General features: G+C 60.1%; 53 protein-coding genes (2 of these 53 cut by a window edge). 32 read left to right on the forward strand and 21 right to left on the reverse strand.

Translation table 11 applies throughout. The annotated features are described in order from the left end of the window. Positions 1-121, forward strand: the 3' portion of a protein-coding gene (locus J3P77_RS21600; protein WP_434678623.1) for an Lrp/AsnC ligand binding domain-containing protein. Its footprint begins 368 nt before the window's first position; only the last 121 of its 489 coding nucleotides appear in the window; its start codon lies beyond the left edge, outside the window; its stop codon occupies positions 119-121. 13 nt (positions 122-134) lie between these two features. On the opposite strand, the gene J3P77_RS21605 is transcribed toward J3P77_RS21600, so the two are convergent. Continuing rightward, entirely contained in the window at positions 135-488 is a 354-nt protein-coding gene (locus J3P77_RS21605; RefSeq protein WP_434678625.1) for a YkgJ family cysteine cluster protein, read from the reverse strand. Positions 489-594: 106 nt separating this feature from the next. On the opposite strand from J3P77_RS21605, the gene J3P77_RS21610 reads away from it, so the two are divergent. Continuing rightward, a complete protein-coding gene (locus J3P77_RS21610; protein WP_434678627.1) occupies positions 595-1,893 on the forward strand; it encodes an NAD(P)/FAD-dependent oxidoreductase in 1,299 nt (432 codons plus the stop codon). Positions 1,894-1,900: 7 nt separating this feature from the next. Here J3P77_RS21610 and J3P77_RS21615 read toward each other — a convergent pair whose 3' ends face one another. Then, positions 1,901-2,158 (reverse strand): DUF1127 domain-containing protein, encoded by a 258-nt coding sequence (locus J3P77_RS21615; protein WP_434678628.1) that lies wholly within the window; start codon positions 2,156-2,158, stop codon positions 1,901-1,903. 175 nt (positions 2,159-2,333) lie between these two features. On the opposite strand from J3P77_RS21615, the gene J3P77_RS21620 reads away from it, so the two are divergent. Together J3P77_RS21620 and J3P77_RS21625 are read left to right on the forward strand one after the other, a co-directional pair. Continuing rightward, positions 2,334-3,755, forward strand: coding sequence for a PLP-dependent aminotransferase family protein (locus J3P77_RS21620; RefSeq protein ID WP_434678630.1), 1,422 nt, complete (start codon positions 2,334-2,336; stop codon positions 3,753-3,755). Between the two features lie 72 nt (positions 3,756-3,827). Next, the gene (locus tag J3P77_RS21625) at positions 3,828-5,408 is read left to right on the forward strand and encodes a phospholipase D family protein (RefSeq protein WP_434678632.1); all 1,581 of its coding nucleotides are present in this window, start codon (positions 3,828-3,830) and stop codon (positions 5,406-5,408) included. Positions 5,409-5,542: 134 nt separating this feature from the next. On the opposite strand, the gene J3P77_RS21630 is transcribed toward J3P77_RS21625, so the two are convergent. Together J3P77_RS21630 and J3P77_RS21635 are read right to left on the reverse strand one after the other, a co-directional pair. Beyond that, complete coding sequence (locus tag J3P77_RS21630) at positions 5,543-6,688, reverse strand: MFS transporter (RefSeq protein WP_434678634.1); 1,146 nt, start codon at positions 6,686-6,688, stop codon at positions 5,543-5,545. 154 nt (positions 6,689-6,842) lie between these two features. After that, positions 6,843-8,336 carry an aldehyde dehydrogenase gene (locus tag J3P77_RS21635; protein ID WP_434678635.1) on the reverse strand — a complete coding sequence of 498 codons (1,494 nt, stop codon included), beginning with the start codon at positions 8,334-8,336 and terminating at the stop codon, positions 6,843-6,845. A 237-nt stretch (positions 8,337-8,573) separates the two neighbouring features. Here J3P77_RS21635 and J3P77_RS21640 point away from each other — a divergent pair, with 237 nt between their 5' ends. Together J3P77_RS21640 and J3P77_RS21645 are read left to right on the forward strand one after the other, a co-directional pair. Continuing rightward, on the forward strand, positions 8,574-8,945 hold the full coding sequence (locus J3P77_RS21640; protein WP_434678637.1) for a cupin domain-containing protein: 372 nt from the start codon (positions 8,574-8,576) through the stop codon (positions 8,943-8,945). Positions 8,946-9,017: 72 nt separating this feature from the next. Next, positions 9,018-9,221: a hypothetical protein gene (locus tag J3P77_RS21645; protein ID WP_434678639.1), complete on the forward strand. Its 204-nt coding sequence runs from the start codon at positions 9,018-9,020 to the stop codon at positions 9,219-9,221. A gap of 165 nt (positions 9,222-9,386) precedes the next feature. On the opposite strand, the gene rpmG is transcribed toward J3P77_RS21645, so the two are convergent. Together rpmG and rpmB are read right to left on the reverse strand one after the other, a co-directional pair. Further along, the gene (gene rpmG / locus J3P77_RS21650) at positions 9,387-9,542 is read right to left on the reverse strand and encodes a 50S ribosomal protein L33 (protein ID WP_002551515.1); all 156 of its coding nucleotides are present in this window, start codon (positions 9,540-9,542) and stop codon (positions 9,387-9,389) included. Between the two features lie 11 nt (positions 9,543-9,553). After that, the gene (rpmB, locus tag J3P77_RS21655; RefSeq protein WP_002551514.1) at positions 9,554-9,787 is read right to left on the reverse strand and encodes a 50S ribosomal protein L28; all 234 of its coding nucleotides are present in this window, start codon (positions 9,785-9,787) and stop codon (positions 9,554-9,556) included. Between the two features lie 363 nt (positions 9,788-10,150). Here rpmB and J3P77_RS21660 point away from each other — a divergent pair, with 363 nt between their 5' ends. Next, positions 10,151-11,737 carry an ABC transporter substrate-binding protein gene (locus J3P77_RS21660; protein WP_434678644.1) on the forward strand — a complete coding sequence of 529 codons (1,587 nt, stop codon included), beginning with the start codon at positions 10,151-10,153 and terminating at the stop codon, positions 11,735-11,737. An 85-nt stretch (positions 11,738-11,822) separates the two neighbouring features. On the opposite strand, the gene radC is transcribed toward J3P77_RS21660, so the two are convergent. Further along, positions 11,823-12,497, reverse strand: coding sequence for a RadC family protein (gene radC / locus J3P77_RS21665; RefSeq protein ID WP_434678646.1), 675 nt, complete (start codon positions 12,495-12,497; stop codon positions 11,823-11,825). A gap of 133 nt (positions 12,498-12,630) precedes the next feature. Here radC and coaBC point away from each other — a divergent pair, with 133 nt between their 5' ends. The 5 genes from coaBC to J3P77_RS21690 all read left to right on the forward strand — a co-directional run bounded on the left by coaBC (position 12,631) and on the right by J3P77_RS21690 (position 21,094). Beyond that, on the forward strand, positions 12,631-13,839 hold the full coding sequence (gene coaBC, locus J3P77_RS21670; RefSeq protein ID WP_434678647.1) for a bifunctional phosphopantothenoylcysteine decarboxylase/phosphopantothenate--cysteine ligase CoaBC: 1,209 nt from the start codon (positions 12,631-12,633) through the stop codon (positions 13,837-13,839). Positions 13,840-13,845: 6 nt separating this feature from the next. Then, the gene (dut, locus tag J3P77_RS21675) at positions 13,846-14,301 is read left to right on the forward strand and encodes a dUTP diphosphatase (RefSeq protein WP_434678648.1); all 456 of its coding nucleotides are present in this window, start codon (positions 13,846-13,848) and stop codon (positions 14,299-14,301) included. A 53-nt stretch (positions 14,302-14,354) separates the two neighbouring features. Continuing rightward, positions 14,355-16,931: a phosphomannomutase/phosphoglucomutase gene (locus J3P77_RS21680; protein ID WP_434678649.1), complete on the forward strand. Its 2,577-nt coding sequence runs from the start codon at positions 14,355-14,357 to the stop codon at positions 16,929-16,931. 25 nt (positions 16,932-16,956) lie between these two features. Beyond that, positions 16,957-17,862: an acetylglutamate kinase gene (gene argB, locus J3P77_RS21685; RefSeq protein WP_434678650.1), complete on the forward strand. Its 906-nt coding sequence runs from the start codon at positions 16,957-16,959 to the stop codon at positions 17,860-17,862. A 160-nt stretch (positions 17,863-18,022) separates the two neighbouring features. Continuing rightward, a complete protein-coding gene (locus tag J3P77_RS21690) occupies positions 18,023-21,094 on the forward strand; it encodes a ParB/RepB/Spo0J family partition protein (protein WP_434678651.1) in 3,072 nt (1,023 codons plus the stop codon). Here J3P77_RS21690 and J3P77_RS21695 read toward each other — a convergent pair. After that, positions 21,087-21,686, reverse strand: a complete 600-nt coding sequence (locus J3P77_RS21695; RefSeq protein WP_434678653.1) for a DUF4124 domain-containing protein — start codon at positions 21,684-21,686, stop codon at positions 21,087-21,089. The two genes, J3P77_RS21690 and J3P77_RS21695, sit on opposite strands and share 8 nt — an antisense overlap. A gap of 51 nt (positions 21,687-21,737) precedes the next feature. Next, positions 21,738-22,382, reverse strand: coding sequence for an orotate phosphoribosyltransferase (gene pyrE / locus J3P77_RS21700; protein WP_434678655.1), 645 nt, complete (start codon positions 22,380-22,382; stop codon positions 21,738-21,740). 81 nt (positions 22,383-22,463) lie between these two features. Between pyrE and J3P77_RS21705 the strand changes: the two genes are divergently transcribed. Then, positions 22,464-23,243, forward strand: a complete 780-nt coding sequence (locus J3P77_RS21705) for an exodeoxyribonuclease III (RefSeq protein WP_125829653.1) — start codon at positions 22,464-22,466, stop codon at positions 23,241-23,243. 195 nt (positions 23,244-23,438) lie between these two features. Here J3P77_RS21705 and J3P77_RS21710 read toward each other — a convergent pair whose 3' ends face one another. Together J3P77_RS21710 and rph are read right to left on the reverse strand one after the other, a co-directional pair. After that, the gene (locus J3P77_RS21710) at positions 23,439-23,807 is read right to left on the reverse strand and encodes a DUF4870 domain-containing protein (RefSeq protein ID WP_434678657.1); all 369 of its coding nucleotides are present in this window, start codon (positions 23,805-23,807) and stop codon (positions 23,439-23,441) included. Positions 23,808-23,827: 20 nt separating this feature from the next. After that, on the reverse strand, positions 23,828-24,550 hold the full coding sequence (gene rph / locus J3P77_RS21715; protein ID WP_434678658.1) for a ribonuclease PH: 723 nt from the start codon (positions 24,548-24,550) through the stop codon (positions 23,828-23,830). A gap of 284 nt (positions 24,551-24,834) precedes the next feature. On the opposite strand from rph, the gene J3P77_RS21720 reads away from it, so the two are divergent. From J3P77_RS21720 to J3P77_RS21745, 6 genes are all read left to right on the forward strand, one after another. Further along, positions 24,835-25,698, forward strand: coding sequence for a YicC/YloC family endoribonuclease (locus tag J3P77_RS21720; RefSeq protein ID WP_434678660.1), 864 nt, complete (start codon positions 24,835-24,837; stop codon positions 25,696-25,698). Between the two features lie 13 nt (positions 25,699-25,711). Then, positions 25,712-26,332: a guanylate kinase gene (gmk, locus tag J3P77_RS21725; protein WP_434678662.1), complete on the forward strand. Its 621-nt coding sequence runs from the start codon at positions 25,712-25,714 to the stop codon at positions 26,330-26,332. A 147-nt stretch (positions 26,333-26,479) separates the two neighbouring features. Next, positions 26,480-26,743 (forward strand): DNA-directed RNA polymerase subunit omega, encoded by a 264-nt coding sequence (gene rpoZ / locus J3P77_RS21730; RefSeq protein ID WP_004887180.1) that lies wholly within the window; start codon positions 26,480-26,482, stop codon positions 26,741-26,743. 60 nt (positions 26,744-26,803) lie between these two features. Next, positions 26,804-28,909, forward strand: coding sequence for a bifunctional GTP diphosphokinase/guanosine-3',5'-bis pyrophosphate 3'-pyrophosphohydrolase (gene spoT / locus J3P77_RS21735; protein WP_434678665.1), 2,106 nt, complete (start codon positions 26,804-26,806; stop codon positions 28,907-28,909). 30 nt (positions 28,910-28,939) lie between these two features. Beyond that, on the forward strand, positions 28,940-29,320 hold the full coding sequence (locus J3P77_RS21740) for a RidA family protein (RefSeq protein ID WP_434678666.1): 381 nt from the start codon (positions 28,940-28,942) through the stop codon (positions 29,318-29,320). Positions 29,321-29,375: 55 nt separating this feature from the next. Then, positions 29,376-30,113, forward strand: coding sequence for a hypothetical protein (locus J3P77_RS21745; protein ID WP_434678667.1), 738 nt, complete (start codon positions 29,376-29,378; stop codon positions 30,111-30,113). Between the two features lie 34 nt (positions 30,114-30,147). Here the strand turns inward: J3P77_RS21745 and J3P77_RS21750 are convergent, their stop codons facing one another. After that, positions 30,148-31,011, reverse strand: coding sequence for an SDR family oxidoreductase (locus J3P77_RS21750; protein ID WP_434678668.1), 864 nt, complete (start codon positions 31,009-31,011; stop codon positions 30,148-30,150). A 207-nt stretch (positions 31,012-31,218) separates the two neighbouring features. Between J3P77_RS21750 and exbB the strand changes: the two genes are divergently transcribed. From exbB to J3P77_RS21780, 6 genes are all read left to right on the forward strand, one after another. Beyond that, a complete protein-coding gene (gene exbB, locus J3P77_RS21755; protein ID WP_434678670.1) occupies positions 31,219-32,199 on the forward strand; it encodes a tonB-system energizer ExbB in 981 nt (326 codons plus the stop codon). A 3-nt stretch (positions 32,200-32,202) separates the two neighbouring features. Continuing rightward, complete coding sequence (gene exbD / locus J3P77_RS21760) at positions 32,203-32,628, forward strand: TonB system transport protein ExbD (RefSeq protein WP_434678671.1); 426 nt, start codon at positions 32,203-32,205, stop codon at positions 32,626-32,628. Then, positions 32,625-33,371, forward strand: coding sequence for an energy transducer TonB (locus J3P77_RS21765; protein ID WP_434678672.1), 747 nt, complete (start codon positions 32,625-32,627; stop codon positions 33,369-33,371). Before exbD ends, J3P77_RS21765 begins: the two co-directional genes overlap by 4 nt. 92 nt (positions 33,372-33,463) lie before the next feature. Continuing rightward, positions 33,464-34,387: a LysR substrate-binding domain-containing protein gene (locus tag J3P77_RS21770; protein WP_434678673.1), complete on the forward strand. Its 924-nt coding sequence runs from the start codon at positions 33,464-33,466 to the stop codon at positions 34,385-34,387. Between the two features lie 10 nt (positions 34,388-34,397). Then, complete coding sequence (gene recG, locus J3P77_RS21775; RefSeq protein ID WP_434678674.1) at positions 34,398-36,473, forward strand: ATP-dependent DNA helicase RecG; 2,076 nt, start codon at positions 34,398-34,400, stop codon at positions 36,471-36,473. Positions 36,474-36,558: 85 nt separating this feature from the next. Next, complete coding sequence (locus J3P77_RS21780; protein WP_434678675.1) at positions 36,559-37,956, forward strand: aminoacyl-tRNA deacylase and HDOD domain-containing protein; 1,398 nt, start codon at positions 36,559-36,561, stop codon at positions 37,954-37,956. A 154-nt stretch (positions 37,957-38,110) separates the two neighbouring features. Here the strand turns inward: J3P77_RS21780 and J3P77_RS21785 are convergent, their stop codons facing one another. After that, positions 38,111-38,512 (reverse strand): GFA family protein, encoded by a 402-nt coding sequence (locus tag J3P77_RS21785; protein ID WP_434678677.1) that lies wholly within the window; start codon positions 38,510-38,512, stop codon positions 38,111-38,113. Between the two features lie 294 nt (positions 38,513-38,806). Between J3P77_RS21785 and J3P77_RS21790 the strand changes: the two genes are divergently transcribed. The 5 genes from J3P77_RS21790 (at position 38,807) to J3P77_RS21810 (ending at position 45,519) form a co-directional block, all read left to right on the forward strand. Further along, a complete protein-coding gene (locus J3P77_RS21790) occupies positions 38,807-40,114 on the forward strand; it encodes a CitMHS family transporter (RefSeq protein ID WP_434678678.1) in 1,308 nt (435 codons plus the stop codon). 57 nt (positions 40,115-40,171) lie between these two features. Then, positions 40,172-40,906 (forward strand): TerC family protein, encoded by a 735-nt coding sequence (locus J3P77_RS21795; protein WP_434678679.1) that lies wholly within the window; start codon positions 40,172-40,174, stop codon positions 40,904-40,906. 281 nt (positions 40,907-41,187) lie between these two features. After that, positions 41,188-42,840, forward strand: a complete 1,653-nt coding sequence (locus J3P77_RS21800) for a Na/Pi cotransporter family protein (RefSeq protein ID WP_434678680.1) — start codon at positions 41,188-41,190, stop codon at positions 42,838-42,840. Positions 42,841-42,897: 57 nt separating this feature from the next. Beyond that, positions 42,898-44,280 (forward strand): M16 family metallopeptidase, encoded by a 1,383-nt coding sequence (locus J3P77_RS21805; RefSeq protein WP_434678682.1) that lies wholly within the window; start codon positions 42,898-42,900, stop codon positions 44,278-44,280. Between the two features lie 72 nt (positions 44,281-44,352). Next, entirely contained in the window at positions 44,353-45,519 is a 1,167-nt protein-coding gene (locus tag J3P77_RS21810) for a DUF5924 family protein (RefSeq protein ID WP_434678683.1), read from the forward strand. A 4-nt stretch (positions 45,520-45,523) separates the two neighbouring features. On the opposite strand, the gene J3P77_RS21815 is transcribed toward J3P77_RS21810, so the two are convergent. The 6 genes from J3P77_RS21815 to J3P77_RS21840 form a co-directional block, all read right to left on the reverse strand. Continuing rightward, on the reverse strand, positions 45,524-46,765 hold the full coding sequence (locus tag J3P77_RS21815; protein ID WP_434678684.1) for a nucleoside recognition domain-containing protein: 1,242 nt from the start codon (positions 46,763-46,765) through the stop codon (positions 45,524-45,526). Between the two features lie 222 nt (positions 46,766-46,987). Further along, entirely contained in the window at positions 46,988-48,319 is a 1,332-nt protein-coding gene (gene gltP / locus J3P77_RS21820) for a glutamate/aspartate:proton symporter GltP (RefSeq protein WP_434678685.1), read from the reverse strand. Between the two features lie 646 nt (positions 48,320-48,965). After that, on the reverse strand, positions 48,966-49,430 hold the full coding sequence (locus J3P77_RS21825) for an inhibitor of vertebrate lysozyme family protein (RefSeq protein ID WP_434678687.1): 465 nt from the start codon (positions 49,428-49,430) through the stop codon (positions 48,966-48,968). A 2-nt stretch (positions 49,431-49,432) separates the two neighbouring features. Beyond that, positions 49,433-49,597 (reverse strand): DUF1328 domain-containing protein, encoded by a 165-nt coding sequence (locus tag J3P77_RS21830; protein WP_002555679.1) that lies wholly within the window; start codon positions 49,595-49,597, stop codon positions 49,433-49,435. A gap of 51 nt (positions 49,598-49,648) precedes the next feature. Next, positions 49,649-49,933 carry a hypothetical protein gene (locus J3P77_RS21835; RefSeq protein WP_434678690.1) on the reverse strand — a complete coding sequence of 95 codons (285 nt, stop codon included), beginning with the start codon at positions 49,931-49,933 and terminating at the stop codon, positions 49,649-49,651. A gap of 223 nt (positions 49,934-50,156) precedes the next feature. After that, a complete protein-coding gene (locus tag J3P77_RS21840) occupies positions 50,157-51,002 on the reverse strand; it encodes a BON domain-containing protein (RefSeq protein ID WP_434678691.1) in 846 nt (281 codons plus the stop codon). A gap of 190 nt (positions 51,003-51,192) precedes the next feature. Between J3P77_RS21840 and algB the strand changes: the two genes are divergently transcribed. After that, positions 51,193-52,539, forward strand: coding sequence for a sigma-54-dependent response regulator transcription factor AlgB (gene algB, locus J3P77_RS21845; RefSeq protein ID WP_434678692.1), 1,347 nt, complete (start codon positions 51,193-51,195; stop codon positions 52,537-52,539). Positions 52,540-52,549: 10 nt separating this feature from the next. Beyond that, positions 52,550-54,337 (forward strand): KinB sensor domain-containing domain, encoded by a 1,788-nt coding sequence (locus J3P77_RS21850; protein ID WP_434678693.1) that lies wholly within the window; start codon positions 52,550-52,552, stop codon positions 54,335-54,337. 7 nt (positions 54,338-54,344) lie between these two features. On the opposite strand, the gene J3P77_RS21855 is transcribed toward J3P77_RS21850, so the two are convergent. After that, on the reverse strand, positions 54,345-55,958 hold the full coding sequence (locus J3P77_RS21855) for an EAL domain-containing protein (RefSeq protein WP_434678694.1): 1,614 nt from the start codon (positions 55,956-55,958) through the stop codon (positions 54,345-54,347). An 81-nt stretch (positions 55,959-56,039) separates the two neighbouring features. Then, on the reverse strand, positions 56,040-56,714 hold the 3' portion of the coding sequence (locus tag J3P77_RS21860) for an N-acetylmuramoyl-L-alanine amidase (RefSeq protein ID WP_434678695.1). It continues 105 nt past the right edge of the window; only the last 675 of its 780 coding nucleotides appear in the window; its start codon lies off the right edge, out of view — the gene reads right to left on this strand; its stop codon occupies positions 56,040-56,042.

Below are 56,714 nucleotides of genomic sequence, written 5' to 3' on the forward strand. Positions count from 1 at the left end.
GGCGTCCTACCGCAAGCTGCTCGGCGACATCCTGCTCAAACTGCCGCACGTGCGCGAATCCAAGAGCTACATCGTGATGGAGGAAGTGAAAGAGAGTCTGAGCCTGCCGATTGCGGACTGAAGCAAACCCGGCGCTAGACCAGCACCTGCCGTGTCGAGGCAATGAAGTCATGCACCTGTTTTTCAACGCGTGGATGAATCAGCTCGACAGGACCGCGCCCATTGGGGCAAGGCAGGGTTTTAGTGGTACCGAACAATCGACAGATCAGCGGCCGTTCTTCATACACCGTGCAGCCCTGCGGGCCGAGGTGCACGCAGTTGAGTTCATTGAGGGCCGCTTCCTGTTCAGCGGCAGTCTTGCGTGGCAGGCGCGACATTTCTTCACTGGAAGTGGTGACCGGTCCGCAGCAATCGTGGCAACCCGGTACGCACTCGAAAGAGGGAATCTGCCGCCGCAGATCGCGGATTTTCTGACTGTTGCAGCTCATTGAGTCAACCACTCGAACGCTTTGGCGCGATTTTGCCTCAGTTGGCAGGCCGGTGACAGCGGCTTATCCTGCGTACCGACTTTACTCGCCACCCACAGGACACTTCATGAACGCCCGCGCGCACGATCAGCATGCCGCCTCCTACTACGCCGCCAGCAGCCATCCGCAGCCAGACCACCCTGCACTGCAAGGCGACCTGAAAGTAGACGTGTGCGTGGTAGGCGGCGGGTTCTCCGGGCTCAACACCGCCATCGAACTGGCTGAGCGCGGCTTGAGTGTGGCTCTGCTTGAGGCGCGCAAGATCGGCTGGGGCGCCAGCGGGCGCAATGGCGGTCAGCTCATCCGTGGCGTGGGGCATGGCGTCGAACGTTTCACGTCAGTCATCGGCGAGCAAGGGGTCCGCCATCTCAAGCTGATGGGGCTCGAAGCGGTGGAAATCGTCCGCGAGCGCGTCGAGCGGCACGGCATCGATTGCGCCCTCAAATGGGGCTATTGCGATCTGGCCAACAAACCACGGGAGCTGGACGGTCTGGCTGAAGATGCAGAAGAACTGCGCGAGCTAGGCTACCGTCACGAACTGCAGCTGGTCCAGCCGCAGGACATGCATACCGTAGTAGGGTCCGATCGCTACGCCGGCGGCCTGATCGATATGGGTTCCGGGCACCTGCACCCGCTTAACCTGGCACTGGGCGAAGCCGCGGTCGCGGCGTCGCTCGGGGTGCAACTGTTCGAGCACTCTTCCGTTACCCGCATCGAATACGGACCACAGGCCAAGGTGCATACCGCTCAAGGAACGGTGCATGCCCAGACGCTGGTGCTGTGCGGCAACGCTTACCTGAACGGCCTCAACCCTGAAATCGGCGGCAAAGTGTTGCCTGCCGGTAGCTACATCATCGCCACCGAACCGCTCAGCACCGAGCAAGCCCGCCAGCTGTTGCCTCGGGACATGGCGGTCTGCGACCAACGAGTGACGGTGGATTATTACCGACTGTCTGCGGACCGCCGTCTGCTGTTCGGCGGCGCCTGCCATTATTCCGGACGCGATCCGAAGGATATCGCCGCTTACATGCGCCCCAAGATGCTCGACGTTTTCCCGCAACTGGCGAATGTGCGCATCGACTATCAGTGGGGCGGCATGATTGGTATCGGTGCCAACCGTTTGCCCCAGATCGGACAGCTCAAGGACCAGCGCAATGTGTTCTACGCCCAGGCCTATGCAGGCCACGGCCTCAACGCTACGCATCTGGCCGGGCGCTTGCTCGGCGAAGCCATCGCCGGTCAGCACAGTGACGGTTTCGAGCTGTTCGCCAAGGTGCCGCACATGACCTTCCCGGGCGGCAAGCACTTGCGCTCGCCGTTACTGGCGCTGGGCATGCTCTGGCATCGCCTCAAAGAGCTGCGCTGACCAGCCGTCACTCTCGCCAGAAAGGTTTCATTCCCTCGCTTCTGGCCTGCTGAAAATCGAGGCCGATGTCGCGCAACTGGGCGTCGGTCAGTTCCAGCAGGGCGCGCCGGGAACGTGCGCGGTGCCGGTAGAGCGCCCAACGACTCATGCCTGCCGGTATCGCGCTCTTCTTTGGTACGCTGTCGCCGGTCATGCTCGAAGCGCTTTCAGCCAGCTCGCATTCCCTGCTCAGTAGCGCCAACCTTGCATCTGTAAGCCCGTTCATTTTGCCGTTCCTCCATCACGTCCAATGTGATTTATGATGACGCGGGCGATTAAACCATTACAGATTCAAAGACTGATTTAATAATCCATACAGATCGTTTGAAAAACATACTGAATGTTATATTTTTCGCCTATCTGTATTGCTTTCACTCCTCCTGCTCATCCGAGAGTATGCCATGACGCTCTATGTCAACCTCGCCGAACTGCTCGGTTCACGCATCGAGAACGGCTTCTATCGCCCTGGCGACCGGCTGCCATCGGTGCGGGCGCTGAGCGTTGAACATGGCGTCAGTCTCAGCACTGTTCAGCAGGCTTATCGGGTTCTGGAGGACAACGGGCTGGCGACGCCGAAACCCAAGTCCGGCTATTTCGTATCCGCCAGTCGGCAAGCTCCGGCGCTTCCGGTTGTAGGTCGGCCTATGCAACGACCTGTGGATATCTCTCAGTGGGATCAGGTGCTGGATCTGATTCGGGTATCCCCCGCCGAAGCGGTCACGCAGCTGGGCCGTGGCATGCCGGATGTCAGCAGCCCGACGCTCAGGCCGCTGATGCGTGCCTTGAGTCAGTTGAGTCGCCGTCAGAGCATGCCAGGTCTGTATTACGACAATATCTCCGGCGTCCATACACTTCGCGAGCAGATCGCCCGACTGATGCTGGACTCAGGCTGCAATCTGACGGCCAACGATCTGCTGATCACCAGCGGCTGCCACGAAGCGCTTTCAGCCTGCGTCCGCGCGCTGTGCTCGCCCGGTGACATTGTTGCCGTAGACTCGCCGAGCTTTTTCGGTGCCATGCAGACCCTCAAGGGGCTGGGCATGAAGGCGCTGGAAATCCCCACCGATCCGCTGGTCGGCATCAGCCTCGAAGCGCTGGAGCTGGCACTGGAACAATGGCCGATCAAAGCCATCCAGCTCACGCCCAGCTGCAACAATCCGCTGGGCTACGTGATGCCTGAGGCTCGCAAGCGGGCGTTGCTGACACTGGCGCAACGCTTCGATGTGCCGATCATCGAAGACGACGTGTATGGCGACCTCGCCTACACCTATCCTCGTCCACGCACTATCAAATCGTTCGATGAGGACGGCCGAGTGCTGCTGTGCAGTTCATTCTCCAAGACCCTCGCGCCCGGACTGCGCGTCGGCTGGGTAGCGCCGGGGCGCTATCTGGAACAGGTGCTGCACATGAAGTACATAGGCACCGGTTCGACCGCGCCGCAGCCGCAGTTGGCGATAGCCGATTTTCTTGAGGGCGGGCATTACGAGCCGCACTTGCGGCGCATGCGCACTCAGTATCAGCGTGGGCGCGAGCAAATGATCGACTGGGTAATGCGTTACTTCCCTGAAGGCACGCGAGTAAGCCGGCCGCAAGGCGGTTTCATGCTGTGGATCGAACTGGTCGAGGGTTTCGATACGCTGCGCCTGAACCGGGCGCTTGCGGGTCAGGGTGTTCAGGTCGCCGTAGGCAGTATCTTCTCGGCTTCCGGCAAGTATCGGAATTGCCTGCGCATGAACTACGCAGCCAAGCCGACGCCTGAAATCGAAGAGGCCGTGCGCAAGGTCGGCGCTTCCATTGCGAAGTTACTGGCGGAAACAGACTGAAGCCGGAAAATTTTTCCGGTTTTGCAGTGTCCTATCGGCGTACCTCGTTACACCCAGACACGGAAAATCCTTTTGAAAAAATCATGGGCCCTGCCCTTTTGCCTGCTGGTTGCACTGTGCGTGACCGGTTGTGCCCACGTTGGCACCGAGAACCAGCCCAGCCAGGCTACGCCGCCTCAGGCATCGGCATTCGGCCGCTCGATTCAGGCCATGGCGAAGCCCCATGAAGGTCGTTCCGGGTTTCGTCTGCTGCCCGACAGCAGCGATGCTTTCAAGGCCCGCGCCGAACTGATTCGCAATGCCAGGACCAGTCTGGACCTGCAGTACTACATCGTTCACGACGGTCTGAGCACACGCGCCCTGATCGATGAATTGCTCAAAGCGGCAGACCGTGGCGTGCGAGTACGCATTCTGCTGGACGACACCACCAGCGACGGCCTTGACCACGCCATTGCAACGCTCGCCGCGCACCCGAACATCGAAATCCGCCTGTTCAACCCGCAGAACCTGGGCCGTGAAACGGGCGTCACCCGCAGCGTCGGACGCCTGATGAACCTGTCGCAACAGCATCGGCGCATGCACAACAAGCTGTGGCTGGCCGACAGCAGCGTTGCCATCGTCGGCGGCCGCAATCTGGGCGACGAATATTTCGATGCGGAAACCAAGCTGAATTTCACCGACATCGACATGCTCAGCGTCGGCCCCGTCGCCGAGCAACTGGGCCACAGTTTCGATCAGTACTGGAACAGTACGCTGAGCAAGCCTATCGCCGATTTCATGTACTTTTTGCCGACCGTCAAGGATCTCGCCAAGGCACGCCGGAAACTGGAGGCGTCGCTCGAACAGGCTCATCAGCAGCACAAGGCGCTCTTCGAGCGGCTGATGGCTTACAAGAGCCAGCCACGGTTGAAGGTTTGGCTCAACGAACTGGACTGGGCCTACAACCAGGCGCTGTGGGATGCGCCTACCAAAGTGCTGGCCCAGGGCGAGCCTGATCCACACCTGCTGTTGACGACTCAGCTGGCACCGGAGCTGATCAATACACGCAAGGAGCTGATGCTGATTTCCGCCTACTTCGTGCCAGGCGAAGCCGGCCTGCTGTACTTGACGGGCCGGGCGGATGCGGGCGTGGATGTAAGCTTGCTGACCAACTCACTGGAAGCCACCGACGTACCGGCGGTGCACGGTGGCTACACGCCTTATCGCAAGGCGCTGCTTGAACACGGCGTCAGACTTTTCGAGCTGCGCCGCCAGCCGGGTGACCTGGAAACCTTCCGCGACAGCGGGCCACGACTGTTCAAGGAAAGTCATTCGATTGCCAGCTCCGACTCTAGTCTGCACAGCAAGGCCATGGTCTTTGACCGGCGCAAGATCTTCGTCGGCTCGTTCAACTTCGATCCACGTTCAGTACTGTGGAACACCGAGGTCGGTGTACTGGTCGACAGCCCGAAGCTGGCCGAGCAACTGCGCGAGCTGACGTTGCAAGGCATGGCTCCGGCGCTGAGCTACGAGGCAAGGCTGGAGGACGGCAAGGTGGTGTGGGTCACCGAGGACAATGGGCAGATTCACACCTTGCGCACCGAGCCCGGCGACTGGTGGCGTCGGGTCAATGCGTGGTTCAGCAAGGTCGTGGGTCTGGAGCGCATGCTTTAGAGAATGTCCGTTCCTTCGTGCTGCTTTCGGTTTGCAGGAGCGCGCTTGCCCGCGACACGTACGACGCGCTGTGCCAGGCAAACCGCGTAAGGCTGTTCGCGGGCAAGCGCGCTCCTACCATTCTGTAAAACCTTTCAGGCCTTTACGGCTTTCGCTCCAAACGCATCGCGCTTGAATGTCACGATCACCAGACCGAACGCACCGGCCGCCATCAGCAGCGGCAAGGCGTGCCCACTGATCCATTGGCTGCCGGCACCGGCCGCCAGTGGCCCGAGCAGACAGCCGATACCCCACAGCTGCGCCACGTGAGCATTGGCGCGGACCAGCGCATCGTCTCGGAAACGCTCGCCGATGATGATCAGCGACAAGGTGAACAAGCCGCCCGCGCTGGCGCCGAACAGCACCCAGAGCGGCCAGATCAAGCGGGTATGAATCAACACCGGCACCAGCAGGCTGGATATCAGCAAGGCAATGGCGCAGCCGGAAAACAGCCTGCGCCGGGAGAACCTGTCCGCGAGCATCCCGATCGGCAGTTGCAGACATGCATCGCCGACCACGACTGTGCTGACCATGACCAATGCGACCTCGGGACTGAAGCCCTGGCGCAGACTGTAGATAGGCAACAGCGTCAGAATCAGCGCCTCGAAGGCCGCAAATAGCGCGATTGCCCACGCGATGGCGGGCATGGTGCGGCAGAAGGCGAGCAGATTGCGGAACGTGACGGTGCAGGCGTCTGCTGTCGGCGCGCCTGTACGGCCCAACAGCAGCAAGGGCGAAATCGTGAGCAGTGCCACGCCGATCCAGAAACCATAATCGGCCTGAGTGCCGATCACGCCCAACAGCAACGGGCCGGACAACTGGCTCAAGGCGTAGGTGCTGCCATACAACGCCACCAGTCGCCCGCGTAGCCGTTCGATGACCAGCTGGTTGATCCAGCTTTCGCCAAGCACGAACACGATAGTCAGAATAACGCCGAGCATCAGGCGCAGCACCAGCCAGACCGGGTAATGCGGCAGCAACGCCAGCAGCCCGACTGAAACACCTCCGGCCCAGAGACAAAGGCGCATCAGGTTGGCAGTACCGAATCGCGCCGCCAGCCGGCTGGCGAGCCCCGCGCCTACCAGCACGCCGATAGCCGGCATGGCGGCCATGACCCCGATAGCGAACGAGCCGTAACCCCAGCTCTCCAGACGCAGGGAAACCAGCGGCATGCTCACACCCAGCGCCAAACCGACGCTCAGCACCGAAGCGAGCACGGCGAAATAAGTACCCCAACGCATGTGCGAATCCTGTAGCCAATTTGTGAAGCGAAGCGAACGGATCGGACCGTCAACAGCTGTCGGCTGACGACCCGCGATGCCTGACAGATAGACCGTCAGGCATCCGGTGCAGCGCACTCATGCATGGCATGAGCGCTTTTGGAGGGTGTGAAGCTTACAGCTTGATCCAGGTCGCTTTCAGCTCGGTGTATTTGTCGAATGCATGCAGCGATTTATCGCGGCCGTTACCCGATTGCTTGAAGCCACCGAACGGTGCGGTCATGTCGCCGCCGTCGTATTGGTTCACCCATACGCTACCAGCCCGCAACGCCTTGGCCGTGAGATGCGCCTTGGACAGGTCCGCCGTCCATACCGCTGCCGCCAGGCCGTACTGCGTGTCGTTGGCGATGCGAATAGCTTCCTCGGCGCTGTCAAAGGTCAGCACTGAAAGGACCGGCCCGAAGATCTCTTCCTGAGCGATTTTCATGGCGTTGCTCACACCATCGAAAATCGTCGGCTCGACATAAGTGCCGCCGGTTTCTTCAAGAATACGTTTGCCACCCGTGACCAGTTTGGCGCCGTCGGCATGCCCGGCCTCGATGTAAGACAGCACGGTGTTCATCTGCTGGGTGTCGACCAGCGCACCAACGTTTGTTGCGGGGTCCAGCGGGTTGCCTGGCTTCCAGACCTTGAGCGCCTCTACGACCAGCGGCAGGAAGCGATCCTTGATGGAGCGCTCGACCAGCAGACGCGAACCGGCGGTACATACTTCGCCCTGATTGAAAGCAATGGCGCTGGCGGCGGCTTCGGCGGCAGCCTGCAGATCCGGAGCATCGGCAAACACGATATTCGGGCTTTTGCCGCCTGCCTCCAGCCAGACGCGTTTCATGTTCGACTCACCCGAGTAGACCATCAACTGCTTGGCGATTTTGGTCGAGCCGGTAAACACCACGGTATCGACGTCCATGTGCAGAGCCAGCGCCTTGCCGACGGTGTGGCCGTAACCTGGCAGTACGTTGAGCACGCCAGCCGGAATCCCGGCCTCGATGGCCAGTTGCGCAATGCGAATGGCGGTCAGTGGGGATTTCTCGGAAGGTTTCAACACCACCGAGTTGCCCGTCGACAACGCCGGGCCCAGCTTCCAGCAGGCCATCATCAGCGGGAAGTTCCACGGGACGATGGCGGCCACGACGCCAACCGGCTCGCGGGTTACCAGGCCCAGTTGATCGTGTGGCGTGGCCGCAACTTCGTCGTACAGCTTGTCGATGGCTTCGCCGCTCCAGCTCAAGGCACCGGCAGCGCCCGGTACGTCGATATTGAAGGAGTCGCTGATAGGCTTGCCCATGTCCAGCGTTTCAAGGAGCGCCAGCTCCTCGGCGTTTTGTATGAGCAGCCCGGCGAAGCGGATCATGGTCGCCTTGCGCTTGGCCGGAGCGATCCGTGACCATGCACCGGAATCGAATGCACGGCGAGCGCTTTCGACTGCGCGCTGGGCGTCAGCGGCATCACAACTGGCGACTTTGGCGAGCATCCGGCCATCGACCGGGCTCAGACAGTCGAACGTTTCGCCCGAGGCCGCGGCGGTGTACTCACCATCGATGAAGGCGCGGCCTTCTATCTTCAAATCCTGGGCGCGTTGCTCCCAGTCAGCACGAGTCAGGGTAGTCATGGGAATTCCTCCTCTTGATGATGTCGGGACGGCTATAGGACATTAAAGGCGAATCTGTCAGTACAACCGAAGGTATTCGCCACCCTAAACCAGAGGCTTCAGGATGCCAATATATTTGACAGGTTCAGGCGATTTACGGCGGTCTTGTTGATTTTATTAAACGAGCAGGGCCGGAGCTTCAGGCGCTATGCTTCCCGCTGGAGCTCAAGAACCACCATTTCATTGCAAGGGGACAGCATGAATATCCAGAGCATCGTCGACTTCAGCGAAGCCGGTACGACCGCAGAACACTACCGTCCGGCACAGGAAAAGATTTTCAAGGGCGACCCGGTTCAGACCGTGTACAACCATTACAACAGCCCGTGCGGGCAGATGAACGCCGGCGTATGGGAAGGCGAGCCTGGGCAATGGCGCGTCAATTACACCGAGCATGAATACTGCGAGATCGTTCAAGGCGTTTCAGTGCTGCGTGATGAACAGAATCAGGCAAAGACTTTACGGGCGGGCGACAGATTCGTGATCCCGGCGGGCTTCAAGGGGACATGGGAGGTCCTGGAAGCATGCCGCAAGATTTATGTGGTCTTCGAGGCAAAAGATATAAATAAGTAACGCATGGCCAGACTCTTGTGGGGAGATTCTAGGGGCGTCCATTCCGGACATCATTCATAAGGGACTATGAAAATGACCAACGAACAGATTATCCAGGCGCTGCAGCATCTGATTGGCAGCCGCTATGTGCCGAGCGTCAAAGCCTACATCAGCGAACTGACCGGCCGCGCGCGCATACTGGGTGCCGATGATATCAGCACCAGGGAGTTCGACCTGAACCGCGTTCAGGTAAACACCGATGACGCAGGACTGATTTCGAGCTTCACCTTCGGCTGATCCAGGATCTGGAGCCGCAGCCCCGCCGGGACGCCGGTGCGTGCTGGTCAAAAACACCCGATGCCTGCATCGGGTGTTTTGCGTTTCGGGCACAAGGGTTTACCAAACAGGCAGGCACAAAAAAGCCCGCATCGCTGCAGGCTTTTTTGTAGCAGACAGAATCAATTACTTGATTTTGCCTTCTTTGTAGATCACGTGCTTGCGTACAACCGGATCGAATTTTTTGATTTCGATTTTATCCGGAGTAGTACGTTTGTTCTTGTCGGTGGTGTAGAAGTGGCCAGTACCGGCGCTCGACACCAAACGGATCAATTCACGCATGATTCTCTCCCTTAAATTTTGCCGTCGCGACGCAGTTCAGCGAGCACAACTTCGATGCCACGCTTGTCGATGATACGCATGCCTTTAGCAGATACGCGCAGACGAACAAAACGCTTCTCGCCTTCAACCCAGAAGCGGTGATGCTGCAGGTTTGGCAGGAAACGACGACGGGTTTTGTTGTTTGCGTGGGAAATGTTATTCCCGGTTACCGGACCCTTACCGGTAACTTGACAGACTCTCGACATGCCTCAGCCCTCTAAAACCACATGCCCAACCCGGCATGGGTTGGCCGCTTAATCTCTCAGTCATTTGGCGCCAGGCGCCGCGTTTCTTTAAGGGTCTTACCGGCTACACCTACAGTGAAGGAACCGGGCCCCTAGAAAAGAGCGCTGCTTTATACCAGAAAGCCTCGCAGGCAACAACAAGCAAAGCGTTTTACCTGTGTGAGATGTGCCGTCAATGCCGCGCTGCGCAGGCGGCACGGGGATGCGCACAAATCGACCGCTCGTCGCGCAGCGACGATTGTTCTGTATCGACACATGGTCTAGGGTAAGTCCTTCACCAGACTGCACCGGCAGATGGAGCCCTTCTTGAACAGGAATCACGCCATGCGTCTCGCTGCAATTCCCTTTTTGCTCGCGCCGTTGCTGCTTCCGGGCCTGGCCCAGGCAGCATCTCTGGCGGTCTGCACCGAAGCCAGCCCCGAAGGCTTCGATGTCGTGCAGTATAACTCGCTGACCACCACCAACGCCTCGGCCGATGTGCTGATGAACCGACTGGTGGACTTCGATACGGCCAGCGGCAAGCTGGTGCCAAGTCTGGCCGAAAGCTGGACGGTCTCGCCCGACGGGCTGACTTACGACTTCAAACTGCGCGGCGGAGTGAAGTTCCATACCACCGATTACTTCACGCCGAGCCGCGAACTGAATGCCGACGACGTGGTGTTCAGCTTCAAGCGCATGCTCGATCCGCAGAACCCGTGGCACAAGGTTGCGCAGAGCGGCTTCCCGCATGCCCAGTCCATGCAACTGCCGGCGTTGATCAAAAGCATCGAGTCGCCGGATCCGCAGACCGTACGTTTCACGCTCAATCGAGCCGACGCGACATTTCTTGCCACGCTGAGCATGGGCTTCGCGTCGATCTACTCGGCCGAGTACACCTCGCAACTGATGAAAGCAGGCACACCAGAGAAGCTCAACAGCCAGCCGATAGGCACTGGCCCGTTCGTGTTCAAGCGCTTCCAGAAAGATGCCGCTGTACGCTATCAGGCGTTCGAGGACTATTTCGCAGGTAAACCGCAGGTCGACACGTTGATCTACGCCATCACGCCGGACGCCAACGTGCGACTGCAGAAGATTCGCCAGAACGAATGCCAGATTGCCCTCTCGCCCAAGCCGCTGGATATCGAGGCAGCCAGCAAGGAGCCTTCGCTCAAGGTAGAAAAGACCGAAGCGTTCATGACTGCGTTTGTGGCGATAAACAGCCAGCATCCGCCGTTCGACAAGCCGGAGGTGCGCCAGGCCATCAACCTTGCTTTCGACAAGGCTAATTACCTCAAGGCCGTGTTTGAAGGCACCGCCGAGACCGCCAGCGGTCCGTACCCGCCCAATACCTGGAGTTACGCCAGGGATCTGAGTGGCTATCCGCACGACCCGGCCAAGGCCCGGGCGCTGCTGGCCAAGGCTGGGGTGAAGGATGGTTTCAAGACCACGATCTGGGCCCGTCCTTCAGGCAGTTTGCTCAATCCCAACCCGAGTCTGGGCGCGCAGTTGTTACAGGCCGACCTGAAACAGATCGGGATTGACGCGCAGATCAAGGTCATCGAATGGGGCGAGCTGATTCGCCGCGCCAAGGCGGGTGAACACGACCTGTTGTTCATGGGCTGGGCCGGCGATAACGGTGATCCGGATAACTTCCTGACGCCGCAGTTTTCCTGCGCGGCGGTCCAGTCGGGCACCAACTTCGCGCGTTACTGCGACAAGACGCTGGACAAGCTGATCACAGATGGCAAATCCACCAGCGCCCAGGCCGAACGCAGCAAGCTGTATCAACAGGCCCAGGCGCAGATCCAGGCGCAAGCCTTGTGGGTCCCGCTCGCCCACCCGACCGCCGCCGCACTGGTTCGCAAGGATGTCAGCGGCTATCAGGTCAGCCCGTTCGGGCGGCAGGATTTCTTCAAGGTGACCGGAAAGTAGAAGCGCTCTTTCATGCAGGAACACGCTTGCCCGCGACGACGAGGCGCGGGCAAACGCGCTCCTGCAAAAGCGATGCGAGTAATGACTACATCAACCCCCGCTCCACCATCGACAGCGGCTCGCCGTCGCCGATGATCACATGATCGAGCACTTGCACGTCGATCAGCGCCAGCGCCTGTTTCAGGCGCGCGGTCAATTCGACGTCGGCATTGCTCGGATCGGTGACGCCGGAGGGATGGTTATGGCAGAGGATGAGGCTGGCGGCGTTGTTGGCCATGGCGCGCTTGACCACCTGACGAGGGTGTACATGAGCCGAGTTGATCGTGCCATGGAACAGAATCTCGAAGGTCACGACCCGGTGCTTGGTGTCCAGAAACAAACAGCCGAAAACCTCGTGCGGCTCGTGACGCAGCATGGCCTTGAGGTAGCTACGGACTTGTCGTGGACTTTCCAGCGCCGAACCTCGCTGCAGGGACTCAGCCATGTGTCGGCGGGCCATCTCCGTCACCGCCTGCAATTGCGCAAATTTCGCGGGCCCCAGACCCAGCTGTGAGCTGAATCGAGCCAGATCAGCATCCAGTAACGGTCTGAGGCCACCGAATTGATTCAGCAGATGACGTGCAAGGTCGACAGCACTTTTGCCGGCCACCCCCGTGCGCAGAAAGATCGCCAGCAATTCGGCGTCGGAAAGACTCTCGGCACCCAGCTCCAGCAAACGCTCACGCGGGCGTTCGGACGCGGGCCAATTGCGAATACTCATAGCACCTCCATGTGTGTGGACGCCGCTGTTCCAGTGCGGTCGCTGTGCTATCTTAGCCCATCTTTTTTGCGCGGCGATCCGGCCTGGGGAGGCGTCTTCGCCGCCGCGCACCCACTCGACAAAAGGCAGGCCTATGCAGCGGCTGTATCGAAAACGCATCGTTCTGGGCGTCGGCGGCGGCATCGCGGCCTACAAGAGCGCCGAGCTGGTTCGCCGGTTGCGCGACCACGGCGCAGAGGTGCGCGTCGTCATGACCCGCGGTGGTGCCGAGTTCATCACCCCGCTGACCATGCAGGCCCTTTCCGGCCACCCTGTGCATCTGGATCTTCTGGACCCTGCGGCCGAAGCCGCGATGGGTCATATCGAGCTGGCCAAATGGGCTGACCTGATTCTCATCGCGCCGGCCACCGCCGACCTGATCGCACGCTTGACCCAAGGCATTGCCAACGACCTGCTGACCGCCATAGTGCTGGCGACCGACGCCACGGTGGCGATTGCGCCTGCGATGAATCAGGCGATGTGGCGCGACGCATCCGTGCAAGCCAATACCCGTGCGCTGGAAGAGCGTGGCTTTCGCGTATTCGGCCCGGCATCCGGCAGCCAGGCCTGTGGCGATGTCGGTTTCGGCCGCATGCTCGAACCCAACGATCTGGCGCAGTGCGCCGCCGATTGCTTCAAACGCCTGACGTTGACGGGCAAGCATGTGTTGATCACCGCCGGCCCGACCCAGGAAAACATCGACCCGGTGCGCTACATCACTAACCACAGCTCCGGCAAGATGGGCTTCGCCCTGGCGGAAGCCGCCGTTGAAGCGGGTGCCCGCGTGACGCTGATCACAGGGCCGGTCAATCTGCAGACGCCCGATCGCGTAACCCGGATTGATGTGGTCAGCGCTCGCGACATGCTGGCCGCCTGTGAGGCCGCAATCCCGTGTGATGTGTTCATCGCCTCTGCTGCGGTGGCTGACTACCGGCCAGAAGTGGTCGCCCCGCACAAACTCAAGAAAGACCCTACGAACGGTGACGGTCTGTTGCTACAGATGGTCCGCAACCCGGACATCCTGGCGACTATCGCCACCCGCCCGGACCGCCCGTTCAGCGTCGGTTTCGCCGCCGAAACCGAACATCTGCTCGATTACGCTGCACGCAAGCTCAAGGACAAGAACCTCGACCTGATCGTCGCCAACGATGTGGCCAACCCCAACATCGGCTTCAACAGTGAGGAAAACGCCTGCAGCGTGATCGATCGAGCGTTGCACGCAACGCTTTTCGCCCAGACCAGCAAGGCCAAGATTGCCCGCCAGCTGGTCGCTTTTATCGCCGACCGCATGAATCAGGTTTAACTACGAATGCACGCTCTACAAGCCAAGATCCTCGACCCTCGCATTGGCGAGCAATTCCCGCTGCCGGCCTACGCCACCACTGGCTCGGCCGGCCTGGATCTGCGTGCCATGCTCAAGGAGGATACGGTCCTCGAACCGGGTCAGACGCTACTGATCCCTACCGGCCTTTCGATCTACATCGGCGATCCAGGCCTTGCGGCAATGATCCTGCCGCGTTCCGGTCTGGGCCACAAACATGGCATCGTGCTGGGCAATCTTGTCGGGCTTATCGATTCGGACTACCAGGGTGAACTGATGGTGTCCTGCTGGAACCGCGGGCAGACGGCTTTCACTATCGCTGTCGGCGAACGCATCGCTCAACTGGTGCTGGTGCCGGTCGTTCAGGCCCGTTTCGAGCTGGTCGAGACATTTGACGAGAGTCAGCGCGGCACAGGCGGTTTCGGACACTCCGGAAGTCACTGATTCGCCGACAGGCAGAGAATCCGGTTTCATAACCAACTCCAGGGAGAGGACGGGTGAAAGGCAGTCAGCACTCCGCGTCAAAGCAAGCCACCGCAGCTGGTCCATTGACGGCGAGTGTGACCGCCCTGTCTCCCGGGCTGATTCCCGCAATCGCCGGGCTGGCGGTGGCAGCAATTCTGATCTGGCTCGCCCTGGCGACTCCCGGCCAGCAGTCCCGACTGGCTCAGGCCTGGGGCGGCGGCCAGGCTGCCGCGGTCAATCTGGCGCTCCGGCAGCTTCAGGCCGATACTCGCGCCGCGGCTGCCAGCGCAACGCTGGTCAACGCCCTGCAAAGCCGTGATCCGGTGGCGATCCAGTCCGCCCAGGACTCGCTCAAAAACCGGGACGGCCTGCTCGGCGCCCGCCTCAACTCCGCAGGGCTTACGGACGTCGATCCGCAAGGCGCTTTGCCCGTGAGCTATGCCACTCTGGATATGCTCAACAAAGCGGGACAAGACCAGGAAGTCGCTCCTGAGGCACGCAAAATCGGCGAGCGCTGGGTCATCTACAGCGCGGCGCCGGTACGCGCCGATGCGGCTCAGGCCGTCAGCGGCACGCTGCTGCTGGCTTTCGACCCACAGCGATTGCTCAACGCGCTGCCTGCCTTGCCCGAAGATGCAGGAAAGGTGGTTCTGAGCCAGCAGTTCGGCACCGCGCCGGGGCAGGTTTTCCTGCAACGCGGTCAAGCCGGTGGCGGCAAACCTCTGAGTTTCGACACCGGTTACGCTGGCTGGAAGCTGGAATTCACGCCGGGCGAAGCGCTCGACACATCCCCCCCGTTGCTACTGCCTTTGCTTGCGGCGCTGATCGCGCTCGCTGGCGTCGTGCTGGGCCTGCACCTCAACCAGAGCGCGCTGCGCAGGCAGATTCGTGACGATGCTCGACAATTGGATCAACTGCTCCAAGAACTCTCTGAAGGAAAAGCCGTCAAACCCTTCGGTTTGAGCCTCCCCCCCCTCAATGGACTGGCTCAGGCACTCGCCCGCGTTTCGCTTCGCAGTCAGGCATCACCTGCCCCGACCACGAGCGAGGAACCCGGTGTACTACCCAGCATCGCGACCACCAGCGCCCGGCTTTCACCCGCCGTATCGGGCGCTGATTGGACAGATCCGCTGTTTCAAGATACCGATATCCTCGATATCGACATTCTCGACGAAAACCAGGACTTCCTGAGATCGGAGCATTCCATCGTTATGAACAGCCAAGCATCAGTGGCACCTAAACTTCCCGAGACCATCTTCCGTGCCTACGACATTCGTGGCGTGGTCGGGGATACTCTCAGCGCTGAAACCGCTTACTGGATCGGTCGCGCCATCGGCTCGGAGAGCCTGGCCCAGAACGAACCAAACGTCAGCGTTGGCCGCGACGGCCGTCTTTCCGGCCCAGAGCTGGTGCAACAGTTGATTCAAGGCCTGCACGACAGCGGCTGTCACGTCAGCGATGTCGGTCTGGTGCCGACTCCTGCGCTGTACTACGCCGCCAACGTTCTGGCCGGCAAGACCGGTGTGATGCTGACCGGCAGTCACAACCCCAAGGACTACAACGGCTTCAAGATCGTGATCGCTGGCGACACCCTGGCCAACGAGCAGATTCAGGCGCTGCACGAACGCATTCGCACCAACAATCTGACTTGGCAAAAAGGCAGCATCACCAAGGTCGACATCCTTGATCGCTACTTCAAGCAGATCAAGGACGACATCGTCCTGGCCCGCAAGCTCAAGGTCGTGGTCGACTGCGGCAACGGCGCAGCGGGCGTCATCGCTCCGCAGCTGATCGAAGCCCTGGGTTGTGAAGTCATTTCCCTGTTCGCCGAGGTAGACGGCAACTTCCCGAATCACCATCCGGATCCGGGCAAACTGGAAAACCTTCAGGACCTGATCGCCAAGGTCAATGAAACCGGTGCCGATCTGGGCCTGGCCTTCGACGGTGACGGTGACCGCGTCGGCGTGGTAACCAACAAGGGCAACGTGGTCTACCCCGACCGCCTGCTGATGCTGTTCGCGCTGGACGTGCTCAAGCGCAATCCGGGCGCCGACATTCTTTTCGACGTCAAATGCACCCGTCGCCTGACTCCGCTGATCAGCGAGCACGGCGGCCGTCCTGTCATGTCGAAAACCGGTCACTCGCTGATCAAGAAAGAAATGAAGAAAAGCGGCGCGCTGCTGGCTGGCGAGATGAGCGGCCATATCTTCTTCAAGGAACGCTGGTTCGGTTTCGACGACGGCATCTACAGCGCTGCACGCCTGCTGGAAATTCTCAGCCAGGAGTCGGTGTCCGCCGAAGACCTGTTCGAGACCTTCCCGAACGACATTTCCACCCCCGAGATCAACATCAAGGTGACGGATGTCACCAAGTTCAGCATCATCGAGGCCCTTGAGAAGGACGCGCAGTGGGGCGATGCCAAACTGACCACCATCGACGGCGTCCGTGTGGACTATCCGAAGGGCTGGGGACTGGTCCGCGCTTCCAATACCACGCCGGTACTGGTATTACGCTTCGAAGCTGAAACCGAAGCCGAGCTGCAGCGTATCAAGGACGTGTTCCATGCCGAGCTCAAGAAAGTTGCGCCGGACCTCGACCTGCCGTTTTGATTTTTCCTTTTGACTGGAGCCCTTAATGACCCTCGAACGTGATGCCGCCTCTAATGTAGCCAAGGTTCTTTCCGAAGCGCTGCCTTACATTCGCCGATTCGTCGGCAAGACGCTGGTAATCAAGTACGGCGGTAACGCCATGGAGAGCGAAGAGCTGAAAACCGGCTTCGCTCGCGACATCGTGTTGATGAAGGCGGTAGGCATCAACCCGGTAGTGGTCCATGGCGGGGGGCCCCAGATCGGTGATCTGCTTGCTCGCCTGAACATCGAAAGCCACTTCATCGATGGCATGCGCGTGACTGACGCGCAGACCATGGACGTGGTGGAAATGGTTCTGGGCGGTCAGGTCAACAAAAGTATCGTCAACCTGATCAACCGCCATGGTGGCAGCGCTATCGGCCTGACCGGCAAGGATGCCGAGCTGATTCGTGCGAAGAAGCTCATCGCAACGCGTCAGACTCCGGAAATGACAACGCCTGAAATCATCGACATCGGCCAGGTTGGCGAAGTGGTCGGGGTCAACACCGATCTGCTGAACATGCTGGTCAAGGGTGATTTCATTCCAGTCATCGCGCCTATTGGCGTCGGTCCTGATGGCGAGTCCTACAACATCAACGCCGATCTGGTGGCGGGCAAGGTTGCCGAAGCCCTCAAGGCCGAGAAGCTGATCCTGCTGACTAACATCGCCGGCCTGATGAACAAGCAGGGCGAAGTCCTGACCGGACTGACCACCGAACAGGTCGACGGCCTGATCGCCGACGGCACGATCTACGGCGGCATGCTGCCCAAGATTCGTTGCGCTCTGGAGGCGGTACAGGGCGGCGTCCACAGCTCGCACATCATCGACGGTCGCGTACCGAATGCCGTACTGCTGGAAATCTTCACCGACAGCGGCGTAGGCACGCAGATCACCAACCGCAAGCGCCACTGATTGCGGCAGCAGTTCCAAGGCCCTGCCGGTTCCGGCGGGGCCTTTTTTATTCCCGCCCCAGGCGCTGAGCCATCCTACGTGACGTCGCGCATCCTGCCGACGGCCCTGCCAGGCCATTCTGTGCAACGTGCATCTCTTCATCATTCATGAAGAGACAAGCATGTCATCGACAACCACTGTAACCACCTCCCCTCTGCCGTTTGATCTGGTTTCCATGTATGAGGAACTGAGCATGGTTCCGCGCGTAGATATCGTGAATATCGCAACGCAGACTTTCCTGACCCAAAACCAGAAACCGAGCACAGCCACCCCCGTCTCGCAGGGAGCTTCAGACACCAATGAGCCAGGCAGCGACAATGTCGATACCCAAGGCGCAAACCTGGCAACCGGAGCTCTGCTCAATTTTCTGTACGGCGATATCGATACCGGAAAATGGAGCCCGGAACGACTGAGACACCAACGCGACAAGATACTCGCCGGGGAAACCGCAGTGGCCTTGGGGCAAGCATTATATTCGGCACTGTCACTGGACCCGGATAGACTCCAGCCCGGTCCGGCATTGTTCAGCCAGCTGACCTGGTGCGCCCTTTTGTTCGAGCTTGAGCCGCCCCGACAGCGCCGTTACTCGCATATGGCCGGCTTGGACCTGTGCTCACCGAATATGACGGGCAAGAAACTGCGCCGCGAGTTGGTAAGGCACCTGAAATCGAAAGCCCGCACGGCCGACGGACTTCGCTCCACGGACGAGGCGCGCCTGGCCGTAAGCCTGCTCGAGCCGCTGTATCCTGAACTTGCCCGCAACGATCTGCCGTCAACGCTGTATTGCGGCAGCTTGGCGTGGAGCAACCTGACTCATGCGATAGCCTTGAGCGAAGCACTACGGCCCGGCTCTTCGCTAGAGATGGACCGTCAACAGTTGGAAAACCGACTTCTTGAAGCGAGTCAGACAACCGACGAGGAAGAACTAAGTATCATTGCGGCCGCCTGCATACGGCCTGCGTTGCACTGGGCAGTCATGCAAGGCAAGGTCGCGCATCGAGAAGACGGTGACTACAGCGAAGCGGACCTTGTCCACGCCCAAGCAACGCTCGATGCGCGACGAAACAGCGCCGCCCGCGCTGTAGACATGCTTTTTTCAAATATGCCCGACCGGCTCGAAATGGCGAGGCAAAAACTGCGTGAGGCTTACGCAGATACAGACTTTTTACGCAACTACAAGCCGGAATGGCCGTTAACCCCCACCACCCTTGGGAAAAAGTTGAAATACCTTGCCCACGGACATGTTGACTGGAAGTCCGATGGGCGGACCAGATTCAATATGCTGGAGCTGTTCACATCTGGCCACACGATCAAGGGGACAGAGGACTTCAGTGCAGACCCTATTGAAAATAAGACCTTTGGCGGCTATTTCATTGCTCCCGACCTGGATAAATTGCGCGGGATCGACCTCCCCGCTTTGTTTGACGAGGCTTTTGACAAACACTGGGAATATGCCAAAGCTGGATATGAGTCTCTGATTCAAACTCTCTTCGAGCAGTTACCTTCCGCCGAGCGGGAAGTTATGAAACGAAGTGCCGTGGGTGTCTTTGCCTTGCGGGACCAACAGACTTTTCCTGCCAAAGACGAAACCGCGCACGAGCGGGAGCTGCTCCGAGGCCGCATGGGCTTCGTTATCCAGTGCGTTGACCCTAGCTATCCGGGCCGCAAACCGGTGAGCTATGAGGTATTTCCCCTACAAGCATGCATGATACGCCGCACCGATCTGAACGGATTCCCGTTCAGTGATATGACGAAAGATAACAAAGATGCCCGTCTCTCCATGACTGTCGATTGGCAAGCCTACCGCGACGGGCGAGATCCATTGCCAGGGCAGACCGCCAACCTTGTCCCGCTGCTGCTTCACGCTTTCGGGCCGGCTGAAGAATTACTGAGAAACTTGCGACAAACCTCAAGCAAGATCGCTGACCAGCACATGTATTTTTATCGAGACCAACTCTATTCGCAACAGCGCGGCAAGACCTTTGTTGAGGAGATCGATGACGCTTTTCCAACCGCACTGGCCGCATGGTCAGTGCTTGTCCCAGGCCTGGGGTGTTACAACGCGCTGAAAACCAATAAACACCTCGCCGTAACGGTCTCAACCTGTGCCCTCGACATAGCTTCAGTCCTCTTGCTGCCGGCGGTGCGTCTGGGAGCCGGTGTCGTAGGACTGACACGTCTGGGCGGGCAGATCACCGTTGGCGCTCGGCTGAGCGCCTTGGCGGACTTGACCGGCAAGTTTATAAAGGCATCGACTGTCAGTTACGTGACAGCGTTGAATCCGGTTCAGATGCTGATGCCGGTCTACTGGGGAGGTCGTCTTCTGTATAAGGGCGGGAGTCGCGGGATACTGGCACTCAGCCGTTTACGCAACCGTATAACCGCACCCAGGTTCAGGCGCACTTTCACCTTGCCCTCTGCCAAGTCACCGACCGGAAATCAGATAAGAAACGCCACCGATCTCGATGACTTTCTCGAGAAGAACAAGGTTTTCGGGAGTAGCGAGAGCCTGCGTCGTCAGCGCCGAGAAGGCGTGCTGGCCTTGCTGGAAGAGGGAGTAGATGTTCGTATCTATACCCGTCCAAACGGTACGAAAACCCTGGTCGCGCCAGATGAGATTACCAGTAGACAAGTAACCTATTTCGATCTGGTCACCAACGCGACGGTGAATATGGGCGGGTACTACAATTACCGTCAACTTCGCAGCTGGAAGCCTGTAGCAGACGCCAGCGACTCAGCCATCATCAATGTGCCTGTCGGCCAGATCACATCGACTCGCTCGGCGCTGGAAGCCGACCGACTGACAAGCGTAAAGACAGCTATCGAAGAAGGGGTACCGCTGCCTGCTCTGGACGTCATTAGAACCTCACGGAGCTACAGCATCGTAAATGGTAGCCACCGGCTGCAGGCAGCAAAGGATCTGAGTTTGGAAACGGTTCCGGTAAAGGTTGCGACCGCCGGCCAGACAACTGCCGTTGCAGCCTCGCAGCTAGGATACACCGCGAATTACGGCCTTCATTTCAGGGGGTTGCTGGTGGTTCCGGCAGTCTTGGGACAAACGCCTCCCAAGCATGGGCCTGGGCAAACGCCACCTGAACCAGAAGTACCTCACGATCACATTTCCGAGGAGCAGAGAGCCCGGCTGCGGAATATCGATTTCGCCGACCTTCTGCGCAGCACTTGGGTCACTTGAGCAATAAGGCCACGCGAGCCCGATCCCGAGCAAAATCAGCCTCAACCTGTCGGCGCAGTTCCCGGTAGCGTTCAATCTGCAGGTTCAGGCCCTGCTGCTGGTCGCGCAGGTCGTCGAGCTGGTCGATCAGGGTCTGGAGCACCGGGCGACCGGCGCGCTCCAGATCGGCGGCCTGGCTCTGCAGGTTGCGTTGCTGCACGGCAAACCCTCGCAGATTTCCCTGGGCCACACCTATCAACGCATCCAGCTCAGCCAGCTTGCGGGCCTTGGCGCGGTCCACATCTTCCAGGCTGCTATACAAATGCAGTAACTGCGCATCAGCGTCGGCCTGGGCCTTTTCGGCCTCGGCCTGCCGGGCCTGCTCGGCTGTGAGCGCGGGCGGGACGATCCGCACCACCCGCCCCTGCGAGTTGAGCACTTCGTAGCCTTTGCCAACATACTCGGGCGGCACACCCTGACGATCGAGAACCGTCACGCCACGGTTATCGATGTAGCGATAAAGCCGCACACCTGAAGCGTCGGCAGCCTGAGCCACCGTGGAAGTCGATACAGTCACAAACAGACAAAGGCCAGCAACACTCAACACACGCATCCGCGCCTCCGAATCTTCCTGCCCCGGTTCATGTACCGACGACCGTGAGCGTCACTGGATCCCGTATTGAGCCCTATAGGCTTCAACGGCAGGCAGGTGCTGCTTGAGCTGTGGATCGTCTGCAAGGAATTCCAGAACCTGATTCAAGGAAACGATGCTCACCACAGGGATCGCGAAGTCGCGCTCGACTTCCTGAATGGCCGAGAGCTCGCCGTTGCCACGTTCCTGGCGGTTGAGTGCGATCAAGACACCAGCGGCTGTCGCGTCCTGCCCCTTGATGATCTGCATGACCTCGCGAATCGCCGTGCCGGCAGTGATCACGTCGTCGATGATCAGCACGTTTCCGGTAAGCGGTGCGCCGACCAGGCTGCCGCCTTCGCCATGCGCCTTGGCTTCCTTGCGGTTGAAGCACCATGGCAGATCCTGCCCGTGATGCTCGGCCAGAGCCACGGCCGTCGCGGCGGCCAAGGGTATGCCTTTGTAGGCCGGCCCGAACAGAACGTCAAAGGAAATGCCGCTTTCGACCACGGCCGCCGCATAAAAGCGACCCAGCTGCGCCAGGGCCGAACCGCTGTTGAACAGGCCGGCATTGAAGAAATACGGGCTGGTGCGCCCCGACTTGAGGGTGAACTCACCGAAGCGCAATACACCGCGATCGATGGCAAAACGAATGAAATCGCGTTGATACGCCTGCATGAAAAAGTCCCGAATACCACGGCTTTAGCTAAATGGGTGGAGCTCGGGTATCATACACGCACGTGATTTTTGGGGCCATTTATGCGGATCATCAGTGTGAACGTGAATGGCATTCAAGCTGCGGTCGAGCGTGGGTTGCTCAGCTGGCTGCAAGCTCAGAATGCCGACGTCATCTGCCTACAGGACACCCGCGCCTCCACCTTTGAACTGGATGATCCAGCCTTCCAACTGGATGGCTACTTCCTCTATGCCTGCGAAGCCGAAGTTCCCGCCCAGGGCGGCGTGGCGCTTTATTCGCGGTTGCAACCGAAGGCGGTAATCAGCGGCCTCGGCTTCGAGACAGCCGACCGCTACGGGCGTTACCTGCAAGCAGATTTCGACAAAGTCAGCATCGCCACCCTGCTGTTCCCTTCGGGAATGAACGGGGATGAGGACTTGAATCAGAAATTCAAGCTCATGGACGACTTCGGCAAGTACATGGACAAGCAGCGCCGCAAGCGCCGCGAGTACATCTATTGCGGTTCGCTTTATGTGGCGCAGCAGAAACTCGACATCAAGAACTGGCGCGACAGCCAGCAGTCGCCTGGCTTTCTGGCGCCGGAGCGTGCCTGGATGGACGAGCTGGTCGGCACCATGGGCTACGTGGACGCGCTGCGTGAAGTCAGCCGCGAAGGTGATCAGTACAGCTGGTGGCCGGACAGTGAGCAGGCCGAGATGCTGAATCTGGGCTGGCGCTTTGACTACCAGATCCTGACGCCTGGCCTGCGCCGCTTCGTGCGCACCGCCCGCTTGCCGCGCCAGCCGCGCTTTTCGCAGCACGCGCCGCTGATCGTGGACTACGACTGGACGCTGACTATCTGATCGGCCCGTGTACCTTCGCGGACAAATCCGCTCCCGCAGAATCCGCGCCGAACTTGTAGGAGCGGACTCGTCCGCGAAGAGGCCGGTTCATCTACAGCGGATGTATCGGCCGCAAGTGCGCCTTCGCGGACAAGTCCGCTCCCACGGAATCCGCGTGAAGGCCGGGAAGCCACAGCAGACCGGGTGACGGTTCGTCTATTTCAACAAGCGCCAGGTGAACGGATACCGGTAATCCAGCCCTTCGTTTGCTTTGATGCCGGCAATGATCGTCAGCACCAACGCGCCCACGCCTACCAGCAGCAACAGCGGGAAGCCGATGACGACCACCATCAGCAATATGCTGACCATGGCCGCGATCGAGACGGTGATCTGGAAATTCAGTGCTTCCTTGCCCTGCGCGTCGATGAACGGGTCATTTTCCCGCTTCAGTTGCCAGAGGATCAGCGGACCCAGCAGGTTTCCGAACGGGAAGATCACTCCGAAAAACGCAGACAAGTGACAGAACATCGCCCACTGACGGGCATTTTGAGCCGGTTTGTTCAACGGTTGCTGGCTGTCACTCATGGTACTTCTCCCTGGGATTATCAGTCGGCCAATGCGGCACGCTGCAATGCAAACAACTCGGTCATGCCCGCTTGGGCCAGCGCCAGCATCGCGTTCAGCTCTTCAGGCTGGAACGGCGCACCTTCGGCTGTGCCCTGGACTTCAATGAAGCCGCCTTCGCTGGTCATGACCACATTCAGGTCGGTCTCGGCTGCGGAGTCTTCCAGGTAGTCCAGATCAAGCACCGGCTCGCCCTGATACATACCGACCGAAACCGCCGCGATCATCTGCTTGAGCGGATCGCCACCTTTCAGGCCGCCACGTTTCTTGATGACTTTCAATGCGTCTGCCAGAGCAACCATCGCCCCTGTGATGGACGCTGTGCGAGTGCCGCCGTCGGCCTGAATCACATCGCAGTCGACGTACAGCGTGACATCGCCCAGCTTGGACATGTCGAGCGCGGCACGCAGCGAGCGGCCGATCAGACGCTGAATCTCCAGAGTGCGACCGCCTTGCTTGCCACGGCTGGCCTCACGCTGGTTACGCTCACCGGTAGCGCGCGGCAGCATGCCGTATTCGGCGGTCAACCAACCCTGCCCCTGGCCTTTGAGGAAGCGTGGCACGCCGTTTTCAACGCTGACGGTGCAGATAACCTTGGTGTCTCCGAACTCAACCAGCACAGAACCCTCGGCGTGTTTGGTGTAGTTGCGGGTGATGCGGATCGAGCGGAGCTGATCGGCGGCGCGACCACTTGGACGTTTCATCTGGGAATACCTGTACTGGGACGGAAAACTGCCAACCATTATAGAGGTCACAACCCTGGCAGGGCATCTCTAAAAGTCGCGCCGCCCCAAACGTACCTTCTGGAAGGCTCTGCCGCGGGGTTTTGCAGCCGCGTCATTGGCTCGCGAGCGCAAATCGATCCGCCGGATTGGGAGCCAACGCCGCACTGCGCTACAATCCTGCGCCTTTGCAGCCTGCCGGCTTTAACGACATCCACGACCGCCTAGCCCATCGCGCTCCTGGATCGAACCAAGAGGTATACCCCATGGTGCACAGCATGACTGCCTTTGCCCGCGTTGAACGGGCCAGCGCCCAGGGAACGCTGAGCTGGGAACTGCGCTCGGTCAACCATCGTTACCTTGAGCCGCACCTGCGCCTGCCCGAATCGTTCCGCGATCTGGAAGGCGCTGTCCGTGAAGCGCTGCGCCAGGGTCTGTCTCGTGGCAAGGTCGAGTGCACGCTCCGCTTCGTCGAAGAGACCGCCGGAAAACCTTTGCAAGTCGACCGCGAACGCGCCAGCCAGCTGGTTGCGGCAGCCGAAACAGTCGCCAGCCTGATCAAGCAGCCCTCCGCACTGAACCCGCTTGAAGTGCTCGCCTGGCCCGGCGTCCTAGTGGCTGACGCCAGCGACCCGCAAGCATTGAACAGCGAAGCACTGGCCCTGTTCGATGAAGCGCTGACCGAGCTGAAGAAGGGCCGCGGACGCGAAGGCGCCGACCTGGCTGCACTTCTCGACGAACGGTTGACGTCCATCACTCAGGAAGTCGCTACCTTGCGCACCCTCGTGCCGCAGATGCTGGCTACGCAGCGCCAGAAAGTTCTGGATCGCTTCGCCGACATGAAGGCCGAGCTCGACCCGCAGCGCCTGGAACAGGAAATGGTCCTGCTCGCGCAGAAAAGCGACGTCGCCGAAGAACTCGACCGTTTGAACACGCACGTTACCGAAGTACGTCGTGTGCTCAAGGCCGGCGGACAGGCAGGCCGGCGGCTGGACTTCCTGATGCAGGAACTCAACCGCGAAGCGAACACACTGGGCTCCAAGGCCTTCGACCCACGCAGCACGCAAGCGGCCGTCAACCTCAAGGTGTTGATCGAGCAGATGCGTGAACAAGTGCAGAATATTGAGTAAGGCTAAACCTCACATGACCCACAGCACTGGCACCCTGTACATCATTTCCGCCCCGTCTGGCGCCGGCAAGACAAGCCTGGTCAAGGCGCTGATCGATGCCCAGCCGCAAATTCGCCTCTCGGTTTCGCACACCACACGGGCCATGCGTCCGGGAGAAGCGGATGGCATCAACTATCACTTCGTGGACCGGGCCGAGTTCGTGCGCATGGTCGAGCACGGTGATTTCCTGGAGCAGGCGGAAGTATTCGGCAACCTCTATGGCACCTCGCAGAGCTATTTGCAGCAGACGCTGGACGAAGGCCATGACCTGATTCTGGAAATCGACTGGCAGGGCGCGCAACAGGTTCGCAAACAGATGCCCGACGCCCGTTCCGTATTCATCCTGCCACCGACTCAGCAGGCGCTGCGTCAGCGCCTGACCAATCGGGGTCAGGACAGTGATGAAATCATTGAGGGGCGGATGCGCGAAGCGGTCAGCGAAATGAGTCATTACGTTGAATACGACTATGTCGTGGTCAACGACGATTTCGCCAGCGCGCTGGAAGACCTGAAAGCCATTTTTCGCGCCAATCGCCTGACCCAGACACATCAGCAGCAACAGCACAGCGAACTTCTCCAGCAATTGCTGGCTTGATCGCAGCGTTTTCCGGCGGCAGACTGCAAGACATAAATGAGCCCGCGACGGCTTGACACTTGATGCTTGCAGCTGTCCGCTAGTAAACTACCGAGTCCGCTCGCCCATCCGGGCACCGCGCATACGCATTTGCTACGAGGAATACCCATGGCCCGCGTGACCGTTGAAGACTGCCTAGAACACGTCGATAACCGCTTCGAGCTGGTCATGCTCGCTACCAAGCGTTCGCGCCAACTCGCCACCGGCGGCAAAGAGCCCAAGCTGGCCTGGGAAAACGACAAGCCTACCGTTGTAGCCCTGCGTGAAATCGCAGCCGGCCTGATGGATTACGCAGTCATCGCAGAAGCCGAAATCGTTGAAGATGAACCATTGTTCGCAGCGTTCGAGGACGAGTCCAACGAGGCCGTCTAAGCCTATGCCGGGTCGACGTAGTACGGCGCAGGGTACAAGCCATTGGCAGGGGGTAGCGCCTTGCCGAGCATAGACGCCCTCGCCGATCGTCTGTCGGCCTACCTCGGCAAGGAACAGGTCAACCTGGTCCGCCGAGCGTATTTCTACGCCGAACAAGCCCACGACGGCCAACGCCGTCGCAGCGGCGAAGCCTACGTTACGCACCCGTTGGCGGTTGCGAACATCCTAGCCGACATGCACATGGATCATCAGAGCCTGATGGCCGCGATGCTGCATGACGTGATCGAAGACACCGGTATCGCCAAAGAGGCGCTTTGTGCGCAGTTCGGTGAAACCGTGGCCGAACTGGTCGACGGGGTCAGCAAACTGACCCAGATGAACTTCGAGACCAAGGCCGAAGCCCAGGCTGAAAACTTCCAGAAAATGGCCATGGCCATGGCGCGCGACATTCGCGTGATCCTGGTCAAGCTTGCCGACCGCCTGCACAACATGCGCACGCTGGAAGTTCTGTCTGGCGAAAAGCGCCGTCGCATCGCCAAGGAAACCCTTGAGATCTACGCTCCCATCGCCAATCGGCTGGGTATGCATAACGTGCGTATCGAGTTCGAGGACCTTGGCTTCAAGGCCATGTATCCGATGCGCTCCGCGCGCATCAATCAGGCGGTCAAGCGTGCCCGGGGCAATCGCAAGGAACTGGTCAACAAGATCGAAGAGTCCCTGAGCCACTGCCTGGCGGTCGACGAGATCGAAGGCGACGTCAGCGGGCGGCAAAAGCACCTCTACGGCATCTACAAGAAGATGCGCGGCAAGCGTCGAGCCTTCAACGAGATCATGGACGTCTACGCGTTCCGTATCGTCGTCGACAAGGTAGACACCTGCTATCGCGTGCTGGGCGCTGTACACAATCTGTACAAGCCGCTGCCCGGCCGCTTCAAGGATTACATCGCGATCCCTAAGGCCAACGGCTATCAGTCGTTACATACCACGCTGTTCGGCATGCACGGCGTGCCCATCGAGATCCAGATCCGCACTCGCGAAATGGAAGAGATGGCCAACAACGGGATCGCCGCGCACTGGCTGTACAAATCCAGCGCCGATGAACAACCCAAGGGCACTCATGCCCGCGCCCGCCAGTGGGTCAAAGGCGTGCTGGAAATGCAGCAGCGCGCCGGCAACTCGCTGGAGTTCATTGAAAGCGTCAAGATCGACCTGTTCCCGGATGAGGTCTACGTGTTCACGCCTAAAGGGCGGATCATGGAGCTGCCCAAAGGCTCCACGGCAGTGGATTTCGCCTATGCGGTTCACACCGATGTGGGCAACAGCTGCATCGCGTGCCGCATCAATCGCCGACTTGCGCCTTTGTCCGAACCCTTGCAGAGCGGTTCGACGGTCGAGATCGTCAGCGCGCCGGGCGCACGTCCGAATCCGGCCTGGCTCAATTTTGTAGTCACCGGCAAGGCGCGCACGCATATCCGTCATGCGCTGAAACTGCAGCGTCGCTCCGAATCCATCAGCCTGGGCGAACGCCTGCTCAACAAGGTGCTGAATGGCTTTGAGTCCAACTTGGACAAGATTGCGCCTGAGCGCATACAACAGGCGCTGGCCGAGTACCGCGTGGAAGTGCTTGAAGACCTGCTCGAAGATATCGGGCTGGGTAACCGCATGGCCTACGTGGTCGCCCGCCGCCTGCTGGGCGAAGGCGATCAGCTGCCGAGCCCGGAAGGTCCGCTGGCCATTCGCGGTACCGAAGGCCTGGTGCTCAGCTACGCCAAGTGCTGCACGCCGATTCCGGGCGATCCGATCGTCGGGCACTTGTCCGCGGGCAAGGGCATGGTTGTTCACCTGGACAACTGTCGCAACATCAGCGAAATCCGCCACAACCCGGAAAAATGCATCCAGCTGTCCTGGGCCAAGGATGTCACCGGCGAATTCAACGTCGAGCTTCGCGTCGAACTGGAACACCAGCGTGGCCTGATCGCCTTGCTGGCCAGTAGCGTCAACGCGGCTGACGGCAACATTGAAAAGATCGGCATGGACGAGCGCGATGGCCGCATCAGCGTAGTCCAGCTGGTTGTCAGCGTGCATGACCGCGTGCATCTGGCCAGAGTGATCAAGAAACTGCGTGCGCTGACCGGTGTGACCCGCATTACCCGCATGCGCGCGTAGGAAACCCCACTATCAGGACAGGAGTTCTTCATGACCAAGACCGTCATCACCAGCGAGCAGGCACCTGCGGCCATCGGCCCTTATTCCCAGGCTATCAAGGCTGGTAATACTGTTTACATGTCCGGGCAGATTCCGCTGGATCCGAAAACCATGGAGCTGGTCGACGGCATCGAAGCCCAGATCGTTCAGGTCTTCGAAAACCTGAAGTCCGTCGCCGAGGCTGCGGGCGGTTCGTTCAAGGACATCGTCAAACTGAACATCTTCCTGACCGACCTGGGTCACTTCGCCAAGGTCAACGAGATCATGGGCAAGTACTTCGAGCAGCCATACCCGGCTCGTGCCGCTATCGGCGTCGCTGCTCTGCCGCGTGGCGCGCAGGTCGAGATGGACGCCATTCTGGTTATCGAATAAATCCCCTCGGCGGAGCGCTCATGCTCCGCCACCTTGCAAAAGGAAGGACTCTGTTATGCGCTCCGCGCTCGCCATTTCGCTGTTGGCCGCACTTCTCGGTGGCTGTGCCAGCCACGCCGATCTGAACCCCGACGGAACCTGGATCAACCAGGCCGCTATCGACGCCGCAGTCGAAGGCGGCAACCTGCGGCAGGCCTTGCTTGCCAAGGGCCCGAATCTTGAGTGGCAGATTGACACTAAGACCAATCAGGTCGTCTATTCCAACGGGTTTGAGTTTGTCGAAGGAAAGATCGCCAGTGCCGGTAACCGAAAACTGCACATTGATTTCTATGCCAACTTCTTCGAGGACCTGTCCCTTGAAGGCGACCATCTGGTACAGGCGGCGAGTGAGTCGGGCCCTGAGCAGCATTTCGAAAAGCCCGAATTTTCCGTTCCTGAAGGTGCCCCCGCAGGCACCAGCTTCGAAAAAGCGTTGTACGGCGCCTATATGGGCGGCAAATGGACCATCGTCAGCGGCGACGGCCAGGGCAATACCGTGCAGTTCATGCCGGATGGGAGCGTTCAGGGGCTGCCCGAAAATGATCGGTATGCGCTTTGCCTGGCGGGCGATTGCGCCTCCATGAGCAGCGAATACGACAGCATGTGGCTGGAAAAGGCCGAGCAAGGTGCGCCCTGGATCTTTGCCCGCAAAGACAAGCAGCTGGAAATTTTCCAGGCCGTCAACAACGCAGGCCCGGGCGAAATGCCGGAACTGCGTCCAGGCCCGCGTCGCTGGTTGCTGGAGCAGCAATAGCCAGCCAGTTGCGGGAGCACCGCCCGGCCCGCTTCTAAAGGGGTTCGGGGGTGCTTAGCAACCTGGCATACCCCGCTCGATAATCCGGATACATCGGTTCCCACCCCAACGCCCTTGCGCGGGCGTTGCTGCACCGCTTGCTGCCGACGCGCTGTACGCTCGGCTCGTCGGACCATTCGGTTACGCCCAGATATTCGCGAAGCCACGTCACCACATCGGCCAACGCAGCCGGTTCGTCGTCGACCCCCAGATAGCAATCATCCAGCGTTACGCCTTGGGCGTCGGCCTTGAGCAAATGCGCCAGCAGCCCCGCAGCGTCATCGGCATGGATACGGTTGGCGTAAACCGGCGGGTCGATGCGCACGCTCTGGCCTTGGCGCACCCGGTTGGATAAATCGCTGCGACCAGGACCATAAATGCCTGTCAGACGTACCGCGGTAGCGGGAATGTCGCTGCTCAACGCCACCTGCTCGGCTTCGAGCATGATCTGGCCGGTGAAGGTTGCGGGTTGAGTTGCAGACGTCTCATCGACCCATTCGCCGTTCTTCTGGCCGTACACGCCGCTGCTGGACACGAAGAGAATCCGCCGGGGTGTCTGGCCGCATTGCGCCAGCCAACTCAAGACATGGCGCAGCCCTTCAACATAGGCCAGCCGATAACCTGCCTCATCCCGCTGCGGCGGGGTCGCGCAATACACCACATAGTCGAGCGCTGTCCGGGGCCACTGCTCAGGCAAGTCAGGCGCGAACAGATCGCCTGCAACCTGCCGAATTCCCTTCGGCAGCCCGGATGTATTGCGTCGCAGCCCATGAACGGTCCATTCATCAGCCATCAGACGCTGCGCGAGCCGCGAGCCAACATCACCACAACCCGCGATCAGAATGGATGGGGAAGTCATTCAGCTCTCCAATTGGCGGTCGCAAAACCGTCGAAAAATGTACGAAACCACCCTACTCAGGCGATTTCTTTTAAAAAAAGATACATTATTACTTTTGTTAACAAGAACGATTTGCAATAATGCCGGCCTATCTGTAGTCCCTAACGCGTTGAACGCTTCGCGTAATCCGACGTAACGCTCATTCTTTCACTTTCAGGTCCGGCCAGCATGACACGCATTCAATCACTCGCTTCGCCAACCAAGCTATCCAGCCTGCCACGCGCATGGCGCGGTGTGGCTGCCCTCGTATTGAGCCTGATGCTTACCCCCGTGGCACTGGCGGATCAGACAGCTCCCAATGCCGCACCGGCAACCCCGCCCGCGGTCAGCGCTCCCGCCACGCCGGTTGCCGCCGACCCGACAGCGCCGGCGCCGGCGCCCGCAGCTGTACCTGGCGAAGCGATTGAACCCGTAGCGGAAGACAACAGCCTGGGCATGTCCCACGATCTGTCGCCCTGGGGCATGTACCAGAACGCCGACGTAGTGGTCAAAGCCGTCATGATCGGTCTGGCAATCGCGTCGATCATCACCTGGACCATCTGGATCGCCAAAGGCTTCGAGTTGCTGGGCGCAAAACGCCGCCTGCGCACCGAAATCGCCAACCTCAAAAAGGCCCGCTCGCTGAGCGATGCCAGCCAGAGCGCCAGTACGGAAGGGACTCTTGCCCACCTGCTGGTCCATGATGCGCTGGAAGAAATGCGCCTGTCCGCCAATAGCCGAGAGCGCGAAGGTATCAAAGAGCGGGTGAGCTTCCGTCTTGAGCGCCTGGTTGCTGCCTGCGGCCGAAACATGAGCAGTGGCACCGGCGTGCTGGCAACCATCGGCTCGACGGCACCATTCGTGGGTCTGTTCGGTACGGTATGGGGCATCATGAACAGCTTCATCGGCATCGCCAAGACTCAGACCACCAACCTCGCCGTCGTCGCTCCCGGCATTGCCGAAGCCTTGCTGGCAACCGCGCTGGGTCTGGTTGCAGCGATTCCCGCAGTCGTGATCTACAACGTCTTCGCCCGCTCCATCGCCGGTTACAAGGCTCAGGTTTCCGATGCGTCGGCGCAGGTGCTGCTGCTGGTCAGCCGTGACCTGGACCACCTGCCAGAGCCGACCGAACGTAACCAACAGCAACCGCACATGGTCAAGGTGGGCTAAGACGTGGGCCTGCATCTTAACGAAGGCGGCGACGATCTCGCCGAGAACCACGAAATCAATGTCACGCCGTTCATCGACGTCATGTTGGTACTGTTGATCATCTTCATGGTTGCGGCTCCTCTGGCGACCGTCGATATCAAGGTCGACCTGCCGGCTTCAACCGCAACGCCGCAGCCACGGCCCGAGAAGCCGATCTTTCTCAGCGTGAAAACCGACAAGAGCCTGTATCTGGGGGAAGAGAAGGTTGCGCCCGAGCAGATCGGCCAGGTGCTGGACGGCAAGACCAAGGGCAAGAAGGACACCACGATCTTCTTCCAGGCCGACAAGGGCGTGGATTACGGTGACCTGATGGAAGTCATGAACTCGCTTCGCAGCGCGGGCTACCTGAAGGTTGGTCTGGTGGGTCTTGAGACGGTTGGTAAAAAATGATCACTACGCGCCAAAAACTGACGCGCTATAGCGGTAGTCTGTTGTTGGTGCTGGCCGTGCACGCCATTGCGATCGTGGTCGCACTTCGCTGGCCGGCCTCACAGGCTATCGAGCTGCCGCCCGCGGCCATGATGGTCGAACTGGCGCCGTTACCCGAGCCCGCACCGCCACCACCACCTCAGGTTGTTCAGCCTCCGCAGCCTCCAGAGCCCGAAGAAGTTGTCCCGGTGCCTGAAGTCGCGCAGGCGCCCAAGCCTGAAATCGTGGTGCCGAAAAAGGTCGAGAAGCCCAAGCCGAAACCACAGCCGCCCAAGCCTGTGAAAAAGCCTGAGCCGCCGAAGGAGGAGCCTGCCGCCGAGAAACCGGTCGACACTCCGCCAACGACCGCCAAGCCGGAGAAGTCTGCAGCACCGACGCCACCCGCTCCGCCGTCGCCGCCCAGCAACGCACTGCCGAACTGGCAGAGTGATTTGCTCAGGCACCTGAGCAAGTACAAGAAGTATCCGGAAGATGCGCGCCGTCGCGGCATGCAGGGTGTGGCCCGATTGCGGTTCGTCGTCGATGCGCAGGGCAACGTCTTGTCCTACTCGATCGCGAGCAGTTCAGGCAGTCCGGCTCTGGACCGAGCCACTACGGAAATGATCCGTCGTGCTCAACCGTTGCCCAAGCCACCGGCCGAAACGCTCAACAATGGCACCATCGAAATCCTCGCACCGTTCGTTTATTCGCTGGATAAACGCTGAATCACACTTTTGTTACTCAAGAGTGCTTCTGATAACGTGCGTCTATCGATTGCACCCGCTATGCTGGGTCCGCAACTTCATGGACGCACGTTATGACTCTTACAGAATTGCGCTACATCGTCACGCTCGCCCAAGAGCAGCATTTCGGCCACGCCGCTGAGCGCTGCCACGTTAGCCAGCCCACCTTGTCCGTGGGCGTCAAAAAGCTTGAGGATGAACTCGGCGTTCTGATCTTCGAGCGCAGCAAAAGCGCGGTCCGTCTGACGCCTGTCGGCGAAGGCATCGTTGCCCAGGCCCAGAAGGTGCTTGAGCAGGCGCAAGGCATTCGCGAACTGGCTCAGGCCGGCAAGAATCAACTGACCGCGCCCCTCAAGGTCGGCGCCATCTACACGGTCGGTCCTTACCTGTTTCCTCATCTGATCCCTCAACTGCACCGGGTCGCCCCGCAGATGCCGTTGTACATCGAGGAAAACTTCACCCATGTGCTGCGCGACAAGCTGCGCAACGGCGAACTGGACGCGGTGATTATCGCGCTGCCGTTCAACGAAGCCGATGTGCTGACGCTGCCGCTGTACGACGAGCCGTTCTCGGTGCTGATGCCCGCCGGCCACCCATGGACCCATAAAAAGACCATCGACGCTTCGGCTCTGAACGACAAGAGCCTGTTGCTGCTTGGCGAAGGCCACTGTTTCCGCGATCAGGTGCTCGAAGCCTGTCCTGCGCTAACCAAAGGCAGCGAAGGCGCCAAGCACACGACGGTGGAATCCAGCTCGCTGGAAACCATCCGCCACATGGTCGCTTCCGGGCTGGGTGTATCGATCCTGCCGTTGTCGGCGGTCGACAGCCACCATTACGCTCCTGGCGTGATCGAAGTACGCCCGCTGACCGCGCCGGTGCCGTTCCGTACGGTCGCTATCGCATGGCGTGCCAGCTTCCCAAGGCCCAAGGCAATCGAGATTCTCGCTGACTCCGTGCGCCTGTGTTCAGTGGCTCGTCCAAAAACAGAAGCGAGCTAGGCAGGAAACAATGAGCGAGCTTTCCAAAGTCTCGGTCACAGCGCTCAAGGGCGTCGGCGAAGCCATGGCTGAAAAACTGGCCAAGGTCGGTCTGGAAAATCTGCAGGACGTGTTGTTTCACCTGCCGCTGCGTTATCAGGACCGAACTCGCGTAGTGCCCATCGGCGCACTGCGTCCCGGTCAGGATGCGGTCATTGAAGGCGTGGTCAGCGGCTCCGATGTGGTGATGGGCAAACGTCGCAGCCTGCTGGTCCGGCTGGGTGACGGCACAGGCGTGGTCAGCCTGCGCTTCTATCACTTCAGCAATGCGCAGAAAGAGAGCATGAAGCGCGGCACTCACTTGCGCTGTTTCGGTGAGGCTCGGCCAGGCGCTTCCGGCCTTGAGATTTACCATCCGGAGTACCGCGCACTGACCGGCGACGAACCGGCGCCGGTCGAGCAGACGCTCACTCCGATTTACCCCACGACCGAAGGCCTGACCCAACAGCGCTTGCGCCAGCTCTGCCAGCAGAGCCTGGCGATGCTTGGCCCCAAGAGCCTGCCGGACTGGTTGCCGGAAGAGCTGGCGCGCGACTACCAGCTGGCGCCGCTCGACGACGCGATCCGTTATCTGCATCACCCGCCAGCCGACGCCGACGTTGAAGAGCTGGCTCTGGGGCACCACTGGGCGCAGCACCGTCTCGCATTCGAGGAGCTGCTGACGCACCAGCTTTCCCAACAGCGTTTGCGCGAAAGCCTGCGCGCCCAGCACGCACCCGCGCTGCCCTTGGCGAAAAAGCTACCCAAGCAGTTCCTGGCCAACCTCGGTTTTCCACCCACCGGTGCGCAGAAGCGAGTGGGTAACGAAGTCGCCTATGACCTCAGCCAGCCAGAACCCATGCTACGTCTGATTCAGGGCGACGTGGGCGCAGGCAAGACCGTAGTCGCCGCGCTGGCTGCCTTGCAGGCGCTGGAGGCCGGCTATCAGGTTGCGTTAATGGCACCGACCGAGATCCTGGCCGAGCAACACTACATCAACTTTCAGCGCTGGCTCGAACCGCTGGGTATCGAGGTGGCGTGGCTGGCAGGCAAGCTCAAGGGCAAGGCGCGCGTAACGTCACTGGAGCAGATCGCCAGCGGAACACCCATGGTTGTCGGTACCCATGCGCTGTTTCAGGACGAAGTGCAGTTTCGCAACCTGGCACTGGTCATCATCGACGAACAGCACCGCTTCGGCGTGCAGCAGCGCCTGGCACTGCGCAAAAAGGGCGTTGGCGGCATGATGTGTCCGCACCAGTTGATCATGACCGCTACGCCGATCCCCAGAACGCTGGCGATGAGCGCGTACGCCGACCTCGACACTTCCATTCTCGACGAGCTGCCGCCCGGCCGTACGCCGGTCAATACCGTGCTGGTCGCCGACAGTCGGCGGATCGAAGTTGTCGAGCGCGTGCGTGCGGCCTGTGCGGAAGGCCGCCAGGCCTATTGGGTATGTACGCTGATCGAAGAATCCGAAGAGCTGACGTGCAAGGCTGCGGAAACGTCTTTCGAAGAGCTCAGCAGCGCGCTCGGCGAACTGCGGGTAGGGCTGATCCACGGGCGTATGAAGCCAGCGGAAAAAGCCGCCATCATGGCCGAATTCAAACAGGGCGCCTTGCAACTGCTGGTGGCCACCACGGTGATCGAGGTTGGCGTCGACGTGCCCAACGCAAGCCTCATGATCATCGAAAACCCCGAGCGTCTCGGGCTTGCCCAACTGCATCAGTTGCGCGGGCGCGTGGGCCGCGGCAGCGCCGTCAGCCACTGCGTACTTCTTTACCATCCGCCGCTCTCGCAGATCGGCCGCCAGCGTCTGGGTATCATGCGTGAAACCAGCGATGGCTTCGTTATCGCCGAAAAGGATCTGGAATTGCGCGGGCCGGGCGAAATGCTCGGCACTCGACAAACCGGGCTATTGCAGTTCAAGGTGGCCGACCTGATGCGCGATGCCGACCTGCTGCCGGCGGTGCGTGATGCGGCGCAGGCGCTCCTGGAACGCTGGCCCCAGCACGTCAGCCCGCTTCTGGAGCGCTGGCTTCGACATGGCCAGCAGTACGGGCAGGTGTGACGCAAGCAACGCTTTGAGCAGCGTATAAGAACGAAAATGGCTAAGCTGGTTATACTTCCACGACTGTAGGAAATTGGACAAGACCATGACAGAAGTTGCCCACGTCAGTGATTCGCACCACGCGCCGTCCGTCATTCGGCAATTGCTTGAGAAATTGTCCATCAGCTACAGAGAGGTCGTGGACAGCCCTCGGCTCCCCGTTGCGCGAAAAGTCCAGGCGGTGCTGGTCGAGGATGCCGTAGGCGCACTGTTGATCCTCTTCCCGCAAAGCCAATTGCTGGATCTGGCCCGGATCACCGAGCTGACCGGCCGACAGCTGGCCGCCGTGCCCCATGATCGCCTGCTGCGCATGCTTGCCAAGCACAAACTGCAGCGGCTGCCGGGCTTGCCTGCGCTGACCAGTTCTCCTTGCCTTTACGATGACCGTCTGCTGCAAGAGCCTATGTTGCTGGTGGGCTCGGGCGAGCCGGGCCTGTTGCTGGAAATCTCCAGTGAAGACTTCAAGGGCATGCTGAGCAAAGCCAGCGCCGCCCACTTCGGCGAGTCCGCCGCTGCGATTCGCCCCAATCTCGACCGCCCTGACGACGACCGCGCGGAAATCACCCAGGCGATGCACGCCTTTACCGCCCGCCGCATCCAGCAACGTCTGGAGGCGACGCTGGAGATTCCGCCGCTGGCCGGCACCGCGCAGAAGATCATCAAGCTGCGTGTAGACCCCGACGCAACCATCGACGACATCACAGGCGTCGTAGAGACCGACCCGGCCCTTGCTGCGCAGGTGGTCAGCTGGGCCGCTTCGCCTTACTACGCCTCGACCGGCAAGATTCGCTCGGTTGAAGACGCAATCGTTCGCGTGCTTGGCTTCGATCTGGTCATCAACCTGGCACTGGGCCTGGCGCTGGGCAAGACGCTCAGTCTGCCCAAAGACCACCCGCAACAGACCACGCCTTACTGGCAGCAATCGATCTACACCGCGGCAGTCATCGAAGGCCTGACACGTGCCATCCCGCGTGCCAAGCGTCCGGAAGGCGGGCTGACCTACCTGGCCGGTCTGCTGCACAACTTCGGTTACCTGCTGCTGGCCCACGTCTTCCCGCCGCATTTCTCGTTGATCTGCCGTCAGCTTGAGGTCAATCCTCATCTGCATCACAGCTATGTGGAGCACCACCTGCTGGGCATCAGCCGTGAGCAGATCGGCGCATGGCTGATGCGGTACTGGGATATGCCCGACGAGCTCGCCACAGCGCTACGCTTCCAGCACGACCCGCATTACGCTGGTGAGCACTGCGAATATGCGAATCTGGTCTATCTCGCCGTCCGCCTGCTGCGCGCCAACGGCATTGGCTCCGGCCCGGAGGAAGAAATCCCGGACGAGTTGTTCGAGCGCCTCAGCCTGAACCGCGAAAAAGCCAATGAATCCGTGCGCAAGGTGCTTGAAGCCGAAGTCATGCTGCGCGAACTGGCGTCTCAGTTCGGCAATTGATGCCGTCGGGTCGGGCATGACCCAAGCGTAGGAGCGCGCTTGCCCGCGAGGGGTCTACGCGGTCTGCCATCTGACCGCGTCATCGTTCGTCGCGGGTAAACGCGCTCCTGCGGCGTTAGGGCTCGGCTTTCAGGGCATACGAGCGGCGGAGCTATCAGCCATTCTCGCCCTCGCGTCCCGGCAGATGCTCATCCAGATGCAACCAGGGCAAGCGGTTTTCTATCCAGATGTGGCGCGAAGCTGCGGCCTGTTCGGGGTGTTCGAGAGTGGCGATGGTCACGTCGATCTCTTGCGGGCTATTGCGGGTGAACAGCGCCAGGTGCGCGCCGCAGTTGCCGCAGAAATAGCGCACGCACGTCGGCCCGGAATCGTAAGCCGCAGGGCTGCCCGCCAGCCATCGAAAGGAGTCGAGCGGCACCGTCACCCAGCTCATCACCGTGCCGCCCGAGGTCCGGCGACAGATCGAGCAGTGACAGTGTGCAATGTCTTCTAACGGCGCCTCGAACTGGTAACGCAAACTGCCGCAGTGGCAACCGCCGGTGTGGATCTGCTCCATTTCCATTCTCCCGCTGCTGGTCGATATCGCTTCTGACAATTAAATCCTGCCATTCGCCTTTTGAAAGGTGCGCGAAAGCTTGCCCGATTAGCATCGAGTCACTTCCGGCATAAGACCGGTCAGCCCAGGACGCCTTTAACGTGATCCCAGGGCCCGATTAACAAGAATAATGGTGACTCCGATGCTAGCTGATGCCCCCCGTTTTATCCTCCGTACGCACTTACTCCACGTACCGCTCCCGTTGAGCTGACTCGTTCACCTCTTCCTTAGCCGCCTTACGTCTGGAGTATTCCCATGCTGACTTTCCTTGGCTTTGCCATGGTCATTGCGTTCATGTACCTGATCATGACCAAGCGCCTGAGTGCGCTGATCGCCCTGATCATTGTTCCTATTGTGTTTGCCCTGTTCGGCGGCTTCGCCACCGAAATCGGTCCCATGATGCTCGCTGGCATCAGCAAGCTTGCGCCGACCGGCGTCATGCTGATGTTCGCCATTCTGTATTTTGCGCTGATGATCGACTCCGGCCTGTTCGACCCGGCCGTGCGCAAGATTCTGAAGATGGTAAAAGGCGACCCGGTACGCATTTCAGTCGGCACCGCGGTGCTGGCTCTGGTGGTCTCGCTCGACGGTGACGGCGCGACCACTTACATGATCTGCGTGGCCGCCATGCTGCCGCTGTACAGCCGCGTCGGCATGAGCCCGCGCATCATGGCAGGTCTGATCATCCTGGCTGGCGGCGTCATGAACATGACCCCATGGGGCGGCCCGACCGCTCGCGCGGCCAGCGCCCTGCATGTGGACGCGTCCGACATCTTCGTGCCAATGATCCCTGCCATGCTGGCTGGTGTCGTCGCGATTCTGGCCATTGCCTATTTCTACGGCAAAAGGGAGCGCGCCCGACTGGGCGAACTGCACCTGCCTGGCGATGAAGTCGACCACAGCGAGATCAGCGTTTCGCAGTTCCCGGACGCACGCCGCCCGAAAATGCTGTGGTTCAATGCCGGCCTGACCCTGGCGCTGATGGTCGCGCTGATCATGGGCCTGCTGCCGCTGCCGGTGCTGTTCATGATCGCGTTCAGCATTGCGATGATCATCAACTACCCGAACCTTCAGGATCAGAAAGACCGCATTTCAGCGCACGCCGGCAGCGTCCTGGCGGTGGTCGGTCTGATTTTCGCGGCAGGCATCTTCACCGGTATTCTCACCGGTACCAAGATGGTCGACGCAATGTCGCAAAGCCTGCTCGCGGTGATTCCGGACGCTCTGGGCCCGTACCTGGCGGTCATCACCGCGCTGGTCAGCATGCCGTTCACCTTCTTTATGTCCAACGATGCGTTCTACTACGGCGTACTGCCGGTACTGGCCGAAGCTGCCGCTCACTACGGCATCAGCCCGGTGGACATGGCTCGCGCTTCGATCGTCGGTCAGCCGGTTCACCTGCTCAGCCCGTTGGTGCCTTCAACCTATCTGCTGGTCGCACTGGCAGGCATCGAATTCGGCGATCACCAGCGTTTCACGCTCAAGTGGGCCGTGCTGGTCTGCCTGTGCATCATGGTCGCCGCGCTGATGATGGGCATTTTCCCTCTGTTCAGCAGTCTATAAGCTCTGATTCGCGGGCTCGTCGCCAACCGACGAGCCCTCACGTTAGAGGAGCTTGCGATGGAATGGCTGACCAATCCCGAGATCTGGGTTGCATTCTTTACCCTGACGCTGCTGGAAATCGTGCTGGGTATCGACAACATCATCATGATCTCGATCCTGGTCAGTCACATGCCCAAGGCGTTGCAGCCCAGAACCCGGATTGCCGGGCTGGCGCTGGCCATGGTCACCCGCATTCTGCTGTTGCTGTCGATCACCTGGGTAATGCGCCTGACCACCGATCTGTTTACGGTCATGGGCGAAGGTTTCTCGGGGCGAGATCTGATCCTGTTTTTCGGCGGCCTGTTTCTGCTCTGGAAAAGCTCGCAAGAGATTTATCATGGGCTTGAAGGCGAGGACGAACCGGAGCAGGAGCCTCAGGCTGCGCGAGGCCAGTTCTTCTACACCATCATCCAGATCGCGATCATCGACATCGTGTTCTCTCTGGACTCGGTCATCACGGCGGTGGGCATGGTTTCCGACATACCAGTCATGATTGCCGCCATCGTCGTGGCGGTTCTGATCATGATGTGGAGCTCAGGCGCGATCAGCGACTTCATCGACCGACACCCATCACTGAAAATGCTGGCGCTCTCTTTCCTGACACTGGTCGGCACCGTGCTCATCGCCGAATCCTTTGGCGTACACGTGCCCAAAGGCTATGTGTACTTCGCTATGGTGTTTTCGTTGGTCGTGGAGACCATCAACATCAAAATGCGCATGGCCAGAGCCAGCCGACAAGTACCGGAAGACTGAGCGACGGAAGGGCCGCTGTCGCTGCGCAGGCTCACCTCGGGGCAGACTCTCTCAGCGTCGAGGGCCGCTTTCTGATGATCGGCACGGCATTGGGCGCTGACGGAGGTGCAGCGCGCGACTCTTTATGACAGTTTTATTTCAATGCGCCTTATACCTGTGCGATGCTGGCGCCAAGGCCCGGGGCCGACTACAGCTTAGTTGAGCAGCACTTTTTCGATCCGCTCGCTACACGCTTCATCGTCAACCATTCACCTCTCGGTGAACCTCAGGGGGCTCTCAGTATGCTGACCCTGCTCGATCTTCTTTCCGCTGTCGCGCTGTTGATCTGGGGCACGCACATCGTACGAACCGGCATTCTGCGGGTTTATGGCTCGCAGCTGCGACGTCTGCTCAGCCAGAACATGACCAGGCGACCGCTGGCCTTCATCGCCGGCATCCTCGTGACCGCGATGGTACAGAGCAGCAACGCCACGGCAATGCTGGTGACCTCGTTCGTCGGCCAGCGTCTGATGACGCTCACTCCGGCACTGGCGATCATGCTGGGGGCAGACGTGGGCACGGCGCTGATGTCCCGGGTGCTGACGTTCGACCTGTCCTGGCTGTCGCCGCTGCTGATTTTTCTGGGCGTGGTGTTTTTCCTGTCGCGCAAGCAAACCCGTGCCGGCCAGCTGGGTCGTGTTGCCATCGGCCTGGGCCTGATCGTCCTCGCGCTGCAGCTGATAGTTGCCGCCGCAGCGCCCATTACCCAGGCCACCGGTGTCAAAGTCCTGTTCGCCTCGCTGACCGGCGACCTGCTGCTCGATGCGCTGATCGGCGCGCTGTTTGCCGTCGTTTCCTACTCCAGCCTCGCTGCGGTTTTGCTTACCGCGACCCTGGCGGGAGCCGACGTCATCGGACTGCCGGTCGCCATCGGTCTGGTCATCGGCGCGAATATTGGCAGCGGTCTGCTCGCGTTCCTCAGCACCAGCATGCAGAACGTGGCGGGCCGCCAAGTGGCGCTGGGCAGTCTGCTCTACAAACTGCTCGGGCTGCTGCTGATCATCCCCGTGCTGGGCCCGCTGGTCGCGTGGATAGACACCCTTGGTTTCCAGCCCCAAGAGCTGGTGATCGGCTTTCACTTGATCTACAACACGGCGCGCTGCCTGATAATGCTCCCCACCGTCGGCCCGATGGCGCGGTTGTGTTCGGCGCTGCTACCGCAACAGAGCGAAACAGGCGGCCCCGCCAGGCCCAGGCATCTGGATCTGGCAGCGTTGTCGACGCCAAGCCTCGCACTCGCCAACGCGGTGCGGGAAACGTTGCGCATGGGTGATCTTGTTGAAAACATGCTTGGCTCGATGCTGGCCGTGCTGCGCGGTACGCAGACCGCGGTCACCCAGGAAGTGCGCCGCCTGAACGACGACGTCGAAGCCCTCTACAGCGGTATCAAGCTCTACCTGGCGCAAATGCCACGTGAGGAACTGGGCGAACAGGACAACCGACGCTGGGCCGAAATCATCGAGCTGACCATCAACCTGGAACTCGCCGCCGGCCTGATCGAGCGCATGCTGCGCAAGATCCAGCAGCAGAAGACCTCGCAACGCAGGTCCTTTTCCGATATCGGTCTGGAAGAGCTGGCCGGCCTGCAGATTCAGCTGCAATCGAATCTGCGTCTGGGCCTGTCGGTCTTTCTCAGTGGCGATCCGGAAAGCGCTCGGCAGCTGTTGCGCGAAAAACGCCGCTTCAGGGCGCAGGAACGGCGTCTGGCGCATGCCCACGTCAACCGCCTGCAACACAAGGTGGTGCAGAGCATCGAAACCAGCTCGCTGCATCTGGAGCTGATCGCTGATATGAAGCGCTTGAACTCGCTGTTCTGCAGCAGCGCCTATGCCGTGCTTGAAACCACCGAGACCGGCGCGCTGTCCAGTGAAGGTGCGCCGCAGCAATCCTTGTGAACATACACGGCAGAGCGAAGTCTGTTGAACATACCGGCCCGCAAGGAAAGCTGCTTTATGCGTTGCCTGCTGTTCGCTTGTCTGTTTCTGACGTCTCTTCCTTCGTTGGCCCTTGATCGGCTTCAGGTCGAAGGTTATCTGCTGCCCAACGGTCTGCAGATTCTACTCAAGCCCGGTTATGACAAAGGTCATGTTTCGATCCGGCTGGTAGTCGGTATCGGCTTTGACGATTTTCCCTGCGCAGACAAAGAGCTGCCGCATCTGCTTGAGCATCTGATGTTCAGCGGCATTGACGGCGGCGGGGAAGGTGCACTGGAAGAGCGTATGCAGGCGCTGGGTGGCGAGTGGAACGCTTTCACCAGCAACACCGATACGACGTTCGTGATCGAGGCTCCCGCGCGCAACCAGCGCAAGGTCCTGGACCTGTTGATGGAAGTGCTGGCGCGCACCGAGCTGGACCAATCTCGCCTGGACACCGTCAAACGCATCGTCGAACGCGAGGACGGCGGGCATTCATCGCACCTGAGGCGCTTGCTGGATCGGCGCGAGACCGCGCGCGGGGCTGGCAGCCAGCTGGCTGTCGAGCTGGGGCTCAAATGCCCGGAGCGTCCACAGGTCGACATGATCACGTTGGAACAGGTCGAGGAAGTGTTCGCCAGTTGGTACGCCCCCAACAACATGACACTGATCGTGGTCGGTGATCTGGACAAAGTCCTGCCCGGTTATCTGGAGCGCGTCTACGGACAGCTCAATCCGGCTGATCCGATTGCCCATCCGCCTCTGGCATATAGCAACGGTTCGGCAAAAGCCCGGCTCGAACTGGAACGTGGCGGGCTCGGCGAAGGTGCGAAGCTGCACTGGTTTTTTACCGAGCCGCAGCTGGATGACCAACACGACGAGACCTGGGATCTGGTCAAAGCCTATCTGGACTGGGCGCTTTATACCGATATACGGCTCAAGCACGGCCTGTCCTACGGCCCGTCGGCTGACCGGGATGTGTTTGGCGACACCGGATTCATGAGCCTCAACGTCGATCTTGAACGCCAGGACGTAGAAGAGGCTGAACACGCCATCCATGCGCTGGTCGAGCGGCTGCGAAGGGAAGGAATGCAGCCGGCCACGTTCAATCGTCTCAAGGAAGCCGCCATCGCCAGGCAAGCCTGGGCGGTGCAGGGCAACAGCGCGCTGGCCGACTACTACTGGAGCGCGTTGAACGATTACGAAAACGGCCGCTTTGCCGATCCGGCCAAACGCATCAAGGCAGTCAGCCTGGAAACAGCCAACCGGGCAATGCGTCAGCTGCTGGAGCAGCCGGGCTATTTGCGGATCGAAAAGCCGCTGTTGGGCTATGACGGTCTGGTCTGGGTAATGGCTGCGGTCGCCGGGCTCATCGTGCTGCTGGCGGCATTGACCTGGCGAGGTCGCATGCGCCGCAGATGAAGCTATAGGAACCGGGAGCGCATTGTTATGCTGCCCGATTTTTGATCCCGCTGACCAAAGTGAACCGTCTCGATGCTTGAATGGAAAAGCTACCTCTCGCGCGTGCTCGAACTGATGAAGCGCTATCCAGGCATCATTGCGGCGGGTGGTTTCATTTCAGGTATCGCCAGTTTCATCCTGGTGGACCGCCAGGAAGGCCTGGCCACCTGGATTGCGGTCGTCATGCTGATCAGTTGGGTGTGGTTGATGGTGGAAAACTCCATCGTCAGCCTGTTCAACAAGCGCTTCGGCAAAGAGATTCCCCAAGGCCTGCTGCGTTACGGAACGCAGATGATCCACCAGGAAAGCCTGTTTTTCGTCCTGCCGTTCTTTTTCATCACCACCACCTGGAACAGTGGCCAGGCCATGTTCACGGCACTGCTTGGCGCAGCGGGGCTGATTTCCATCATCGATCCGCTGTACTACAAGTGGCTGGCGCCCCGGCGCTGGCTGTTCATGACGTTGCATACACTGACGCTGTTCGCGGCCTTGTTGACCGCGTTACCGATCATCCTGCACTTGACCACCGCGCAGAGCTACAAGCTGGCGCTGGGTGTTGCCATGCTCCTGTCGTTTCCCAGCCTGGCGTCCAGCTTCCCGATCAACAACTGGCGACGCGCGCTGGCGGTGCCTGCGGTGATACTGGCGGTCGGCGCGGCCGGCTGGACGTTGCGCTCGTGGGTGCCGCCGGCAACGCTGTGGTTGACCGAAGTGGCGGTGAGCACCGACTTCGATAACAAGAACCGCAAGCCCGGCGAGAGCATCAGCCAGATCAGCGCCAGCCAGCTGCGCAGTGGCGGGCTCTACGCGTACACCGCCATCAATGCGCCGCGCGGGCTGGAGGAGCGCATCTACCATGTGTGGCGCCACGACGGGAAGGAAGTGGACCGTATCGCTCTGGACATCCATGGAGGCCGCAAGGAAGGCTACCGCGCCTGGACTCACAAGCAGAATTTTGCGCAGGACGTCGTCGGCCGTTGGCAGGTGAGGGTATTGACCGAAGACGGCCAGATGATCGGCGTGCTGCGTTTCATCGTGACCGATTCCAATGAGCCGGCCGTGACCAGACCCACCGGCCGACTGATCAAGCTCAAACCGGGCGGTGATCGCCAGCAGCCGCAAGACACCCCGGAACCGGCCAAGGATCAAGCGCCCGCCGAGCCAGCACCCGAGGCGCCGCAGCGGTCGGATAACGGCTGAGCCGTCAGCTCGCGGTAGCGCCGAAGAACCAGTAGCAGACAAAAATCGCTGCCACTACGCCTGCCAGCTCAGCCAGCAGCGCACAGCCCACGGCGTGGCGGGCGCGCTGGATGCCGACCGCGCCGAAGTACACCGCCAGCACATAGAACGTGGTTTCGGTACTGCCCTGAATGGTGGCTGCGGCCAATGCCGCGAAACTGTCAACGCCTTGGGTCTGCATGGTTTCGATCAGCAGTGCACGGGCCGCGCTGCCGGAAAACGGTTTGACCATCGCCGTCGGCAGCGCATCGACGAAGCGGGTGTCGAGACCGAGCCATTGCACCAGGTGGCGAATGCCTTCCAGACCGAAGTCCAGCGCCCCGGACGCGCGCAGCACGCCAACCGCGCACAGCATCGCTACCAGATACGGCAAAAGGCTCTTGGCGACGTCGAAACCTTCCTTTGCTCCTTCCACGAATGCTTCATAGACCTTCACCTGCCGCAGCGCGCCAATGATCAGGAACATCATGATCAGGCCAAACAGCGTGAGGTTGCCGAGGATCGACGACAGGCCGGCCAGCGCGGCGGCCGACAGCGTGGCCAGAAACGCCATGAACCCGCCCAACAGCAACGCGCCGGGCACCAGATACGCCAGCACTACCGGGTCCCAGAGACGCAGCCGTTGCATGAATGCCACCGACAGCAACCCGACCAGCGTCGACACACTGGTGGCCAGCAGAATCGGGAGAAACACCAGTGTCGGGTCTGGCGCGCCTTGCTGGGCGCGGTACATGAAGATCGTTACTGGCAAGAGCGTCAGCGACGAAGCATTGAGCACCAGAAACAGGATCTGCGCGTTGCTGGCGGTGTTCGGGCTGGGATTGAGCTCCTGCAGCGAGCGCATTGCTTTGAGGCCGATAGGTGTGGCCGCATTATCCAGACCCAGCGCGTTGGCGGCGAAGTTCAGGGTGATCAACCCCAACGCCGGATGGCCCGGCGGGACCTCGGGCATCAGACGCAGAAACAGCGGGCCGAGCACTTTTGCCAGCCAGTCGACGATTCCGGCCTTTTCCGCAATGCGCAGGAAGCCGAGCCACAGCGTCAGGGTGCCGAACAGCAGGACCATCACCTCGACTGACAGCTTGGCCATCGCAAAGATGCTTTCGACCATCGCCGCAAAGATGCCCGCGTTACCGCCAACCAGCCACTGCGCCAGCGCGGAAATCGCCGCGACGACAAAAAAACCGAGCCAAAGGCCATTAAGCATTGGATACGTCCCTCACAAGATGCGGCGATGATAGCGGCGCGGGCGCTCAGGAGGAAATGCAGAAGCTCCGACTTGTTTTTGATTCTGCCCGCAGGGCGTGGGAGCTGGCCGGGCGGCGCTCCGCTTGCCAGCGATCTGCCGGGAACCGGCAGCAAAGAAAGGCATGGCGCAAAAACGACAAACCCCGGAGGTCCGGGGTTTGTCATCAGACAGGCAGCTCGATTACTCGGCAGCCGGCGCGCGAGCCGGTACCGGATCTTTGCCGCGCCAGTGCGGCAGGGAGTTCCAATAGCGCTCGCCCTTGGCGTCGTCGTACATACCTTCCCAGCGCGCAATAACCAGCACGGCCAGGGCATTGCCGATAACGTTCAGCGCGGTGCGGGCCATGTCCATGATCCGGTCGACGCCCGCAATGAACGCCAGGCCTTCCAGCGGGATGCCCACACTGCCCAGAGTCGCCAGCAACACCACGAACGATACGCCCGGTACGCCAGCGATGCCTTTGGACGTAACCATGAGGGTCAGGACCAGCATCAGCTGCTGGCCGATCGACAGATCAATGCCATAAAGCTGGGCAATGAACAGAGCCGCGATGCTCTGGTAGAGCGTTGAGCCGTCCAGATTGAACGAGTAACCCGTCGGAACCACGAAGCTGCAGATCGCCTTGGGCGCGCCGTACGCTTCCATCTTGCTGATCACGCGCGGCAACGCGGTCTCGGAGCTGGCGGTGGAGTAGGCCAGAATCAGCTCGTCCTTGAAGATGCGCATCAGCTTCAGCACCGAGAAGCCGAAAGCCCTCGCAATGAGCCCCAGAACGACGAACGCGAAAAACGCGATGGCGACGTAAACCAGGATCACCAGCTTGGCCAGCGGCAGCAGGGAAGCGAAGCCGAAGTTGGCGACCGTCACGGCGATCAGTGCAAACACACCGATAGGCGCGTAGTTCATGATCATGTGAGTGACCTTGAACATGGTTTCCGACACGCCCTGAAACAGCTTGACCAGCGGCTCACGGACATCATCCTGCAGGCTGGACAGACCCAGACCGAACATCACCGAGAAAAAGATGATCGGCAGCATGTCCGCCCGCGCCATGGCGGCGAAGATGTTGGCCGGGATCAGGTTGAGGATGGTCGCAACAAAGGCGTGATCGTGCTGAACCTCGGCCGTGGTCTGCTGATATTTCGAGATGTCGACCGTACCCAGGGTGCTCATGTCGATGCCGGTACCTGGATGAAAGACGTTTGCCAGGATCAGGCCCACCAGAATGGCAATGGTGGTCACCACTTCAAAGTAGATGATGGTCTTGAGGCCGATACGGCCCAGCTTCTTCGCGTCACCAACGCCAGCGATACCGACGACCAGCGAGGCCACCACGATAGGGACCACGATCATCTTGATCAGGCGAATGAAAATGTCGCCAGCCGGCTGCAGAACATTGCTGATCCACCAGGCTTTTTCTTCGCCGAAATGGTTGAGCAGGGCGCCCAGAGCAATCCCCAACACCAACCCGATGAGAATCTGCCAGGCCAGACTCAGTTTTGCCTTCTTCATGCGGTTACCCTTGTGCAATTGGCTGGACATATTCAAAAACGACACGCCGATACGGCAAATCCACTGCAGCACCAAAAGTCGTATTTCTTCGAAAATGCCCACAAAAGGTCTACGCAGGCGAGCATCCAGGCTCTATTGCGCGCGAAAAAAGGCGCAACTATTCCCACGGTCCGAAGCGACGTCTAATGCCAGAAACGACTACCCCATGCAGAATCGGCATACTAAAACGACAGAATGCATTGCATTTCGGCCATCACGGGCCAGGGCAGATCGGCTCCAACATGGCTGGAACGTCGCCTGGAGCTTTGCAAGAGGGGTAATGCGGAGGGGTGTGCCTGGAAGAGCGGACGAGGAAATTTCCTACAACCTTTAGTGGATGTACGGTTGTTTAAACGGCACATTTTGAAAAATATAAAGCGCCACATCCATTGTGGGTCTCACCCTCGACTGCATCGAGCTGGAGACCCTCAGTGAATATGGCGCCTTGCCTGACCCGGCCCAACTACGGGAGCACTCCCTGTGCCCCTAGGTCCCGCCGATCCTATCGATCAACGCGTCCCGGCCCCATGGTCATACGCGCATCCTCTTCGGACCGCGTAACGAGGGAAAGCAGCGTCCGTGCAAGGGTCCGTGCTTTCCCATTCGATCAGTACCAGTTCGGGTCCTTGCGCAGCTGTTCTTTCAACAGTTGCTGCATGCCTTCATCAGGCTCGCCCAGAAAACGGTATGTGGCATGACGTGTAGGTGACTTGTCGGACGGAAGCCCCGCAGGTACTTCGACCAGCATCGCGTACGCGTCTTCCTTGTCAAGGCTGAACGAAACGATCAGACGCTTGCTCTTACATGTCTCGGCAGTCTCGCAAAGCGGGCCTACCAGATATTCATCGCCGTCTTCGGTAACCGCGGTCATTTGCTCGGAAGTACCGGACAGGTTGATCACCCATTCCGGCAGACGCTCTTCCTTCTGCACAACCTCGGCCCAGGTCTGGCGATACTCGGGCGCCGTGCTCAACAGCTCGTTGGCCCGAGCCTGTCCATCATTGGCAGCCGATGCCATGGCACTGCCGCCCATCAACAGAGCGGCTGCCAGTGAATGGAGAGAAGTGCGCATCATCAGCCTCGACCGCGACGACCGAAGAAGAACGACACCACGAACATCACCAGGAACACTACGAACAGGATCTTGGCGATACCAGTAGCCGTGCCTGCGATACCACCGAAGCCCAATACGGCAGCGACAATGGCAATAATCAGAAACGTGATAGCCCAACTCAACATAGTGATACTCCTTTACTTCCGTTTAGATTGTTTAAGGTTTGCTCGGTTGGATCAGAACACCCACTTCTGCTGCGGCGCTGCCTCACTCACAGAAACCAGACCATCAACGGGACGAATGCTCTGGGAATCGTTGTGTACCATCGGTGCGCTGACAGCACGGTAGGACACGTCACTGCGAATGATCTGCTGCTTGACGAGGGCGGCGTCGCTGGCTTGAGTCCAATGCTGGAACTGCTGAATGGCGATCAGAGTGACCAGCAGGGCCAAGAGAAGAAACAGGCCTTGCTGGACGTGGAGAGGAGAAATACGCAACTGTGCAATACGCTGGCTGTTCATCGCAAACTCCCTCCACTGGGTACCATTCAATCGTGCCGGCCGGGTGACGACCTTCGTTGAATGGGATATTGCAGACTGCGTGCCAGTTTTTTACATCCTGTTATGCCCAATGAAATCAATGATTTACGACCGCTTTAGGACTCAGCCTACAAGCAAGCTGCACGATTACACCTTTGCAATCGTGCGTTCTGCACGGAGAGTCAACTCGGCGCGAGGCGGGAATTCAGCCCGCGCTACGGGCCATCACTTTGAGAGCATCGGCGTTCACGCCTTTTACCCCGCGTATATTGCGAGCGATCTCGACCGCCAGTTCCTTCTCAGCATAATTGGCGACGATGCCGTCCAGGCTGACGACGCCACTTTTGGTGTCGACCTTGATATTCAGACCATCGAGCGTTCGGCTATAGATAAGGCTGGATTTCACCTTGCTGGTAATCCACGCATCGCTGAGCTGTTCGGCAGGGTTGAGATTCTGGGGCTGCTCCTTGGCCGCGATGGAGTCGGCGGCGCTGATGCTGATCAGATTGTTAACCGTAATCACGCCGTCGGTGTTAGCTGCCAGACTGCCCGCCAGCTCTTTGGCTTCGGGACTCTGCGCTCGACCCTTGAGCGTGACCACGCCGTCCTTGCTGTCGACATCGATCTTCAACGCTTCGGTCGCGCTGCTCCACAGCAGCTTGGACTTCACTGTCGCAGTCAGGGTCGCATCGTCGAAGCGCTGTGCCATACCAGTCCGCGTTCCGGCCTCAGCCGTGACACTGGGATCGATCTCCAGCTGGTTGTCGACCTTGTCGATGCCCTTGATGTCCAGCGCAATGCGCTCTGCCAGCTCCCGCTCGACCTGACTTTCGACCTTGCCTTTGAGAGTCGCCGTACCTTGCTCGACATCAACGTCCAGCTTGAACGGGCTCAGATGCTTGTTCAGCGCGAATGCGGTCCAGATCGAGCCTTCCTGCCGCGCCTCGGCGATTTGCGTCGATACGTCGCTCTGTGCCGCCTGTGCCAGGGACGGGCCGCTCAGAACGGCGGCGGCTGCGGTGATCACTGCCAGCTTTTTCAGCGCATGCATAATCTAGTCTCCTTCCAATAGGTCGTCCGCGAGGGCGACAGGAGCGACGCCGGGCGAATAAACCGGCCCGTTCGCCATGGCATCTCCAGATAGCTACCATGCACGTCGCAGAATCAATCAGAATGGACCATGCAACTTGCCCGATGATTCCGAGACTAACCAAGACTATTCATGAAGGAGCGTAGGAAAAATGGAAGCAGCCACTGATAATCAGGGCCGTATTCTGCTCGTGGACGATGAGTCCGCCATCCTTCGCACGTTCCGGTATTGCCTGGAAGACGAGGGGTACAGCGTCGCGACTGCCAACAGCGCAGCTCAGGCCGATTCGCTGATGCAGCGTCAGGTGTTCGATCTGTGTTTTCTCGATCTGCGCCTGGGTGAGGACAACGGTCTGGATGTGCTGGCGCAAATGCGCATCCAGGCGCCATGGATGCGCGTCGTAATCGTAACCGCCCATTCGGCGGTCGACACCGCCGTCGATGCGATTCAGGCCGGCGCAGCCGATTACCTCGTCAAGCCATGCAGCCCGGACCAACTGCGTCTGGCGACCGCCAAGCAGCTTGAAGTGCGACAACTCTCCGCCAGGCTCGAAGCGCTGGAAGGGGAGATCCGCAAACCCAAGGATGGACTGGATTCTCATAGCCCATCGATGATGGCGATTCTGGAAACGGCGCGTCAGGTGGCCGTAACCGACGCCAACATCCTGATCCTCGGCGAATCCGGCACCGGCAAGGGCGAGCTGGCCCGGGCCATTCACGGCTGGAGCAAGCGCGCGAAGAAAGCCTGCGTCACGATCAACTGTCCCTCGCTCACTGCCGAACTGATGGAAAGCGAGCTGTTCGGCCACAGCCGTGGCGCATTTACAGGCGCCAGCGAAAGCACCCTTGGCCGAGTCAATCAGGCCGACGGCGGCACGCTGTTTCTTGACGAGATCGGCGACTTCCCGCTGACCCTGCAGCCCAAACTGCTGCGCTTCATTCAGGACAAGGAATACGAACGCGTCGGCGACCCAGTAACACGCCGGGCCGACGTGCGGATCCTGGCTGCGACCAACCTGAATCTGGAAGACATGGTCCGCAGCGGACGTTTCCGTGAAGACCTGCTGTATCGCCTCAACGTCATTACCCTGCACCTGCCGGCCCTGCGTGAGCGCAGCGAAGACATTCTGACCCTCGCGGATCGCTTTCTCGCGCGCTTCGTCAAGGATTACGCCCGTCCTGCGCGTGGTTTCAGCGAAGAAGCACGCACGGCGCTGCTCAACTATCGCTGGCCGGGAAATATCCGCGAGCTGCGAAATGTCATCGAGCGGGCCAGCATCATCTGCCCGTCCGAGCGCGTGGAGATCAGCCATCTCGGGATGGCCGAGCAGCCCGTCAACAACGCCCCCCGCGTTGGCGCCGCACTGAGTCTGGATGAGCTGGAGAAAGCCCACATCGGCGCGGTGCTCGCCACCAGCGACACGCTCGATCAGGCGGCCAAGACGTTGGGTATCGATGCGTCGACGCTTTATCGCAAACGTAAACAGTACAACCTGTGAATTGCCTTATATGAAGCTGGCAATGAAGTTACGGACTCGCCTGTTCCTGAGCATTTCAGCGCTCATCACTGTGGCGTTGCTGGGACTTTTACTGGGTCTGGTCAGCGTGATGCAAATGGCCAGAACTCAGGAATCCCTGATCCAGCATAACTTCGCCACGCTGGACCTGGGGCTCAAGCTGCGGCAAAACGTCGGCGACCAACTGGTGCTGATGACCGGCTATCCGCGTGACGAAGCGGCCTTGATGAAGATCCAGGAAGAATTCGGGCAGCTGCTGGATCAAGGATTCGGGCAGGACACGCAAAGCAACGTGCGGGTCGGCTTCGAGAAGACCAAGCATGAATACGAGCGATTCCTGGAAGTGTACCGCCGGGTCGGGGCTGACAGCCGCGGCATAAACGCCGTCCCGGAATTGAGAGATGCTTTCGAAGCGCTACGTGAAGGCCTTCAGGAAACCCACCGCCACGCCTTGCAGAACATCAGCGATGCGGAGATCAGCTCACGTCAGCGTGCGTTGTGGATCGCCGGGCTCCTGGGGATGGTCGGGCTGGCGGTCCTGTGTATCGGCTTCGTGACCGCGCACGGCATCGCCCGCCGCTTCGGCGCACCGATTGAAGCCTTGGCTCACGCTGCAGACCGCATCGGCCAGGGTAACTATGAAGTGACCCTGCCAATCTCCTCGGCGGCCGAAATGAACCTGCTGACCCGGCGCTTCGGCATCATGGCTGAAGCGTTGCGCCAGCATCAGGCGACCAATATCGACGAACTGCTGGCGGGCCAACAGCGCCTGCAAGCGGTGCTCGACAGTATCGATGACGGCCTGCTGATGATCGACCGCCAGGGCCGCCTGGAACACTTGAACCCCGTTGCCCAGCGCCAGCTCGGCTGGGAAGAGAGTCGGCTGGGGCAGGGACTTGGCGAAGCGCTGGGCCGCCCTGAGCTGGATGACCAGCTGTTCCTGATCCTGCGCGGCGGCACGCTGGAGCGGGCTCCGGAAGATCTGGTCATTGAGATTGAAGGCGAGTCGCGACTGCTGACGTACAGCCTGACACCTGTCAGCCACACCAAAGGCCACATTCTGGGTGCCGTGATGGTGCTGCATGACGTGACCGAACAGCGCGCCTTCGAACGTGTGCGCAGTGAATTCGTGCTGCGCGCCTCACACGAGCTGCGCACGCCGGTGACCGGCATGCATATGGCGTTCGGTCTGCTGCAAGAGCGCCTGCACTTCACTCCGGATTCTCGCGAGGCTGACCTGCTCAACACGGTGACCGAAGAGATGCAGCGGCTGATGCAGCTGATCAATGACCTGCTGAATTTCTCGCGTTACCAGAACGGTCTTCAGAAGCTCAAGCTTGCGCCATGCTCTATCGAGGACCTCCTGGAACAGGCCAAGTCACGCTTCACCGAAAAGGCTGAAGAACGCGGCATCGTTCTGATGCTGGACATTCAGGAACCGTTGCCGCGCCTGCATGCCGACGAGTCGCAACTGGAACGGGTGCTGGACAACCTGTTGGACAACGCGCTGCGTCATACCCCGGAAAACGGTCTGATTCGCCTCCAGGGACGGCGCCATGGCGAGCGGGTGATCATCAGCGTCGAGGACAATGGCGAAGGCATCGCCTACGGCCAGCAAGGGCGTATTTTCGAGCCGTTTGTGCAGGTTGGCCGCAAGAAAGGCGGCGCGGGGCTAGGTCTGGCTTTGTGCAAGGAAATCGTGCAGCTGCATGGCGGGCGCATGGGGGTTTATTCGCGACCGGGTCAGGGCACGCAATTTTACATGGCTCTGCCGCTGTGACAGGTTTTCAGGCCACGTCGTTGTGCCGCCGCGCAGCGCTTCGACGGCCGTCGGTCACCAGCTCCATGAATTGCCTCGGCGTTAGTGGTCGCGCGAACAGCCAGCCCTGGCCGTATACCACGCCCTCGCTTTTGAGCAGCAGGGCCTGGGATTCGAACTCGATGCCCTCGGCGATCACCCGCAGCTGCAAGGCATGCGCCATGCGGATGATATGCGGCGCAACGCCGCTGCTGGCTGCGTCATAACCAAGCGCGTCGATGAACGCCTTGTCGATTTTCAGGCAATCGACCGGCAGGGTCTGTAGATAGGCAAGGCTGCAATAGCCAGTCCCGAAATCATCGATAAGCACCTGATGCCCGCGATCCCTGAGCATCTGCAAATGGTTGCGTGCGACTACGACGTCAACCATGCCACGCTCGGTGACCTCGAACGCGATCTGCTGGGCCGCGACCTTGTGCTGTGCCAGCAATTTAGCCGTCACTCGACCAATCCGCGCGGACATTACATCGCAGGCCGCCAGGTTCACCGACACGTAAAGTTGCGGGTTGGCACGCAACAGCGGCCCCAGCTGCTCAAACGTCTGCTGTAGAACGAAGTCGGTGATCTGCCTGATCTGACCGGTGTTCTCCGCCAGCGGAATGAACAGGTCAGGGCTGGTCAGCGTGCCGTCAGGCCGACGCCAGCGCACCAGCGCTTCGGCACCGACACATAAGCGTGTATCGAGGTTGAAAATGGGTTGGTACAGCACTTTCAGTTCGCCCCGACGCAAGGCGCCGGTCAACTCGGCGCCCAGGCTTCTGCGCTGCAGCACCAGTTGCAGCACAAGCGCCCCGATACACAAAGAAAGCAGGAGGCTGACTGGAATCAGCAGACCCCAGGCGCCGGTGATGTTTTCCTGGACGCCTACCCGCGGTGTAATCAGGACCAGCTGGTACTCCGGACTTTGGGTGGGCATGCCGTAAATCATCTGCCCGTGCGCGGTGATCAAGGTGCCTTCGGTGCCCGGCGTCCAGCCAGGCGGCGGCCAGACCTGATCCGGCCCCAGTACCGGGATCGCTCGGGTTCCGTGGTCAAGCACAACCAGCAAGCTGCCGCCTGCGGGCAAATCGACTACATCGGTCAGGTGCCCGCGAGATGTTGAAACCCGAAAATCGCCACGCCCGAGCACCAGCGCCGCCAGGTTGTCATCCGGTTGCGCCGAGGTGTTGAGCCAGTAGTCGTAAGTCGGCCCGCGAATGTCCGGCGCACGGCGAGCATCGATGACTTTCTTGCGGGACCAGCTTAAGCAGATCCGCTTGTCACTGACATAGGCTGCCTCATAGATGAAGCGGTTGCCCGAGATAACCTCGCGCAGCCGCCCGACCATCTCCGGACTGCAACGGCGCAGCGGCTGCTGTTCAAGCTGATCGAGGCCGGCGCGCAGCTGGCCGAACAGCTGCTCAAGCCGTACCAGAAAACGCTCGCCCTGCGCATTCATCTGCAAGGTTTCGCTCTGCCGCGCCTGATGCACCGCCAATCCGAAGCTGCCGCACAAAAGAACGGCAGCACTTACCAGAGCCGCCATTAGGGCTAGCAGCCAGGGATGGGAAAGGTTAATGCGAAGGCGAGTCGCCGCTGGCATCAGAGGATATCCGAGTGAATACCCATCAGGTATAGCAACAAGCGTGGAAATCGCCCGCTGGTCAGCGGGCGTCAGGCGATTTTAGTTACTGCGGTTGAGCACCTGGAGGATCGCCGCGCTTTGCGCATCAGGTTCGCCATCGAAGCGCGCCGGGCGATAGCGCATCTGAAACGCCGCCAATACGTGGCGAGTTTCGGCGTCCAGCTCGCCGGTGCGCGGAGTCTTGTAACCAAGGATCGCCAATTGCTGCTGAAACCAGCCAACAGGTGGCAGACGATTCATCAACTGCGCCTGACGCTGAGCGACCAGCCGTTCGTCGGGCCACACACCGAGACCTTCCTGGGCCAGTCGCTTCCAGGGAAACAGCGGCCCCGGATCAAGTTTGCGCATCGGCGCAATGTCGCTGTGCCCGATGATATGCCGGGGGTCGATCCTGTTGCGTTTGACGATGTCCTTCAGCAGCAGCGTAATGGACCGAATCTGGCTCTCGGTGTACGGGTACCAGAGACGCCCCGTGGGCGTGTCCTTGAAGCCCGGATTAACGATCTCGATGCCGATCGAGCTGGAATTGAGCCAGGTACGTCCATCCCATTCGCTTTCGCCCGCATGCCAGGCGCGAGCACTTTCATCGACCAGTTTGTAGATGGTAGCCGGATCGTCGTCGCCGATCAGGTAGTGGCTGCTGACCTCGCCGTGGGTCAGCAGCTGCAGCGAGCGATCCAGCGGCGCGGACGTGTAGTGCATGACCACGTACTG

The organism is Pseudomonas sp. R1-18 (genome assembly GCF_051132095.1).
Classification (GTDB): domain Bacteria; phylum Pseudomonadota; class Gammaproteobacteria; order Pseudomonadales; family Pseudomonadaceae; genus Aquipseudomonas.

Bases quoted from the DNA above. Each gene is read 5' to 3' on its own strand.
- J3P77_RS21835 (WP_434678690.1), bottom strand. From the start codon at position 49,933: ATGAACAGCCAGCGTATTGCACAGTTGCGTATTTCTCCTCTCCACGTC.
- dut (WP_434678648.1), top strand. From the start codon at position 13,846: ATGCACGCTCTACAAGCCAAGATCCTCGACCCTCGCATTGGCGAGCAA.
- J3P77_RS21795 (WP_434678679.1), top strand. From the start codon at position 40,172: ATGGAATGGCTGACCAATCCCGAGATCTGGGTTGCATTCTTTACCCTG.
- J3P77_RS21705 (WP_125829653.1), top strand. From the start codon at position 22,464: ATGCGGATCATCAGTGTGAACGTGAATGGCATTCAAGCTGCGGTCGAG.
- J3P77_RS21790 (WP_434678678.1), top strand. From the start codon at position 38,807: ATGCTGACTTTCCTTGGCTTTGCCATGGTCATTGCGTTCATGTACCTG.
- radC (WP_434678646.1), bottom strand. From the start codon at position 12,497: ATGAGTATTCGCAATTGGCCCGCGTCCGAACGCCCGCGTGAGCGTTTG.
- argB (WP_434678650.1), top strand. From the start codon at position 16,957: ATGACCCTCGAACGTGATGCCGCCTCTAATGTAGCCAAGGTTCTTTCC.
- J3P77_RS21850 (WP_434678693.1), top strand. From the start codon at position 52,550: ATGAAGCTGGCAATGAAGTTACGGACTCGCCTGTTCCTGAGCATTTCA.
- J3P77_RS21780 (WP_434678675.1), top strand. From the start codon at position 36,559: ATGACAGAAGTTGCCCACGTCAGTGATTCGCACCACGCGCCGTCCGTC.
- J3P77_RS21660 (WP_434678644.1), top strand. From the start codon at position 10,151: ATGCGTCTCGCTGCAATTCCCTTTTTGCTCGCGCCGTTGCTGCTTCCG.
- J3P77_RS21855 (WP_434678694.1), bottom strand. From the start codon at position 55,958: ATGCCAGCGGCGACTCGCCTTCGCATTAACCTTTCCCATCCCTGGCTG.
- J3P77_RS21610 (WP_434678627.1), top strand. From the start codon at position 595: ATGAACGCCCGCGCGCACGATCAGCATGCCGCCTCCTACTACGCCGCC.
- J3P77_RS21815 (WP_434678684.1), bottom strand. From the start codon at position 46,765: ATGCTTAATGGCCTTTGGCTCGGTTTTTTTGTCGTCGCGGCGATTTCC.
- J3P77_RS21765 (WP_434678672.1), top strand. From the start codon at position 32,625: ATGATCACTACGCGCCAAAAACTGACGCGCTATAGCGGTAGTCTGTTG.
- J3P77_RS21840 (WP_434678691.1), bottom strand. From the start codon at position 51,002: ATGCATGCGCTGAAAAAGCTGGCAGTGATCACCGCAGCCGCCGCCGTT.
- J3P77_RS21770 (WP_434678673.1), top strand. From the start codon at position 33,464: ATGACTCTTACAGAATTGCGCTACATCGTCACGCTCGCCCAAGAGCAG.
- J3P77_RS21800 (WP_434678680.1), top strand. From the start codon at position 41,188: ATGCTGACCCTGCTCGATCTTCTTTCCGCTGTCGCGCTGTTGATCTGG.
- J3P77_RS21695 (WP_434678653.1), bottom strand. From the start codon at position 21,686: ATGCGTGTGTTGAGTGTTGCTGGCCTTTGTCTGTTTGTGACTGTATCG.
- rpmB (WP_002551514.1), bottom strand. From the start codon at position 9,787: ATGTCGAGAGTCTGTCAAGTTACCGGTAAGGGTCCGGTAACCGGGAAT.
- J3P77_RS21620 (WP_434678630.1), top strand. From the start codon at position 2,334: ATGACGCTCTATGTCAACCTCGCCGAACTGCTCGGTTCACGCATCGAG.
- rpmG (WP_002551515.1), bottom strand. From the start codon at position 9,542: ATGCGTGAATTGATCCGTTTGGTGTCGAGCGCCGGTACTGGCCACTTC.
- J3P77_RS21830 (WP_002555679.1), bottom strand. From the start codon at position 49,597: ATGTTGAGTTGGGCTATCACGTTTCTGATTATTGCCATTGTCGCTGCC.
- J3P77_RS21785 (WP_434678677.1), bottom strand. From the start codon at position 38,512: ATGGAGCAGATCCACACCGGCGGTTGCCACTGCGGCAGTTTGCGTTAC.
- gmk (WP_434678662.1), top strand. From the start codon at position 25,712: ATGACCCACAGCACTGGCACCCTGTACATCATTTCCGCCCCGTCTGGC.
- gltP (WP_434678685.1), bottom strand. From the start codon at position 48,319: ATGAAGAAGGCAAAACTGAGTCTGGCCTGGCAGATTCTCATCGGGTTG.
- J3P77_RS21750 (WP_434678668.1), bottom strand. From the start codon at position 31,011: ATGACTTCCCCATCCATTCTGATCGCGGGTTGTGGTGATGTTGGCTCG.
- J3P77_RS21805 (WP_434678682.1), top strand. From the start codon at position 42,898: ATGCGTTGCCTGCTGTTCGCTTGTCTGTTTCTGACGTCTCTTCCTTCG.
- recG (WP_434678674.1), top strand. From the start codon at position 34,398: ATGAGCGAGCTTTCCAAAGTCTCGGTCACAGCGCTCAAGGGCGTCGGC.
- J3P77_RS21740 (WP_434678666.1), top strand. From the start codon at position 28,940: ATGACCAAGACCGTCATCACCAGCGAGCAGGCACCTGCGGCCATCGGC.
- J3P77_RS21720 (WP_434678660.1), top strand. From the start codon at position 24,835: ATGGTGCACAGCATGACTGCCTTTGCCCGCGTTGAACGGGCCAGCGCC.
- J3P77_RS21645 (WP_434678639.1), top strand. From the start codon at position 9,018: ATGACCAACGAACAGATTATCCAGGCGCTGCAGCATCTGATTGGCAGC.
- rpoZ (WP_004887180.1), top strand. From the start codon at position 26,480: ATGGCCCGCGTGACCGTTGAAGACTGCCTAGAACACGTCGATAACCGC.
- J3P77_RS21605 (WP_434678625.1), bottom strand. From the start codon at position 488: ATGAGCTGCAACAGTCAGAAAATCCGCGATCTGCGGCGGCAGATTCCC.
- J3P77_RS21615 (WP_434678628.1), bottom strand. From the start codon at position 2,158: ATGAACGGGCTTACAGATGCAAGGTTGGCGCTACTGAGCAGGGAATGC.
- pyrE (WP_434678655.1), bottom strand. From the start codon at position 22,382: ATGCAGGCGTATCAACGCGATTTCATTCGTTTTGCCATCGATCGCGGT.
- J3P77_RS21745 (WP_434678667.1), top strand. From the start codon at position 29,376: ATGCGCTCCGCGCTCGCCATTTCGCTGTTGGCCGCACTTCTCGGTGGC.
- J3P77_RS21690 (WP_434678651.1), top strand. From the start codon at position 18,023: ATGTCATCGACAACCACTGTAACCACCTCCCCTCTGCCGTTTGATCTG.
- algB (WP_434678692.1), top strand. From the start codon at position 51,193: ATGGAAGCAGCCACTGATAATCAGGGCCGTATTCTGCTCGTGGACGAT.
- J3P77_RS21825 (WP_434678687.1), bottom strand. From the start codon at position 49,430: ATGCGCACTTCTCTCCATTCACTGGCAGCCGCTCTGTTGATGGGCGGC.
- J3P77_RS21640 (WP_434678637.1), top strand. From the start codon at position 8,574: ATGAATATCCAGAGCATCGTCGACTTCAGCGAAGCCGGTACGACCGCA.
- J3P77_RS21710 (WP_434678657.1), bottom strand. From the start codon at position 23,807: ATGAGTGACAGCCAGCAACCGTTGAACAAACCGGCTCAAAATGCCCGT.
- coaBC (WP_434678647.1), top strand. From the start codon at position 12,631: ATGCAGCGGCTGTATCGAAAACGCATCGTTCTGGGCGTCGGCGGCGGC.
- exbB (WP_434678670.1), top strand. From the start codon at position 31,219: ATGACACGCATTCAATCACTCGCTTCGCCAACCAAGCTATCCAGCCTG.
- J3P77_RS21630 (WP_434678634.1), bottom strand. From the start codon at position 6,688: ATGCGTTGGGGTACTTATTTCGCCGTGCTCGCTTCGGTGCTGAGCGTC.
- J3P77_RS21810 (WP_434678683.1), top strand. From the start codon at position 44,353: ATGCTTGAATGGAAAAGCTACCTCTCGCGCGTGCTCGAACTGATGAAG.
- rph (WP_434678658.1), bottom strand. From the start codon at position 24,550: ATGAAACGTCCAAGTGGTCGCGCCGCCGATCAGCTCCGCTCGATCCGC.
- J3P77_RS21635 (WP_434678635.1), bottom strand. From the start codon at position 8,336: ATGACTACCCTGACTCGTGCTGACTGGGAGCAACGCGCCCAGGATTTG.